The organism is uncultured Dokdonia sp., assembly GCF_947492815.1.
Taxonomy (GTDB): Bacteria; Bacteroidota; Bacteroidia; order Flavobacteriales; family Flavobacteriaceae; genus Dokdonia.
This window is the reverse complement of record NZ_CANLOB010000026.1, coordinates 1-57671: the sequence shown is the minus strand read 5'-3', so window position 1 is coordinate 57671 and position 57671 is coordinate 1. Positions and strand designations below refer to the sequence as shown.

At 33.2% G+C, this 57671-nt stretch carries 60 protein-coding genes (1 of these 60 running past the window's edge); 37 read left to right on the top strand and 23 right to left on the bottom strand.

Annotated features, from left to right (window positions below; genetic code table 11):
* The 4 genes from Q1A01_RS19195 to Q1A01_RS19180 all read right to left on the bottom strand — a co-directional run.
* Window positions 1-613, bottom strand: partial view of a hypothetical protein gene (locus Q1A01_RS19195; protein WP_299684091.1) — the 5' portion only. Its footprint begins 269 nt before the window's first position; 613 of the gene's 882 nt are visible here — the first part of the coding sequence; the start codon lies at window positions 611-613; the stop codon falls past the left edge of the window.
* A 98-nt stretch (window positions 614-711) separates the two neighbouring features.
* The gene (locus Q1A01_RS19190) at window positions 712-1329 is read right to left on the bottom strand and encodes a hypothetical protein (RefSeq protein WP_299684089.1); all 618 of its coding nucleotides are present in this window, start codon (window positions 1327-1329) and stop codon (window positions 712-714) included.
* A gap of 391 nt (window positions 1330-1720) precedes the next feature.
* Entirely contained in the window at window positions 1721-2860 is a 1140-nt protein-coding gene (locus tag Q1A01_RS19185) for a glycosyltransferase (protein WP_299684087.1), read from the bottom strand.
* A complete protein-coding gene (locus Q1A01_RS19180; RefSeq protein WP_299684085.1) occupies window positions 2857-3759 on the bottom strand; it encodes a hypothetical protein in 903 nt (300 codons plus the stop codon). Before Q1A01_RS19180 ends, Q1A01_RS19185 begins: the two co-directional genes overlap by 4 nt.
* Window positions 3760-3861: 102 nt before the next feature.
* Between Q1A01_RS19180 and ruvC the strand changes: the two genes are divergently transcribed.
* The 12 genes from ruvC (at window position 3862) to Q1A01_RS19120 (ending at window position 14561) form a co-directional block, all read left to right on the top strand.
* On the top strand, window positions 3862-4416 hold the full coding sequence (ruvC, locus tag Q1A01_RS19175) for a crossover junction endodeoxyribonuclease RuvC (protein WP_299684083.1): 555 nt from the start codon (window positions 3862-3864) through the stop codon (window positions 4414-4416).
* Between the two features lie 7 nt (window positions 4417-4423).
* The gene (locus Q1A01_RS19170) at window positions 4424-6145 is read left to right on the top strand and encodes a tetratricopeptide repeat protein (RefSeq protein WP_299684081.1); all 1722 of its coding nucleotides are present in this window, start codon (window positions 4424-4426) and stop codon (window positions 6143-6145) included.
* A 3-nt stretch (window positions 6146-6148) separates the two neighbouring features.
* Complete coding sequence (gene hemW / locus Q1A01_RS19165) at window positions 6149-7285, top strand: radical SAM family heme chaperone HemW (protein ID WP_299684079.1); 1137 nt, start codon at window positions 6149-6151, stop codon at window positions 7283-7285.
* Window positions 7286-7563: 278 nt separating this feature from the next.
* A complete protein-coding gene (locus Q1A01_RS19160; RefSeq protein ID WP_299684077.1) occupies window positions 7564-8310 on the top strand; it encodes a cyclase family protein in 747 nt (248 codons plus the stop codon).
* A 13-nt stretch (window positions 8311-8323) separates the two neighbouring features.
* Window positions 8324-8743, top strand: coding sequence for an RDD family protein (locus Q1A01_RS19155; protein WP_299684075.1), 420 nt, complete (start codon window positions 8324-8326; stop codon window positions 8741-8743).
* Between the two features lie 13 nt (window positions 8744-8756).
* Complete coding sequence (locus Q1A01_RS19150; RefSeq protein ID WP_299684073.1) at window positions 8757-9479, top strand: DUF2071 domain-containing protein; 723 nt, start codon at window positions 8757-8759, stop codon at window positions 9477-9479.
* 22 nt (window positions 9480-9501) lie between these two features.
* Window positions 9502-9846, top strand: coding sequence for a DUF4260 domain-containing protein (locus Q1A01_RS19145; RefSeq protein WP_299684071.1), 345 nt, complete (start codon window positions 9502-9504; stop codon window positions 9844-9846).
* 371 nt (window positions 9847-10217) lie between these two features.
* Window positions 10218-10835: a DUF4230 domain-containing protein gene (locus Q1A01_RS19140; RefSeq protein ID WP_299684069.1), complete on the top strand. Its 618-nt coding sequence runs from the start codon at window positions 10218-10220 to the stop codon at window positions 10833-10835.
* Window positions 10836-10843: 8 nt separating this feature from the next.
* A complete protein-coding gene (locus Q1A01_RS19135) occupies window positions 10844-11323 on the top strand; it encodes an ATP-binding protein (RefSeq protein ID WP_366520115.1) in 480 nt (159 codons plus the stop codon).
* Entirely contained in the window at window positions 11301-12257 is a 957-nt protein-coding gene (locus tag Q1A01_RS19130; RefSeq protein WP_299684042.1) for a transglutaminase domain-containing protein, read from the top strand. Before Q1A01_RS19135 ends, Q1A01_RS19130 begins: the two co-directional genes overlap by 23 nt.
* Before the next feature lie 5 nt (window positions 12258-12262).
* Entirely contained in the window at window positions 12263-12631 is a 369-nt protein-coding gene (locus tag Q1A01_RS19125; RefSeq protein WP_299684040.1) for an MmcQ/YjbR family DNA-binding protein, read from the top strand.
* A gap of 157 nt (window positions 12632-12788) precedes the next feature.
* Window positions 12789-14561 carry a DNA mismatch repair protein MutS gene (locus Q1A01_RS19120; RefSeq protein ID WP_299684039.1) on the top strand — a complete coding sequence of 591 codons (1773 nt, stop codon included), beginning with the start codon at window positions 12789-12791 and terminating at the stop codon, window positions 14559-14561.
* A gap of 502 nt (window positions 14562-15063) precedes the next feature.
* Here the strand turns inward: Q1A01_RS19120 and Q1A01_RS19115 are convergent.
* The 5 genes from Q1A01_RS19115 to Q1A01_RS19095 all read right to left on the bottom strand — a co-directional run bounded on the left by Q1A01_RS19115 (window position 15064) and on the right by Q1A01_RS19095 (window position 19179).
* Complete coding sequence (locus Q1A01_RS19115; RefSeq protein ID WP_299684037.1) at window positions 15064-15603, bottom strand: hypothetical protein; 540 nt, start codon at window positions 15601-15603, stop codon at window positions 15064-15066.
* Window positions 15604-15717: 114 nt separating this feature from the next.
* The gene (locus Q1A01_RS19110) at window positions 15718-16410 is read right to left on the bottom strand and encodes a hypothetical protein (RefSeq protein ID WP_299684035.1); all 693 of its coding nucleotides are present in this window, start codon (window positions 16408-16410) and stop codon (window positions 15718-15720) included.
* 285 nt (window positions 16411-16695) lie between these two features.
* Complete coding sequence (locus Q1A01_RS19105) at window positions 16696-17436, bottom strand: DUF6794 domain-containing protein (protein WP_299684033.1); 741 nt, start codon at window positions 17434-17436, stop codon at window positions 16696-16698.
* Window positions 17437-17440: 4 nt separating this feature from the next.
* A complete protein-coding gene (locus Q1A01_RS19100; RefSeq protein ID WP_299684031.1) occupies window positions 17441-18517 on the bottom strand; it encodes a hypothetical protein in 1077 nt (358 codons plus the stop codon).
* A 131-nt stretch (window positions 18518-18648) separates the two neighbouring features.
* Window positions 18649-19179: a hypothetical protein gene (locus tag Q1A01_RS19095; protein WP_299684029.1), complete on the bottom strand. Its 531-nt coding sequence runs from the start codon at window positions 19177-19179 to the stop codon at window positions 18649-18651.
* A gap of 664 nt (window positions 19180-19843) precedes the next feature.
* Between Q1A01_RS19095 and Q1A01_RS19090 the strand changes: the two genes are divergently transcribed.
* The gene (locus Q1A01_RS19090) at window positions 19844-20215 is read left to right on the top strand and encodes a VOC family protein (RefSeq protein ID WP_299684026.1); all 372 of its coding nucleotides are present in this window, start codon (window positions 19844-19846) and stop codon (window positions 20213-20215) included.
* Between the two features lie 425 nt (window positions 20216-20640).
* On the top strand, window positions 20641-21642 hold the full coding sequence (locus Q1A01_RS19085; protein ID WP_299684024.1) for a metal-dependent hydrolase: 1002 nt from the start codon (window positions 20641-20643) through the stop codon (window positions 21640-21642).
* A gap of 98 nt (window positions 21643-21740) precedes the next feature.
* On the opposite strand, the gene Q1A01_RS19080 is transcribed toward Q1A01_RS19085, so the two are convergent.
* Together Q1A01_RS19080 and Q1A01_RS19075 are read right to left on the bottom strand one after the other, a co-directional pair.
* Complete coding sequence (locus Q1A01_RS19080) at window positions 21741-23069, bottom strand: hypothetical protein (RefSeq protein ID WP_299684022.1); 1329 nt, start codon at window positions 23067-23069, stop codon at window positions 21741-21743.
* A gap of 445 nt (window positions 23070-23514) precedes the next feature.
* The gene (locus Q1A01_RS19075; protein ID WP_299684020.1) at window positions 23515-24345 is read right to left on the bottom strand and encodes an AraC family transcriptional regulator; all 831 of its coding nucleotides are present in this window, start codon (window positions 24343-24345) and stop codon (window positions 23515-23517) included.
* Between the two features lie 181 nt (window positions 24346-24526).
* On the opposite strand from Q1A01_RS19075, the gene Q1A01_RS19070 reads away from it, so the two are divergent.
* From Q1A01_RS19070 to Q1A01_RS19025, 10 genes are all read left to right on the top strand, one after another.
* Window positions 24527-25441, top strand: coding sequence for a dihydrodipicolinate synthase family protein (locus Q1A01_RS19070; protein WP_299684018.1), 915 nt, complete (start codon window positions 24527-24529; stop codon window positions 25439-25441).
* Window positions 25442-25451: 10 nt separating this feature from the next.
* The gene (locus Q1A01_RS19065) at window positions 25452-25727 is read left to right on the top strand and encodes a DUF1272 domain-containing protein (protein WP_299684017.1); all 276 of its coding nucleotides are present in this window, start codon (window positions 25452-25454) and stop codon (window positions 25725-25727) included.
* Between the two features lie 43 nt (window positions 25728-25770).
* Window positions 25771-27270, top strand: a complete 1500-nt coding sequence (locus tag Q1A01_RS19060; protein WP_299684015.1) for an aldehyde dehydrogenase (NADP(+)) — start codon at window positions 25771-25773, stop codon at window positions 27268-27270.
* A gap of 73 nt (window positions 27271-27343) precedes the next feature.
* Window positions 27344-29065, top strand: a complete 1722-nt coding sequence (locus Q1A01_RS19055; RefSeq protein WP_299684013.1) for a DUF885 family protein — start codon at window positions 27344-27346, stop codon at window positions 29063-29065.
* A 14-nt stretch (window positions 29066-29079) separates the two neighbouring features.
* Complete coding sequence (locus Q1A01_RS19050; protein ID WP_299684011.1) at window positions 29080-29988, top strand: hypothetical protein; 909 nt, start codon at window positions 29080-29082, stop codon at window positions 29986-29988.
* Window positions 29989-29998: 10 nt separating this feature from the next.
* Complete coding sequence (locus Q1A01_RS19045) at window positions 29999-31003, top strand: 4-hydroxyproline epimerase (RefSeq protein WP_299684009.1); 1005 nt, start codon at window positions 29999-30001, stop codon at window positions 31001-31003.
* Between the two features lie 70 nt (window positions 31004-31073).
* Entirely contained in the window at window positions 31074-31433 is a 360-nt protein-coding gene (locus Q1A01_RS19040; RefSeq protein ID WP_299684007.1) for a four helix bundle protein, read from the top strand.
* A gap of 120 nt (window positions 31434-31553) precedes the next feature.
* Window positions 31554-32798, top strand: coding sequence for an FAD-dependent oxidoreductase (locus Q1A01_RS19035; protein ID WP_299684005.1), 1245 nt, complete (start codon window positions 31554-31556; stop codon window positions 32796-32798).
* 116 nt (window positions 32799-32914) lie between these two features.
* Entirely contained in the window at window positions 32915-33808 is an 894-nt protein-coding gene (locus tag Q1A01_RS19030; RefSeq protein WP_299684003.1) for a hypothetical protein, read from the top strand.
* Between the two features lie 189 nt (window positions 33809-33997).
* Complete coding sequence (locus Q1A01_RS19025) at window positions 33998-36550, top strand: T9SS type A sorting domain-containing protein (RefSeq protein WP_299684001.1); 2553 nt, start codon at window positions 33998-34000, stop codon at window positions 36548-36550.
* Window positions 36551-36651: 101 nt separating this feature from the next.
* On the opposite strand, the gene Q1A01_RS19020 is transcribed toward Q1A01_RS19025, so the two are convergent.
* The 3 genes from Q1A01_RS19020 to Q1A01_RS19010 form a co-directional block, all read right to left on the bottom strand.
* Window positions 36652-37191: a hypothetical protein gene (locus tag Q1A01_RS19020; protein ID WP_299683999.1), complete on the bottom strand. Its 540-nt coding sequence runs from the start codon at window positions 37189-37191 to the stop codon at window positions 36652-36654.
* 128 nt (window positions 37192-37319) lie between these two features.
* A complete protein-coding gene (locus Q1A01_RS19015) occupies window positions 37320-38084 on the bottom strand; it encodes a hypothetical protein (protein WP_299683997.1) in 765 nt (254 codons plus the stop codon).
* 147 nt (window positions 38085-38231) lie between these two features.
* Window positions 38232-40265, bottom strand: a complete 2034-nt coding sequence (locus Q1A01_RS19010) for a tetratricopeptide repeat protein (protein WP_299683995.1) — start codon at window positions 40263-40265, stop codon at window positions 38232-38234.
* Window positions 40266-40616: 351 nt separating this feature from the next.
* On the opposite strand from Q1A01_RS19010, the gene Q1A01_RS19005 reads away from it, so the two are divergent.
* The 3 genes from Q1A01_RS19005 to Q1A01_RS18995 are packed head-to-tail and all read left to right on the top strand — an operon-like array spanning window position 40617 to window position 42285.
* Window positions 40617-40751: a hypothetical protein gene (locus Q1A01_RS19005; RefSeq protein ID WP_299683993.1), complete on the top strand. Its 135-nt coding sequence runs from the start codon at window positions 40617-40619 to the stop codon at window positions 40749-40751.
* Between the two features lie 26 nt (window positions 40752-40777).
* Window positions 40778-41014, top strand: coding sequence for a hypothetical protein (locus tag Q1A01_RS19000; protein WP_299683991.1), 237 nt, complete (start codon window positions 40778-40780; stop codon window positions 41012-41014).
* Window positions 41015-41043: 29 nt separating this feature from the next.
* Complete coding sequence (locus Q1A01_RS18995; protein WP_299683989.1) at window positions 41044-42285, top strand: sugar isomerase; 1242 nt, start codon at window positions 41044-41046, stop codon at window positions 42283-42285.
* Window positions 42286-42289: 4 nt separating this feature from the next.
* Here Q1A01_RS18995 and Q1A01_RS18990 read toward each other — a convergent pair whose 3' ends face one another.
* The 8 genes from Q1A01_RS18990 to Q1A01_RS18955 form a co-directional block, all read right to left on the bottom strand.
* Window positions 42290-42571, bottom strand: coding sequence for a DUF427 domain-containing protein (locus Q1A01_RS18990; RefSeq protein WP_299683986.1), 282 nt, complete (start codon window positions 42569-42571; stop codon window positions 42290-42292).
* 154 nt (window positions 42572-42725) lie between these two features.
* Window positions 42726-43691, bottom strand: a complete 966-nt coding sequence (locus Q1A01_RS18985; protein ID WP_299683984.1) for an L-histidine N(alpha)-methyltransferase — start codon at window positions 43689-43691, stop codon at window positions 42726-42728.
* Window positions 43692-43729: 38 nt separating this feature from the next.
* Window positions 43730-44890, bottom strand: a complete 1161-nt coding sequence (gene egtB, locus Q1A01_RS18980; RefSeq protein WP_299683982.1) for an ergothioneine biosynthesis protein EgtB — start codon at window positions 44888-44890, stop codon at window positions 43730-43732.
* Window positions 44891-45013: 123 nt separating this feature from the next.
* Window positions 45014-45484 (bottom strand): energy transducer TonB, encoded by a 471-nt coding sequence (locus Q1A01_RS18975; RefSeq protein ID WP_299683980.1) that lies wholly within the window; start codon window positions 45482-45484, stop codon window positions 45014-45016.
* A 2-nt stretch (window positions 45485-45486) separates the two neighbouring features.
* The gene (locus tag Q1A01_RS18970) at window positions 45487-45894 is read right to left on the bottom strand and encodes an energy transducer TonB (protein WP_299683978.1); all 408 of its coding nucleotides are present in this window, start codon (window positions 45892-45894) and stop codon (window positions 45487-45489) included.
* A gap of 32 nt (window positions 45895-45926) precedes the next feature.
* Entirely contained in the window at window positions 45927-46751 is an 825-nt protein-coding gene (locus Q1A01_RS18965; protein WP_299684113.1) for a thymidylate synthase, read from the bottom strand.
* A gap of 192 nt (window positions 46752-46943) precedes the next feature.
* The gene (locus Q1A01_RS18960) at window positions 46944-47183 is read right to left on the bottom strand and encodes a hypothetical protein (protein ID WP_299683976.1); all 240 of its coding nucleotides are present in this window, start codon (window positions 47181-47183) and stop codon (window positions 46944-46946) included.
* Between the two features lie 93 nt (window positions 47184-47276).
* Window positions 47277-49001 carry a helix-turn-helix domain-containing protein gene (locus tag Q1A01_RS18955; protein ID WP_299683974.1) on the bottom strand — a complete coding sequence of 575 codons (1725 nt, stop codon included), beginning with the start codon at window positions 48999-49001 and terminating at the stop codon, window positions 47277-47279.
* A 474-nt stretch (window positions 49002-49475) separates the two neighbouring features.
* On the opposite strand from Q1A01_RS18955, the gene Q1A01_RS18950 reads away from it, so the two are divergent.
* Both Q1A01_RS18950 and Q1A01_RS18945 read left to right on the top strand, forming a co-directional pair.
* Window positions 49476-50096 carry a bacteriocin fulvocin C-related protein gene (locus Q1A01_RS18950; protein ID WP_299683972.1) on the top strand — a complete coding sequence of 207 codons (621 nt, stop codon included), beginning with the start codon at window positions 49476-49478 and terminating at the stop codon, window positions 50094-50096.
* A gap of 11 nt (window positions 50097-50107) precedes the next feature.
* The gene (locus Q1A01_RS18945; RefSeq protein ID WP_299683970.1) at window positions 50108-50494 is read left to right on the top strand and encodes a DUF1573 domain-containing protein; all 387 of its coding nucleotides are present in this window, start codon (window positions 50108-50110) and stop codon (window positions 50492-50494) included.
* A 733-nt stretch (window positions 50495-51227) separates the two neighbouring features.
* On the opposite strand, the gene Q1A01_RS18940 is transcribed toward Q1A01_RS18945, so the two are convergent.
* A complete protein-coding gene (locus Q1A01_RS18940) occupies window positions 51228-52958 on the bottom strand; it encodes a helix-turn-helix domain-containing protein (RefSeq protein ID WP_299683968.1) in 1731 nt (576 codons plus the stop codon).
* Between the two features lie 386 nt (window positions 52959-53344).
* On the opposite strand from Q1A01_RS18940, the gene Q1A01_RS18935 reads away from it, so the two are divergent.
* The 8 genes from Q1A01_RS18935 to Q1A01_RS18900 all read left to right on the top strand — a co-directional run bounded on the left by Q1A01_RS18935 (window position 53345) and on the right by Q1A01_RS18900 (window position 57579).
* The gene (locus Q1A01_RS18935; protein ID WP_299683966.1) at window positions 53345-53533 is read left to right on the top strand and encodes a hypothetical protein; all 189 of its coding nucleotides are present in this window, start codon (window positions 53345-53347) and stop codon (window positions 53531-53533) included.
* A 237-nt stretch (window positions 53534-53770) separates the two neighbouring features.
* Window positions 53771-55498, top strand: coding sequence for a helix-turn-helix domain-containing protein (locus Q1A01_RS18930; RefSeq protein ID WP_299683964.1), 1728 nt, complete (start codon window positions 53771-53773; stop codon window positions 55496-55498).
* A gap of 175 nt (window positions 55499-55673) precedes the next feature.
* Window positions 55674-55847 carry a class I lanthipeptide gene (locus tag Q1A01_RS18925; RefSeq protein ID WP_299683962.1) on the top strand — a complete coding sequence of 58 codons (174 nt, stop codon included), beginning with the start codon at window positions 55674-55676 and terminating at the stop codon, window positions 55845-55847.
* A gap of 201 nt (window positions 55848-56048) precedes the next feature.
* Window positions 56049-56195, top strand: a complete 147-nt coding sequence (locus tag Q1A01_RS18920; protein WP_299683960.1) for a hypothetical protein — start codon at window positions 56049-56051, stop codon at window positions 56193-56195.
* A 138-nt stretch (window positions 56196-56333) separates the two neighbouring features.
* Window positions 56334-56477, top strand: coding sequence for a hypothetical protein (locus tag Q1A01_RS18915; RefSeq protein ID WP_299683958.1), 144 nt, complete (start codon window positions 56334-56336; stop codon window positions 56475-56477).
* Between the two features lie 137 nt (window positions 56478-56614).
* Complete coding sequence (locus tag Q1A01_RS18910; RefSeq protein WP_299683956.1) at window positions 56615-56764, top strand: hypothetical protein; 150 nt, start codon at window positions 56615-56617, stop codon at window positions 56762-56764.
* Window positions 56765-57189: 425 nt separating this feature from the next.
* Window positions 57190-57357, top strand: coding sequence for a hypothetical protein (locus Q1A01_RS18905; RefSeq protein WP_299683954.1), 168 nt, complete (start codon window positions 57190-57192; stop codon window positions 57355-57357).
* A gap of 66 nt (window positions 57358-57423) precedes the next feature.
* A complete protein-coding gene (locus Q1A01_RS18900; RefSeq protein WP_299683952.1) occupies window positions 57424-57579 on the top strand; it encodes a hypothetical protein in 156 nt (51 codons plus the stop codon).
* Window positions 57580-57671 lie beyond the last annotated feature (92 nt).

The window sequence follows — 57671 nt, the reverse complement described above, 5'->3', positions numbered from 1 at the left end:
TAGGTTTCTTTATAAACTTAAAACGATGGTTAATAGAGAATTGAGCAGCACTGTAATCAAATTCATCACTCGACAAGGTTTGTTTGTATTGAAAAACAATAGCATGACTAGGAAGTGCTGTTGCATCATACAATTCAAAATCAATTCCAAATTGTGTATTTGAAGTGTTGTTAGGATTATCTACAAAAACACTATTGGTGATTCCTGCAAAAGCACCTAGACGATACTCCATATTTGTAAGGAAGCTATTCTCCTTGTACGAAGGATCTACTTCTTTATTGTAAGTATTAAAAAAACGACGCAAACTCGCTAGTGTTAATTTTACCTTGTCAGTATTCAGACTTACATTGCCAGTAAGTTCTTGCAACTGCTTTTTATACTCTTCCTGATATTTTTTTCCATCTTTGGTATTTGTTAATTCCGTAATGGTAGTTCCTTTTTTGGCAAAATAACGATACTCTTGATCAATTATATTCCAGAGTAAGGTCATAGGGCCTTCTACATCCGTTTTAAGCTCGTAAGATTGATTGTTTACAGAGTAGGTGTCTGTTTGCGCGGTAATCGTTGAGAGACTCAGTAGGAGCCCACAACAAAGTAGTATAAAGCGTTTCATTAAAAAAAGATTTGGATTTTAAAGGTAACAAAAAATCTCTTCTCTTAAAATCACTAGTTTCAACTCTTTAATTTTATTGATGATATAAAATAAAGTGCTTAAAAAACAAATCGATATCCAGCAGTGATATCAACAGGAAATTCATCACTACCATCAATCACAAAAGAATAGATATCATGATACTGAAAAGTGAGATACCCTCTTTTTAATTTGATATCGGTACCAAGTCCAAAAATAAATGGAGTCTCAAGATTGGTGACGGTGATGACACTAGGATCTATAAAGTCAGGACCTAAAAAATCTCTTTTGCCAATAGTATAGGTAATCATTTTTGTGTTTAAAAACACTTGAAGTTTAGGAGTTTTGATAAACTTAAAACGATGATTGATAGAGAATTCATGATCATTATCCTCCAAATCACCAGTAAAAAGAGTCTGTTTATATTGTATCGCAAGCCCATGACTTGGAAATGCAATTTTATCGTAAAGTTCCAAGTCAACAATAAATTGAGGGTATGTTTCTTGCTCAAAAGTGCTTAGTAACCCTTTTCTAAAAATACCATTGGTAATCCCAGCAAAAACACCTAATCTATATTCCAGATCACTATGCATTTTCTTCGCTATATATTCAGGATCTACTTCTTTATTGTAAGCATTAAAAAATCGTCTAAGATTAGATAATGTTAACCGTACCCTATCTATACGTTCTTCATCCATATCTATATCAGCAGTGAGTTGTAGGATTTGTGTTTTATATTCCTCTTGAAATGTACCTTGTACTTTCGTATTAGTAAGCGGAATAATAACAGCTCCTTTTTTGGCAAAATAGATATACTCTTTGTCTATAGTATTCTATAATAAAGAAATAGTTCCTTTGACATCGGTTTTCAACTCATAAGTTTGGTTATTGATGGTATATGTATTCGTTTGAGCAAAAACACCTATAAAACAACATGAAAAAAAGAGAAGTAAAAAGTGTTTCACGTAAGACGTTTTTTTGATGATTAGAATACCTATATAACGAGATATAAGGATACATATTTTAATAATGAAACTCAATTTATAAGTTGAACTAATCCTGCTGTAAGGCAGAATCTATGTAATGCCCTTATCTTTTAAAATACCTGCCCTTCCAAGTAAATCCCCCTTTTAGCGAACTTAACGCAATATAGGTGCTTATAAACGGATAGAGTAAAGCACATATAGGATACCAGATGAGCAGTTTTTTTTTATTGAAAAATTGAGAAGCGATTAGAAGTAATATGAGATCTGCCGCTATCTTTATCAAGAGCACTGTTAAAAACGGGAATGGATCTGTATACGCTTTCGCGAAAGCAAAAACAACACCCACTACAAAAACTAGATTGGTAATTAAAATAAGCAATCCGACGCCTTTGGTAAATGGGTTTGTATATCCGGTAGACTTAGCCGCCCATCGTTTGCGTTGTCTCATAAAAGAAACCCAGTCTTCTTGAAACGTGGTCGTGATAATAGCCTCTCGTGACTTGAGGTAATGCACTTGCTTTGAAAATGTTTCTGTAAACTTTTCTAATAGAAAATGGTCATCTCCACTAGCAATATGATTATTTCCTTCAAAACCATGCACATCTCTAAAAGCAGTTTTTTCATACGCCAGATGTGCTCCATTGCACAAGAATGGTCGTTTGATGCCAAAACCACCAATAGTTGCTCCTGCAAGACTAAGGGTGTCTAGTTGTTCAAAAACATTTAGAAATGAAGTTGTATGTAGCGGTAATGTAACAGGGCCTGCAATGAGTTTTGAGTTATTTTCCTGTATAAAAGTATCAAGTATCTGAAGCCATGACGAAGGTACTATACAATCGGCATCTGTTGTTACGATCCAAGAATGTGTTGTAATGGCTATGGCTGTTTGGATAGCATCTTTTTTAGGGGAGCCAGAAGTACGTATACTATCTAAAACCTTTATGTTATGTTGATGATGTTTTTGAATATAATTTTCAATACAAGTAACAGAAGCATCATCAGAACCATCATTCACTAATAGGATTTCATATAGAGATTCAGGATAGTCTAGGTATGTGAGACTTTCCAATAATTTAGGCAGATTCTTTTCTTCATTTCGAAAAGGAATAATTACTGAAAACCCTTGTTTTGGAGTACTTGTAGAAGACGTGATGAGGGTAGACTTCTTAAACCCATACGCTAACCAAAGTATAAAAAAAGCATACCCAATGATGATCACATACATACAGATAAGCACCATCATACAGATATCGATTTTTGAGTGATTATTGAAGTGTCAGTAAGTATAAAATAACTGCCTGGAATAATAGGGAGTACTACATTAAAAAACCACATGATAAAGGTAATACTTACGATCGCTATTTCTGGGACATCAATCCACGAAAATAGCGCTACAGCTACACCCGTTTTAAGAATCACATCAAAGAGTTGAAGCATCGGTATGATAGAACTTATAAGGTACATACTTGTGATAAGCCCCATGGCAAGTATGTAAGAAACATCTACTTGAAATACCCATAGTAAAAAATAAAATTGATGCGCAAATATGAGATAACGTATGCATGAAAATAACAATGCTTTTTGCTTACGAGTAGCAGCAATGGTGTACATAAAGTCACGAATACGTTGCCAAGAATACCCTTTGATACTCCATCGTAGCTTATCTAGTATCTTAGGAATACCATATATCATTGGAATAAGTAAGATGCATGTTAGCAGATAATAGATGCTATACTTTGGGAATAATAGATAGGTGCATATTCCGATACCTATATATCCAAAAACAGTAGTTACAAGCATTTGATACCCATTTCCTAATAAAGTCAAAAACAGTATCTTTTTGCGCATAGGGGCAGGGAAAAATAATGCTTTTGCGCCATATTCTCCGATCTTAGCAGGAGTAATCAGAGATACGATATGCGCTTTTAATGACTGCTGGAGGCTCTTTCTGGTAGAGATAGAACTGCAATGGGTTACTAATGTTTTCCATTTAAGAACTTCAAATAGCCAATTAAGAATAGATAATAATAGTAATATTGCTATATTGCTATATGTAAATAATATATTAAAATTATTTTGAAAGCTCTCTAGAATAGTGGTGGTGTCTTGAGCTACACGTTGCCACACAAAAAAGAATACCATAGCCAAAATCAAAATTTTGACACTATAGCTTAAGAATTGTGTAGCTTTGTGGGAGTAGCTTCGCATAACAAACAAAGTAACGAATAAAAGATAAAATTCCTTTTGAAAGAAGAAAGAATCATATTAGGTATCGATCCAGGAACCACCATTATGGGATTTGGACTCATTAAAATAGTCAATAAAAAAATGGAGCTTTTACAACTTAATGAGTTGTTACTTTCAAAATATAAAGACCCCTACATAAAGTTAAAACTTATCTTTGAACGTACTGTCGAGTTGATAGACACCTATCATCCAGATGAGATTGCCATTGAAGCACCTTTCTTTGGGAAAAATGTACAGAGTATGCTCAAGTTAGGGCGCGCACAAGGGGTAGCGATGGCCGCAGGACTAAGTCGCGAAGTACCTATTACAGAATATCTTCCTAAAAAAATTAAAATGGCAATTACAGGTAATGGAAATGCGAGTAAAGAACAAGTAGCAAAAATGCTACAGTCCCTATTAAAGATTAAGACACTTCCTAAGAACTTAGATAGTACTGATGGATTGGCTGCTGCAGTATGTCATTTTTATAATTCAGGAAAAATAGAAACAGGGAAGCATTACACGGGATGGGAAGCTTTTGTAAAGCAAAATGAAAAACGAATTAAGAAATAATGCTTTTATGAAACAATTATTTTTATTGATTTTAGTATTGTTTTTTGTTTCCTGCGATGAGTTTTTAAGTGATGAAATCTTACGAGAAAAATATAATATTGCGGTCATAGAAAAGAACTGGGAAGAAGCTATCCGTATGTTAGACATTGTGATTGAGCGAGGAAATGACACTACAAATACTTATTTTTTAAGAGCGCAAGCACGGACAAATCAACAAACAAAAGATTTTCCAAATATTATAAAGGATCTTACCACATATCTAGAAAAAACAGATGATAAAAGAGCTATGTTTATAAGAGCTCAATCATACTTCCAAAATGCCCAATATAAAGAAGCCATAGCTGATCTAGATATATTAATTGCTTCTCAGGGAGAAAAACCTCTATTGTTAGAATGGAAAGCAAATAGCGCTTACGCAGCTAAAGATTTTAAAGTTGCTGAAAGGTATTATAGAACACTTCTCAGAAAACCTGCACCTCATGATCAATTAAAAGAATATTATAAAAAGGTTGTCCTATGCGAGTATTTTGGAGATAACTATGAGGGTGCTGCTTGGGATGTAGCTTTCATGGAATCTAGAGGGTATGAAAGAGATACCGTTTTTGAAAGAAGAATCATACAGAAAGAAGTGTCTTTTGATGAAACAACTTTATTTGAAACTCCTAATATCACTATTGGCAAAATAGAAGAACAATTGAATAATTACTGTCCCGTAATTGATATGAAATGGCGTTCCGAATACTACCATACAGAATTAGGATATGATGTGCTCAGAGAAAAACCTGTAACAGATCTGACGGCGTTACTTCCAAAGCGTTTGGAAGTAAAACGCTTAAATTTTAGAAGCACAGGTATATCAGAACTACCCAAAGAAATTAGTCAGTTTATTCATTTAGAAGAGCTTGATTTGTCTAGGAATAGATTTTCTGATGTTGAAGGATTAATAACTAATTTGAGTACGCTCCCAAATTTGAGATTACTCATTATGGATTATACAAACCTTCGCAATTTTCCAGAAAATATAGCATTGTTACAAAATTTAGAAGTGCTATCTGTTGAGGCAAGTAGTATAAAAGAATTACCCGAATCACTTGGGCAATTAATAAGGCTTAAATTTTTAAGCGTTAGAAGTAATGGAAGATTAACAGACCTACCTGCATCTATAGGAAATTTAAAATGCATGGAAATTATAGATGTTTCAGGTAGTGGCATGTCTAGACTTCGAAATGAATTAGCAGATTGCACTTCTTTAAAAAGTATCGTGGCAAATGCGTCTAAAATAAAAACATTACCGGATGATATTGGCAAATTAGAGTATTTAGTACATGCTAATTTAGGGTACAATAAAATACAAGAAATACCAGAATCTATAGCAGCATTAAAGAATTTAAAACATTTGTCTTTAGGAGGTAATGATATAAAACAATTACCAGCATCCTTTGCTAATATAGAAAACCTTACTTTTTGCGGATTGCCATATAATAGATTTAAAGAGTTTCCTAAAGAAGTTTTAGGTCTTACTAAATTACATACATTATGGTTACACAATAATAGTTTTGAAAACATACCAATAGAAGTTACTTTTATAAAACCATTAACATATATGTTAGTAGATCATCAGATCATTACTGATGAAAATATACAGGAAATCAAAGAACGTAAACCGTCACTTCGCGTCATCAGAGAAGACACGCGTAAATATGCAAAAGGAAGAAAAAGAAAGTTATAACCTATGGCATCCATCTATATCCATATCCCTTTTTGTAAGCAAGCCTGTCACTACTGTGACTTTCACTTTTCTACGTCTATGGGGAAGAAGGATGCGATGATTCAAGCATTGATTCGAGAACTAGAAGTACGCAAAGAAGAGTTTCATAATGAGACTGTAGATTGCATCTATTTTGGGGGCGGAACACCATCGGTATTAGAAACGGAAGAAATCAATCTCTTGATTCAAACGGTTTATAAAAATTACCAAGTCACAGATGCTCCAGAAATTACACTCGAGGCAAACCCTGACGATCTTAGTGAAGAAAAAATCAAATCATTAAGCGATTCCCTCATTAACCGTTTAAGTATTGGCGTGCAGTCTTTTTTTGAAGAAGATTTAAAACTTATGAACCGAGCACATAATGCCACCGAGGCGATAGAGTCTATTACGCTTTCGCGAAAGCGGTTCCAGAACATTTCCCTAGATCTTATTTATGGTATTCCAGAAATGAGCAACTCGCGATGGATTCAAAACATTGAACAAGCACTAGACTTAGGAGTTCCACATATTTCTGCATATGCCCTCACCGTCGAACCCAAAACTGCACTAGAAAATTTTATTAAAAAAGGAATCATTCCTCCTGTAGAAGATGAGGTTGCGCAAGAACATCATGCCATTCTGGTAGAGCGGTTGGAAGCTGCAGGATATCATAATTATGAGTTTAGCAATTTTGGGAAACCTGGGTATTTCTCCCGCAATAATACCGCCTATTGGGAAGGGAAAAGCTATATAGGTATTGGTCCAGGCGCACATAGTTATAACGGAAAGCGCCGAGCTTGGAATATCAGTAATAACCCAAAATACATCAAGGCTATTACACAAAGTGAATTGCCTCAAGATGTAGAAGAACTCACGACAACCGATCAATATAATGAATACGTGATGACACGATTACGCACACAACATGGTGTTTCACTAAAAGAAGTAGCTACGTTATTTGGATCAAAAATGCAAGCCTATTTACTGCAACAAGCACAAACCCATATGGAAAGTCATTTTCTATTTCAAGAAGAAGACCGATTGTACGTCACCAAAAAAGGAAAATTCCTAAGCGACGGCATCGCAAGTGATTTATTCATGTTGAATTTAAAACCGTAACTGACTTAATAAATAAACCTCAGGTAGTTGCTCCTTCCCCAGAAAGGGGAAGGTGGCATTTGCCTAAAAGGCAAATGACGGAAGGGGTCAAGCATAGATTTAACCCGCATTATGTACCAAAATGCACTATAAGAAATATACATAAACATTCTCACAGTAGTTTCTATGTAAATGACCGAAGGGGTGTATATTTAATTATATTTTAAAAAGTTACTACAATACCCTGTAACATTCTTTATCTTTAAAGACATATAGGCATACATATACAAAACCATCACGTGAAAGCTACCATTCATCACAAAAACCAAACACTTTCTGTTGATTTATCCCAACCCATAGACATTTCTATTCCGTTGAGTGATACAGAAAACCCACTAGCTTGGTATTTAGAAAAACCCGAAATCACACCCGTACGATCAGAAGATTGGGTAGGGAAAGTAAGTGAAGGAGGCGATGTTAATTTTAATACCATTACCTTCAATCCGCATGCACATGGTACACATACAGAATGTGTAGGCCATATTACAGAAAAAGTATACAGTGTTAATACACACTTAAAACAATTCTTTTTTACAGCAGAGCTTATTACAGTGGCGGCAGAACCAAGAGGAGAAGACCTTGTGATCTCAAAAAAACAATTGCAATACGATCTCAAAGGGAAAAAACCAGAAGCATTAGTGATTAGAACCATTCCCAATACACAAGATAAAAAAACAAAAAACTGGGCACATACCAATTGGACATATATTGAAGAAGAGGCGATGGTATTTTTAAGAAGATTAGGTGTAAAACACTTGCTCATCGATTTGCCTAGTGTAGATCGAGAAAAAGATGATGGCGAACTCAAAGCACATAAAGCTTTTTGGGATCTAGAGGGTAACATACGAATGGATGCTACCATTACAGAAATGATTTATGTACCACATCAAATAGCAGATGGACGTTATATATTGAATCTGCAAATTGCTCCTTTTGAAAATGATGCTACACCTAGTAAACCTATTTTGTATAAGATAGAATCCTAAAAGAAGTATTCTTTTGACTTTTATAGAAACCCAACCACATATAGGAAGACGCATAGTAGCAGGTAGTATAGACTATACGATTATTTATGCACTTTCTTTTTTTACAATGATGCTACTTGGAGTCCAAGTAAATTTTGATGCCAATCAACTAAATAATGCCTTTTCATTAATTCCAATAGGTTTTTGGATATTGATGGCAATAATTATTGAAATAACTGCTGGAGCGACCATAGGTAATTTAATAGTAGGGCTTAGAGCGATTCCTATAAATGGACAGTATCGAAAACTAACATTTTTAGAATCTTTGAAAAGACATCTCTTAGATCCAGTAGATATGTTCTTTTTTGGATTAGTAGGAATTATAGTGATGAAAAATACTCCTTATAATCAGCGGATAGGAGATTTATGGGCAAAAACTATGGTTATAAAATAAAAGATAGACAATTATGAAAATCCCAACCATAAAAGGCATTATAGACAGAAGAATTCTGATAAACTATCAAGTAGAAAAAGAAGTGTTAGAGCAATATCTTCCTGAACCTTTTATGCCAAAATTGGTGAATGGAAAAGGGATTGCAGGTATTTGTCTCATACGTCTTAAAGAAGTGAGACCTAAGGGACTTCCGAAACATATCGGAATTGCTTCAGAAAATGGAGCACATAGAATTGCAGTGCAATGGTATGAAGGAGGCGTCTTAAAAGAAGGTGTTTACATTCCAAGAAGAGACACTTCATCAAAAATAAATGCATTAGCAGGAGGTAGAGTTTTTCCTGGGGTACATCATTTAGCAGAATTTAAAATAAAAGAAGAAGGATCCAACTACGAAGTTGCTTTTGTAAGCGAAGACCAAACAAGCTTATCTATCAAAGCAAGTGAAACTGACCAATGGAATGACACGAGTGTTTTTAAAAACATACAGGAAGTTTCTGATTTTTTTGAAAACGGAGCGGTAGGATATTCTCCAGATGGTGATTGTTATGAAGGTTTAGAATTGAAAGCCTATAATTGGAAAGTATCATTGCTTGAAGTAACATCAGTACAGTCTAGTTTTTTTAATAATACAGCTATATTTCCAAAAGGAACGGTCACTTTTGATAATGCGCTACTAATGAAAAATATTGAACATGAATGGATAGGTTTGAAAAGTATTGCATCTTCTAAAATCTAACGTATTAATTATATCAACTCTCATGAAAACAACACTTAAACTAGAAGAACTGGCACAATTTGGACTCGGGATTTACTTTTTTAGTTTGCTTCCATTTGCTTGGTGGTGGTTTTTAGTACTCATACTTGCACCAGATATAGGCATGATAGGGTATGCATTTGGCAATAAAGCAGGTGCTTTTTTATATAACCTTTTTCACCATAAAGGACTGGCAATAGCAATATATTTGATAGGAATATATCTTCAAAATAATATCCTTATGCTTGTAGGTGCTATTCTATTTGCGCATGCTGCTTTTGACAGAATACTAGGCTATGGTTTAAAGTATAAAAAAGGCTTTAAATTCACACATTTAGGAAACCTATAAGCTACATAATAGTGTTTTGACCTATCGAAAGATTGTCGTAAAATTTGAAGTGAAAATTCCGTAAAATTTCAGACTGTTTGAGCATAGCGAGTTTCTGAAATTTAGGAATTGAGCAATAAATTTAGACAAGGCTTCGTCAGTCTAGACTTTTTTGTTTCTTTTTTTGGCAATGAAAAAAAGAAAAGAGTTTTCTTTAAAATATAGTAGGATTCTAGACAACGGTTTAAAGTATGAGAAAGGCTTTAAATTCACACACCTCAGAGATTTGTAAATTAAAACTTCGATATATTTGAAATAATAGAAATCTATGAGCGCAGCGATCTATTATCTATAATCTATCAGCAAAGCGGTCTTTATAGTATCTTTACAACATGGAGTTTTTATTTTTAGGACTTGCTTTAGGCGCTATTGTAGCCTATTTTTTATATGGACGCTTTGCTAGGCGAGGAAATAGAGCCAAAGTGCATTCACAATCTATGGTATTGATGGAGCGCATTCGTTCTGTATGTAAATTTATTACGGTAGAAGGAGATTTTGCTGAGATCTATCACTATGAAAGCTTAAAAGATAAGTGGATTCAAAAACTATTAGGTACCAAGAAAGCATTAGTACTTATAGACGCCAAAGCACATATAGGTTTTGATCTTACAAAAGTGCGCATGGAAGCAGATGAAGAAACAAAAACGATTCGTCTGTACGATTTTCCATCACCAGAATTACTTTCTATAGAAACCGATTTTAAGTTTTATGATAAAAAAGAAGGTTGGGCAAATCCGCTTACAAGCACAGATCTCACCGAAATTAATAAAGAAGCCAAACAACATATTGTAGATAAAATCCCAAATAGCGGACTCTATAAACAGGCTTCTCAACAGGCACTAGATACGATTATTCTTATTCAAAAATTAGTAGAAACTATAGGGTGGCAATTAGATTATGACGCCTTAAAAATTACAACTCCAGAAGAACCTCCAAAACTCAATCCCTAGTGATACATATGATTCTCGGAAATACAGGAGCTGGTAAAACCACCTATGCACTTTCGTTAAGAGACAAAGAGCAAGGGGTTATTTTTTCTATAGACCACTGGAATAAAACACTTTTTTTGGATGATAAAACCCCAGAAGATGGCGTCGATTGGTTTTTAGAACGGATAGAACGGTCTGATACCATGATTCAATCTATAGTAGCACAAATGGCTACAGCAGGAACCCCCGCTATTCTAGATCTAGGATTTGCCAAAAAAGAGCGGAGAGATCGTTTTTACGCTTTCGCGAAAGCGTATAACATCCCCATCCAATTACATTTTTTAGATATTCCATTAGAGATCCGAAAGCAACGTGTGATGCAACGCAATCAAGAAAAAGGCGAAACCTTCCAGTTTGAAGTATCAGAAACCGATGTAGAATTTATGGAATCATGGTTCGAAAAACCAACCCCTAAAGAACTAGCTCATGCACACATCATTACCACATAAAACACAGACATTTATAGTGCTTTTAGTATTTCTGAGTAGTGCCATGGCGATAAGTCAAGACTATGCTAAAGTAGATGCGACCGTATCTTTTTATCCTGAACATTTTGCGACAGGTCAAGCACTGGCAATGCAAATAAAAAGTGATTTTACAAACCCTAAAGAACAAGTGCGTGCAGGATATTCATGGCTTATTAATAATGTAACTTATGACCCTCAGGAGTACTATACCTATAAATTTCAATACCGTATTCTTGAAGAACGTAATGAAAAAATGGCATCAACCCGGGAAGGTATTATTGAAAGAACCCTACAACAGGGAGTAGCCGTGTGCGAAGGATATGCATTGACATTAGAACGTCTTTGCGAATTATTAGGAATTCAAGCGTATGTGGTACGAGGAGATACCAAAACACAACCTTCAGATATAGGACGTCCTTTTGATAAAAACCATATGTGGATGGTGGCCATCATCGAAGAAAAACCAATGCTCTTAGACCCCACCTGGGGAGCAGGAAGGTATAATGGTACTTTTATAAAATCCCCATCTTATGAGTATTACGATGCGCTTCCATCACAATTTATAAAAAGTCATTACCCAGAAGTATTTGATGATGCGTATGTAGACTATAACGTGTCAAAAGAAGCATTTAGCAAGCAACCATTGTTGATACACAAAGAACTTACCATACAAGAGGTGAGTCCTTTAGAAGGAACCATAAAAGCAAGAGCATTATCTAAAGGGATTATATTTTCATTGCAAGGAATCACTGGAGAGAAAGTAAGGTATTCTTTAGATGGTGCTGAAAAAGTAACTACTGATTTTAGTATAGAAAATAACACCTTGCAATGTATGATTGCTACTAAAACAAAAGCACAATCACTGGTGATTTATGTAGATGATGCTCCCGTTATTGGATATAAAATAAAAAAATAGAATTCATGCATATAGAAGACGTACGGAACTATTGTATTGCAAAAAAAGGAGTCACAGAAGAGTTTCCTTTTGATGAGGTTACTTTAGTGTTTAAAGTAATGGGAAAAATGTTTGTTTTAAGTGGATTAGAACGCATTCCCGCGGCGATTAATTTAAAATGTGACCCAGAACGCTCTGCTGCTTTACGCGAGGAATATGACGGAAGTATTACAGGCGCTTTTCATATGAATAAATTACACTGGAATACGTTAATACTTCAGGATTTGCCACCTCAATTAATTATAGATCTTATTGACCATTCCTACGATTTGGTGGTGAGCAAAATGACAAAAAAACTACGCACCGAATTAGAAAATCTAGAAGAAAATGTCTAAAAATAATGTAATACATCATTCCGAATTTATTTCATAATCTCATGACATTCGTTATTCGTCTAGTGAGAAATTGAAATACTGAAATTAGTTCAGCACAAGCAAGTTCCGTTTGACGAAATTTAGACCTTTTACAATATTAAAAACGCGATTACCTTTAATGAATAACCCAGCTCAGTTTTATACAAAACAAAAAGAAATACACCAAGAATCATTGCGTGGTATTAAAAAACAATTGAATATCTCAAGCACCATACGTGTTGTCTTATTTCTTAGTATCTTGGGGAGTATCTATATAACCTTCGGTCAATGGAAATTACTCACAGGTGTTGTACTTCTAGAACTTATTGCATTTGTTTTTTTAGTAGTACGTCATGGTAAAATTGCCTACAAAAGAGATTTGCTAAAAGCATTAGTTTCTATAAATGAGACAGAATTAAGTGTATTAGATCGTGATTTTTATGAGTTGCCTTCCGGCGAAAAATACCATGACCCAGAACATTTTTATAGTCAGGATATCGATCTGTTTGGAAGAGGTTCTTTCTTCCAATATTTGAATAGAACAGCCTTAGAAAGTGGTGCAGATGTGTTAGGAGCAATCACAAAAGCTAATGAAATTACAGGAATTCCTGAAAAACAAAAAGCCATTCAAGAACTCAGTAGTCTTCCAGAATGGAGACAAGAGTTTTCTGCTATAGCATCTTTAGTGAAAACAGAAGTTCCTGCAAAGACAGTTACAGATTGGTTAAAGGAATATGAATCCTTTGTGCCTAAAAATGCAAGGTTAGTATCTAGAATCTTCTCTGGGATATCACTAGCATTATTAATAACCTATTTTACAAATTTCATCCATGGAGGTTTTGTAATAGGTTGGTTTTTATTAGGACTTGCGATTATAGGTAGGTTTGTAAAGAAGATCAATATGCTCTCAGTACATACAGGAAAAATACAAAGCACCTTTGACCAATATTATAAGTTATTAGCAAAGATCGAAGCACAATCCTTCGAGAGTAAAGTGCTCAAAGATAAAAGAGAACAGATTATCAATGATGTTCAAAAGTCATCAGGGGTATTGCGTACATTTTCTAGGCATTTAGATGCGTTAGACCAGCGAAATAATATTTTAATCGGGATCATAGCAAATGGTTTTTTTATAAGAGATCTTGCGATTGTATCTCAAATAGAAACATGGATCAATGCACATAGGGATGATGTGGCGATTTGGTTTGAAATTATCGCCTTTTTTGATGCTTATAATAGTTTAGGAAATTATGATTTTAATCATCCTACACATCAATATCCTGAGATTACAGAGACTCCAGTAACTTTGAAAGCTAGCCAAACGGCACATCCGTTATTAGATCCTGCTAAAGCGATTCTAAATGATATCACCATAGACACCGAACAGTTTTTTATTATCACAGGCGCAAACATGGCAGGAAAAAGTACCTTCTTGCGCACAGTAGCCTTACAAATTGTGATGGGTAATATGGGATTACCCGTATGTGCTCAGAAGACAATTTATACACCTATAAAACTCATTACAAGTATGCGTACTACGGATAGCTTAACCGATGATGAGAGTTACTTTTTTAGTGAACTCAAACGTCTGAAGTTTATCGTAGATGAGATTAAAAACGATCGTTATTTTATCATCTTAGATGAAATCTTAAAAGGAACCAATAGCACCGATAAAGCCAAAGGGTCTCGTAAGTTTGTAGATAAACTCGTTAACTCAAAATCGACCGGTATTATCGCGACACATGATTTAAGTCTCTGTGAAGCTGCTAATGAATTGCCGCAAGTCAAAAACTACTATTTTGACGCCCGTATTGAAGATGACGAACTCTATTTTGATTATACCTTTAAAGAAGGCATTTGCCAAAATATGAATGCGAGTTTCCTGTTGAAGAAAATGGAGATTGTAGATTAAATAGCGATTTCTGAATGGAATGAATCAGGTACATGGAAATCTCCATATATTAAAACTGAGCTTTGGAATCAGTTGATTCAATATCATATCAAAGAAGGATGGAAAATAGTCTATAAGTATGATAATTTTGATGTTGGAATTGATTTTGATTTAGTGATACTTGAGAAAATGGAGAAGAGATTTTATTTGGTTGGGATAATTGGGTAGAAGGAGAGTTACAATGCGCTACACATCGAATGACTTAAATCGAAAAACAATTTGATCAAAAATTTAATAAAGGAACCCCAGAAAACCTAAAGTCAGAAATTATAGCGCAGCATAGAAAATGACAATTAGAAAGAAAATTGAATTCAAGAAATATACTACACCGTGTTAAAATGTTTTTCGGCTTGAAAAAATGAGTATGGTTGGCTTTTTATAGAAAATCTGCGAAGGTTTTAGAAGTATGCTAGTAATGAATTATAAATGATGTTGCGTAACGTTATTATTATAAATTCTATGACTACAAGTTTTTATATTCCCAATAATTTTCTACAGAAGAAGCATCGGTTTTTAACTTTTCATTAATCAACTTTTCCAGTAACATGAATGCATTAATATATCTATCTTTATATTGACTTACACAATTATCATTACCTCTCCATCTTGAATTTTTTACCTCTTCATTAATTTCAGCTTCATTTTTAAATGCGTTTCCATTCTTAAGTAAAATTTGTAAAGCATTTTTTCGCATTTCTCTCAAATTCTCATTAGAGATATAATTTTCACTTGAACTTATTTTTTTAATTATTTTATTGATAAGTTTAATTATTAGTTCTTTTCGTTCTTTGTCAATCAAAAAATCATCTAAACTCATTGACATTCCTCCATAAATTAAAGGTAATGACTGTAATGCGAGCTCTTCTTTATATTTAATTATCCAAGAATTGGAATCAAATTCAGTTACTTCAATTTCATTAATAAGACAGTTTTGCATTGCTTCTACAAAACCATCTTTTGCCCAAAAACCATAATCTTTGAATTCAATAAAACTTGATGCCATATTCTTATCGTTTGTTTCAATGTTACAACAACAACCTCGGTTATGAGTAGTTGCATGGTTTAGTAAGTAAGCGATAACAAGCAATTATTTTTACACTTTGTTACGCAACATTTTTTATTCAAACATTTTATGATTTTTAGTCCAATATTCCGCTATAAAATCATATTTGCCTTTCCAATACCCTTGTTCTCTTTTTATGTGTTTTAATAATTTTTCGTCATTTTCATTTACTTTGTAGATGTAAATTCCGTTTGTGTCATTTTCTAAACAGCCTAATCCTTCTATTTTTCCTAACAAGGTTATATTCGTTTCCGTTAATTTATATAATTCACTTCCCCAATCATTATCTGCACATCCACTCCCGTGATAGGAATAATAAAAGTGTGATTTGTTTATTCTTTTCGAGTTTGGGTAACTATTGAAAGATTCCACGAACTCAAATTTATCGGTTTGAATATTAAATAAAAGCAATTCTTGGATTCCAGGTGTATTTGAAACATAATTCATTAAGATATCAGAATAACCATCTCCATTAAAATCAGAAAATTCAAAGTCAAAAGGATTGTCTTCATGACTATAAATAACTTTTCCATTTGAGTTTTTAATAGTGAATATTCCGGGGCGTTTTATACATGCCTCATATTCAATTCCATTTATGATTTGTTCTTTACAATCGAAATAAAATTTGTTTAATGTGTCAATTTCAGTTTGTTCGACAAGTTTTTTGTCCAATTGATTTTTTTCTTTTTTACAAGAGCTAAAAGAAATCAGACTAAATATTAATGCTATGATGAATGTTTGTTTCAAATGTTGGGTAACTAGTATATATAAGTATCCAAAATACCACAAAAATCATAACGGTCACATCTTTAAATACTTTAATTAAATAACCGAAGCATTTATAACTCTTAAAAACGATTAGGTATCCCCTCGAACGCAGTCGAGAAGTCAACTAGGTTTCATAAAAAGATCTCGACTGTGTTGGACTAGCCCCTAGAAATACAATTTTAAATCATTATGTTTTTTGATATAAAAGCAGCCAATCTTTCAACTTTAGTGAGACCTAAAAACTGGCTATTAGGTGTACGTGTTTCATGGGGTGTTTGGTAGCCAATCGTTATAGTATATCCATTCAACATCACCGGTTTTCGTTATTCTTCGATTGGGTTTTCCAGAATCTAGACCAGTGTATAATCCTTTATCATCACAGCTTTGGATAAGTTTAATCTTTAAGTGAAAATCTGATTCTCTTTTTTCAAGTAATATAGCTTTAGAGATGCACTTTCCAGATTCAGCTAACTCTTTTTGTTTATTTGAAATGTAACCTCTCAAGTATTTGAAATTTATTGTATCGTTTACTTTGAACTTTTCAAATTCAATAGCATATTCCTTTCGTTGCCGTTCATTAACTTTCCTCCAATAGTTTTGATAATGTTCAGCTTGTTTATTAAGGTCTATTGATTTATTATTTAGTTTTCGGTGAAATGAGGTGAAAATCACAGCAGACATATCTTCTGGATGATAAATTCCTTTTTTATGAAGAAATTCAACTAATTTTCCTTTTCGTTTCCACAATCCCCAACCATTACGGATATTCATTCCATAACCTCTATGAAGAGATACTATAGCTGATTTTTCTTCTTTGTTTTTAAAAGCTTCTAAATCCTCCTTTGACCAGTTACACTTAAAATATGCAAAAGCATCTTCTAAATCAATAGGTATATATTCAGCTAAATAGTTCTCACAATTAGATTGAGAAAACCCAACTACTGAACATAGAAATATTACTATTCGTAACGTTTTTGTCATACTATGATCAACGGTTTTATCCACTATATTAGTTTTTATTATTCAAACATTTCATATAATCTGCCTTTGCTTTTTCAAACTCAGGAATAAATCTCTGTTTGAAACTAACTTTTGGATACCTTTTGTCTATTTTAATTGGAAAATCGTCAAATTCTGGCAAATCAAATTCGTAGTATAGTTTTCCGTTAAAGGTTGGCATTTTTGTGAGGAATAAGTCAGCACGAAAACAATTCTTAGGAAAGTTTCCAGTTGAATATCCGGACATTTGATTTCCTAAGTGTCTCATCGCGCACAAGAATAAAATGGAACTTTCTTGAGTATTCAATTCCAATTTTTTAAAGTCGATATTTTTCTCATAAGGTTCAATACTTCTTTGATTGTTTAAAATACTTGCGAAAATTGTTTTGTAATAAAATACAAGCATTTCATTCTTGTCAGGATTTTCCTGTAAAGTTTTAGATATTACTTCTTCTACCGAAAGTTTGTCTCTTCCACGGTTAAAAGAATTCCATTTTAGCTTAGTATCAAGATAATGGGCGAACAAAAAATCGGAATCAGGAACTTTTAGAAACTCATCTGCTAAGATTCCTTCATTTCGCTTACTTAATTGCTTATAGAATGAGTTCATTTTTTTAAACTTAGGCAAGTCTGTTTTTTCATATGCTTGTCTTTCCCATTTAGCTTTTATGTAGTTAATAAAATCAGAATCGAATTCAGAGTCAGCTTTTTTATTCATTTTTGGGTTTTCCAATTCCATTTTAAAACCCTTTTTAAAAGCTTTTTTTTCAGGTTTACTTAATTTACGTTGTTTAATTTCTTCCCATAATTTGATAGCCTCCTTTATTGAAAATTTTTCAGTTCGTTTAATAGCCTGAGACCAAAGTAAAATCCCAAAATCTTTTCGATTGTATAAAATATTTCCAACACGATAAAATGGTGCTTTATCATCTTTCATATTTAATTCAAAATCAAGCTTTCCATTTATAGTTTCTGCTCGAAAATATTCGATAACAGTCTCCTTATCTTGATTGTAAATATTATTTTCTTTTTGTCCAAAAGTCAAATATGATGTTGTAAGGAAAAGTATTGTTAAGAATTTATTCATGTTCTCAAATTAATGTCAACGGTCTCGTATAATTTTCAGTTACGGGTTAAATTAGCGATAATTTTCGGTTTGGCATTGACTTTAGTAATTCCGAGTAGATTCCGACGTAATTGAATCTGTTGTAATTACAATTATATATCGTTGTGTGTGGATCTTATTTTTCCTGTTATAATTTTTAAATACTTGGGCTTATTCAAATTAAATTTTGCCAGTTTCCATGAATGTTTTCTGAAAATAAATTCAACCCAGAGCTCTAATTCATTATTCAATTTTATAGATAGTACATCTTTGTCAACTATATTGATTTCCTTATCAAAGCAATTTCGATGATTTAATTGAGTAAGTATATGTGCAGTTATATTTAAAAAATACTGTGTTTCTTTCTCCGTATCTCTTAATTTTTTTAGTTCAGTTTCTCTTTTTTCTCTTTCCTGTAATTTTTTAAGACATTGGTCGTATAATTCTTTATACTCAAAGCTTATTTCATTATTCGGTAGTTCCCTAGATCCAATCATAAAAGAGTCTGGTATAGGTTGAGAATTAGCCCAAGGTTCTCGCTTCTTATTTTCTTTGCGTCGAAATAATATCCAACCTACATCATTATCATTTAGATTATCTACTAGACAGGTACAAAGTAAAAATTCATTTTTTAATTTACACATAGATTGCTTGACTTACATATATACAACTACTTTATATCACCATCCAAAATACCACAAAAATCATAACGGTCACATCTTTAAATACTTTAATTAAATAGCCGAAGCATTTATAACTCTTAAAAACGATTAGGTATCCCCTCGAGCGCAGTCGACAGGTCATTGTAATCCTAAACTAGGTTTCATAAAAAGATCTCGACTGCGCTCGATCAGACAATACAATAAACTTTAGCGATCATTAATAACATTCAGATTTCAGATGTACGAAACACTTCGACAAGCTCAGTGTAACAACTATCAAAGAACGTGATTGAGTTGTCTTTCAATATTTTGTTGCGTTGTAAGCTTCCCTCCTAAGAAGGAGGGATTGAGGGAGGTGTTATTTTAGAGTAATATGCTATTTTTACTCCCTTTTTGGAAGCTAGGGGGAGAGGGATTTCACATCTTTCAATCTAGGTAATTTCGGTACACTTTCGCAGAAAAAGCGAAAGCACTCAATCACCTAAAATCTAGCTATCGAGTTTAATTTTGAAAAGTTTGAAAATTAGATGACTGAGTGATTTTACATCAGAGCCCTGTGATGATGTAAAATTATTTCGAAGTCACCGAAGCTCTATACTTTCCTAACAATTCATTACTTTTAAAAAACAATCTAAAACCAATCCGTATGAAATTAGGAGCCTTTTCCAGTAGTTTGAGCGTGAAAGACATTCATAAATCCAAAGCCTTTTATGAACATTTAGGATTTGAAGTATTTGCAGGTGATATAGAACGAAAGTATCTCATTATGAAAAATGGCAATGCTCTCATCGGACTCTTTGAAGGGATGTTTGAAAATAATATTTTGACATTTAATCCAGGTTGGGATGAAAGTGCACGTCCATTAGACGAATTTGATGATGTACGTACCATTCAAAAACACCTTAAAGAAAAAGGAATTGATTTAGAACGCGAAGCAGACGAAACCACCAAAGGGCCTGCTAGTGTTGTACTGATGGACCCTGATGGAAATGCCATTCTCATTGATCAGCATGTGTAAATGAATTCCTGCGAAGGCAGGAATCTTTTTTCTGGCATTCGAAAAGTTGTCGTAAAATTTGAAGTGAAGATTCCGTGAAATTTCAGATTGTTTGAGCGTAGCGAGTTTCTGAAATTTAGGAATAGAACGATAAATTTAGACAAGGTTTCGCCAGCCTAGACTTTTTGTTTCTTTTTTGGCAATGAAAAAAGAAAAGAAAATATTTTTTAAGACGAACTAATGTGCCAATAATTATTGTCATCATTTAAAACTAAATGTGGTACTTTTTAAATTTAGACGGAAATGCCATACTCATCGATCAGCATGTGTAGAACTTCATTTTTAATTCCCATAAAGGCGGGAATCTCATTATTTTTAATCAAAAGCTAAAGAATATAACTTTCGGTTTGTTACATTTAATCATTGTTTCATTAACTCATTAATTCTTGGATAGTTTAACACAAGTCGTTTTAGGCGCAGCCGTGGGAGAAGCGGTTTTAGGCAAAAAAGTAGGAAACAGAGCCATGCTTTGGGGAGCCATTGCCGGTACCATTCCCGATTTAGATACCATAGCACGCTATCTTACCGATACGATTACTGCCACCGAAATGCATAGAGGATTCAGCCATTCTATTGTCTTTTCAATTCTAATGGCACCCCTATTGGGTTGGTTGGTCCATCAAATCAAAAAACGAGATGATGTAGGCTGGCAAGGCTGGGCAAAACTTTTTTTCTGGGGGTTATTTACACACCCATTACTAGACGCATTTACTACTTGGGGAACACAATTATTCTGGCCTTTTGATCTGAGACTAGCCTTTAATAATATCTCTGTGATAGACCCTTTATATACTTTGCCCTTTCTAGTATGTCTTATCATTGCCGCGTTTAAAAAGAGGGGTACGCTTTCGCGAAAGCGTATAAATAACCTTGGCATTTATTTAAGCACGGGATATTTAATACTCACCTTAGTTGTAAAATGGGTAGCACATACAAAGGTTACAAATGCATTAGAACAACAACAAGTTGCCTATTCGGAAATATCTACACGTCCCGGATTTGGAAATGCTATTTTATGGAATGCCAATGTAGATGCAGGTGATGCCTACCTGATAGGAGATTATTCCTTTTTTGATTCAAAGCCTATTACATTTACAAGCTATCCTAAAAAGCGAGAAGCATCTAAAGAGCTAACATCCAGAGATGAGGTACAGCGTTTAATTAAGATTTCTGAAGGCTGGTATATTTTAGAAAAGGAAGATAATCAGTGGATATATAATGATCTGCGATTTGGATTAATAACAATAGATCCAGCACATCCTAAATTTATATTTAGATATACATTAGAAGATAAAGAAGGTGTCATCACCGCTACTGAAGATCGTCCAGAAGTTGGAAGTATAGGTACAGTTATGTCAACTTTATGGGAACGTATAAAAGGGAATTAACAAGTTGAAAAAGTGTAAAAAGAAAAGAGAGCTGCCCTTCCGGACAGCCCCCTAAAATCAAAAATTAATTTTTTTACTGTATATAATACGTCTTTGTATTATTGGTTTCTTGGTGCTCCAATTTGAGTTCCGATTACACTTGAATCTGGTTGTGTAATTACTGGACAGTTTATGATAGCTCCTGTTGCTGTTAACATGTCAGATAAACTATTTGCTAATGGTCCTGGATTCCCATTTCCTCTAAAAGGAATTAATGTACCATCATCTAAAAGATCATTAATCTGACCAAAACTTGTTAAAATTACACGCTCATCTGCTGGAACAGTAAACTCAGTAATATGTGCATCCCACATTGGTGAATAACGTGTGTCACTTGGATCAATTGGGAATGTATTTGTAGGATCATTTACTTGACGATCACTTATAGAAGCTGTATTTAAACCTTGGAATCCTAGAGGATTATTAGCATCTGGCGTAACACCATTTGCCGTTGGGCTAAAAGGTAACATAGAACCTCCTGGGAATAATCCAAAAGCTGGTAAGTTATTTAATCTTGGTGCATATACTCCTAATTCAATAGTTGCTGGTCCAGGATCTGATGTATCTGTTACAATGTGGAAGTAGTATGGTTGACCATCATGCCATCCATCTAAAAGTTGTAATACTACAGACGCTTGATCTATCGCTAAGTTTGGATTGTTTAAATCATCTTCGTCTGCTTGACTATTTCCATTTGGATTTGGAATTCTATCGTGTATTCCTGTACTGTTTGCTACTAACTGTGCGTTAATTACAATATTAGTGCCCGGAAGTACTACATAAGAAGACCAGTTTGCATCTGCAATCGCTCCAGGATTTACTTCAGCAGGAGGGAATCCAACTAATGCGCCATCTGGTGATGCTGCTCCAGCAGTTAAACTTCTTGTTGGAGAAAAATCTACAGATCCTTCAAAAATAAGTCTTCCATCTTCTGTCCATTCTGAGTTTTGCTCTCCTCCAGAACCAATCGCTTCTGCCATTCTAGGTGCATAAATTACTCCAAGTTCTTCTGCAAAATCTTCATCAGAAGCTTCAGTAATTACATAATATCCTTCTCTACGCTCCCCATTTGGAAGTGTTTCCCATCCTTGAAACATTGGGAATCTTGCAGTAGGACCTGCAGGTACAACATCTCTGTCTACACGAAAGTCTATTCCTAAAATACTAGGTAAAAATACGTTTTGTGCAGCTGTAAAGCTTAATGCAGGATTGTTTACATCATAAGGAGTTCCTCCGTCTTCTGCAATACTATTTAGTAATAAACTCGCTGCTGTAGGTGTTTCACCTTGAGGTGTTCCACCATCAGGAGTTGTGTTGTTATCGTCTGAACTACAGCTCGTAAAAAATACGGCTCCTGCTACCATTAATGTGTATATAATCTTTTTCATGATTTTGTGTTTAATTAATTTTATTCTGTTTATGTCTTTATCTGTATTAGGTTTGTTTGAAAATAATGAGCGCTTTATTTTTAATACACAGGTTTAGACTTTCTGAACCTCGTATACTTTCTTAGTTTTTTTGAAAATTGTAAGAAAAAGGAAGATTTTCATATTATTTATGACTTCTTCTTTTAAGGCTTTAAAAAACGATGAGTAAGTGATAGTATGAGGTTTCAACACTTTTTTATTTATGAAAATAAAAAAACACTAAAAATATAATTGAGGTAATAATGGTAAGTTCTGATCAAAAAAAAATGTAACGATGCTAACATAAAAAGCACGTTTTTAGACTTATAGTGGTATAAGGAAAGCTTATAGTAGTCTATTTTTTGATAGTTTTACTGAATGTGTTAGTTTTTTGAAACAGCATATACCTTTAAGTTTTATGTATAACTTATTGAAATGAAGACCTATAGATGGAAGGACTTATGTTCTTGTGATATTTGAATTTTCTGTTAAAATGAGATAATGTTTGAAATCCTGAAAGTTCAGCAATAGTAGCAATAGATAATGCAGGGTTTTCTTTTAATAATTTACAAGCTTGTGTAATTCGTATTTCCGTTAGAAATTGGAAATATGTTTTATTCGTACGCTTTTTGAAATATTTGCAAAACCCATTAGTACTCATCGCAGCTATATCTGCAATATCTTCTAATTGTATAGCCGTAGCATAATGCTGTAATGAATATTCAAAAATGCGATGCAATTTTTTGCCATCAGCTTCTGTTATTTTTTTTGGATATACAAAAGAAGATAGTGGTGTGTATTTGCCCTCAGTAAGTAATTGTATGAATAATAAAAAGTAAGCCAATCGGGAGAGTCCTTCATTCTGTGACAATGCTTGGAAAGTAGAAATAAGCTTTTGACTAGCTGTTGTTTTAAATCCCGCTTTCGCGAAAGCGTAAAATTCCCGCACCCCTTTTCCTTCTTCTAAATTCAGAAATGAATCCCCAAAGGATGCTGGATTAAAGAAAACCGTATGCATTAATGCATCTGTAACTTCACTTCGAAATACATGTGGCTGTTGTCCACCAATGACAAATACATCTCCTTCCTGAAAATGATGAAAGGTGTCTGCAATTAATAAAGTACCATTTCCTTTTAGAATATGACTGATCTGAAGTTCTTGATGTTGATGCAATTGTCCATAAAATTGCCCACTATCTATTTGAAATATAATAGCAGTATTACTTGGTTTAGGTATTTTAAAAGGAAGTACTTTCATATCATAAAGATACTTTATTGTTTAAAAATGAATTGTAAATACTTAAAAATGGATAATATAAGCACAGTATTGGATAATTGACACATTATGAATAGCGGTAATCTATCCTATTTTTATTCTCGAATTGGGAAGTCTTTTTGAATAACATAAGACAACACCATATAACTATAGAAATTTACTTATGTCAATACAATGGAAAGGAGTGATGCCAGCCGTCACTACAAAGTTTACAGAACAAGATACATTAGACCTTGATATGTTTGCCGTTAACATTAATGCACAATTAGAGGCTGGTGTACATGGTATCGTATTAGGAGGTACCCTAGGAGAAGCCAGTACGCTGAGTGATGCAGAAAAAAGCATCCTAACTCAAGAAACCGTAAAATTGGTAGAAGGGCAAGTACCTGTACTCATTAATATAGCAGAGCAAACAACTAAAGGAGCTATTGCAGCAGCACATACCGCAGAAAAAGATGGCGCTACTGGATTAATGATGTTACCACCTATGCGTTATAAAGCTGGAGACGCCGAAGTAGTTGCCTATTTTAAAGCCGTGGCTGAAAGTACATCATTACCTATTATGGTGTATAATAATCCTGTAGATTATAAAATAGAAGTGACGTTAGCTATGTTTGATCAATTATTAGCATGTGATAATATAGAAGCAGTCAAAGAGTCTACTAGAGATATCTCTAATGTAACCCGTATTAAAAATGCGTTTGGAGATCGATTAAAAATAATGACAGGTGTAGATACGCTGGCTTTAGAATCCCTTCTTATGGGTGCCGATGGTTGGATTGCAGGATTGGTAGATGCATTTCCAGCAGAAACTGTTGCTATCTATGAATTGCAAAAAGCAGGACGTATTCAAGAGGCAATTGCGATATATCGTTGGTTTTTACCCTTGCTAGAGTTAGATATAAACCCGAAATTAGTACAGAATATAAAATTGGCAGAAGTTCATACAGGGATTGGGACAGAACATGTAAGAGCGCCAAGATTACCATTATCAGGAGAAGAAAGAGTACATGTATTAAACGTGATTAAAAAAGGACTAGAAAGTAGACCTACTTTACCTGATTATAAAAACTTGTAAAATCAAACCGATGTTAGAAATACGACCTTCTTGCGAACATTGTGATAAGCCACTTTCGTATGATGCCACCGATGCCATGATCTGTACGTTTGAATGTACATTTTGTAAGGACTGTGTAGAAAATGTATTAGAAGAAGTATGTCCTAATTGTGGAGGTGGGTTTGAGAAAAGACCGATACGACCTTCATCGTTATTAGAAAAGTATCCAGTGTCTACAAAAAAGGTGCATAAACCTGTAGATATTCAGAAGCATTTAGAAAGAATCAAGAATAGGGAGTACTCATAGAATTAGTAGCAACCCTTCATTAAAACATTTAATCATTCATACAATGATCACAGGAAAAAATTATATAGGAAGCACATTAAGTGCAACAGGAGCAGTGACGTATCAAACGTTAAATCCAAAATTAAACACACCCAATGCTACCTCTTTTACAGAAGCAACTTCTGAAGAGATTGACCTGGCTGTTGCCCTAGCTTCTAAAGCTTTTGAAACCTATCAAAGTATCTCTGGAGAAAAAAGAAGCACTTTTTTACATGCCATTGCAGACGAGATAGAAGCATTAGGAGATACCCTTATCGAAACATATATGTCTGAAACAGGATTACCTGAAGGAAGAGCCAAAGGAGAGCGTGGCCGTACCTTAGGACAACTACGTATGTTTGGAGATCTTATAAAAACCGAAGATTGGCGTAATCCTACCATTTCTGGAGAAGCAAATGAATTACGTCAGTATTTAATGCCATTGGGACCTGTGGTGGTTTTTGGAGCTAGCAATTTTCCATTAGCCTATTCTACAGCAGGAGGAGATACTGCCAGTGCATTAGCCGCTGGATGTCCTGTAATTGTAAAGTCACACCCAATGCATGCCGGAACTGGCGAATTAGTAGCCAGTGCTATTCAAAAAGCAGCAGAAAAAACAGGAATGCCTAAAGGTGTTTTTTCAAACTTAAATAGTGCAGGGATTGAAGTAGGCGTACAACTTGTAGAGCATCCCATGGTAAAAGCAGTTGGATTTACAGGAAGTATTAGAGGGGGGCGTGCATTATATGATCTTGCATCTCAAAGAAAAGAACCTATTCCTGTTTTTGCAGAAATGGGGAGTATTAACCCTGTAATCATTACACAAAAAGCCCTAGAAGCACGTGGTTCAGAGCTAGCACAGACCTATGCAGACTCCATCACATTAGGGGTAGGACAGTTTTGTACAAATCCAGGACTGATTTTAGGGATTAAAAGTTCCGAATTCACGACCTTTACACAAGAATTAGGAGAAAAAACCGCTGCAATAGATGCTCATTGTATGTTACATCCTAACATTCATACAGCCTATGAAAAAAATGGAAAAGCTGTCATAAGTCAACCTGATGCAACGGTAGTTGCTGAACATCAAGGAACGATAGCAGCAAATTATGCACATGCAAAAATAAGTACCGTATCTGGAGATGCTTTTTTTAAGAATCCGAAGTTACACCAAGAAGTATTTGGCCCATTTTCATTAGTAGTACAATGCGACGATAGCAACCAACTATTACAAATTATAGGTCAGCTGGAAGGACAGCTAACGGGAACAATCATCGCCGAAAAAGAAGACTGTAAAGATCTTTCACCCCTTGTAGAAAGACTGCAAAACCGTGTAGGGCGTATCATTTTTAATGGAGTCCCTACTGGGGTTGCAGTAGTAGATGCTATGACACACGGCGGACCTTATCCCGCTTCGACTGACAGTCGTTTTACAGCGGTAGGTAACCAAGCTATTAAACGATGGGTGCGACCTTTTAGCTATCAAGGATTTCCAGAAGAATTACTACCTGAATTTTTAAAATAAATAATTATCAAATATGAGCTTCCTTCCTAGAAAGGAGGGATCGAGGGAGGTGTTTTAAGATTAAAATATGGATATGAATAAAGTACTAAGTTTATTATTAATGATGGGGTGCCATCTAGCAATATATGCACAATCTCCATCAGAAAACCTTCAAGCAATTATAGAAGAAGTGCAAGATCATAAAGGATACGATTCAAAGACGTATCCTATGGGATTGTTTTCTAAAGCATATTTTGAAGCGGAGTCCACTTTCGCGAAAGCGCAATTAGAAAAACTAGCAACAATTTCTGAAAATACACTTTCTGAAACTGAAACGATATCACTCGCATTACTTCGTTTTAAATTACAAGAAACAGTAGATTATGCTACCTATGAATGTTATTTAAACCCTTTGCTATCGGATTCAGGATTTCATAGCAGTTGGAATTATATGGTACGCCCTATTACCAATTATGAGCAAGCAATATCTTATCTAAATAAATTGAAAGTACTTCCTGATGTAGTAGATCAATATATTCCATTATTACGAGAAGGTCTTGAAAAAGGGGTGTCACAACCTAGAGTGATTTTTAATGGCTATGAATCTACCTATGATACCCATATTCCTAAAAATGATAATGATATAAAAAATCACTTTTTTATGCAACCTATTACTAATTTACCTGATAATATAACTCCTAAACAGAAAAAGAAACTTCAGGGTATAGCAGATATGGTTCTTCGTAAAAAAGTAATTCCTTCTTTTGAGCGCATTAAGGCATTCTTTGAAGAAGAATATTATCCTAAAACACGAAAAGCGATTGGTGTTTCAGAAACGCCTAACGGTAGAGCTTATTATCAAAATAGAATTAACTATTACACAACACTTGATCTTACAGCAGACCAAATCCACCAAAAAGGATTGGAAGAAGTGGCACGTATCAAATCTGAAATGAAAAAGATCATTGCTGAGGTAGATTTTAAAGGATCATTTGCAGATTTTTTAGAATTCTTACGTACCGATGAGCAGTTTTATGCAAAGACACCTGAAGAGATTTTAATGATTGCACGCGATATGGCAAAACGCGCTGATGCACAATTGCCTCGTTTTTTTAAAACGCTTCCGCGAAAACCATATGGAGTGGCTCCCGTACCTGATGCCATTGCGCCTAAGTACACTACTGGGCGTTATGTAGGAAGTGCTAAAGGAAGTACAGATCCTGGTTATTATTGGGTCAACACCTATGATTTGCCTAGTAGACCTTTATATGTATTACCATCCCTCACAGTACACGAAGCGGTGCCTGGGCATCATTTACAAGGAAGTTTAAATCAAGAATTAGGAGACAGTATTCCACAATTTAGAAGAAATATGTACCTCTCTGCATTCGGAGAAGGGTGGGGACTTTATTGCGAATTTCTAGCCGAAGAAATGGGAATGTACACTACACCTTATGAACGTTTTGGAAAGCTTACCTATGAGATGTGGCGTGCCTGCCGATTAGTTGTAGATACAGGAATTCATGCCAAAGGATGGACACGTGATCAAGTAGTGAATTATATGGCATCTAATACAGCACTATCATTACACGAGATTAATACAGAAACCGATCGTTATATCTCTTGGCCAGGACAAGCATTGTCTTATAAGATAGGAGAAATTAAAATACGCGAACTCCGAACAGAAGCAGAAAATGCTTTAGGAGCAGCTTTTGATATTCGAGCATTTCATGAGGTGATCTTAGAGCAAGGCACCGTAACCTTAGAGATTTTAGAAAAAAGAGTTAAAGATTGGATTGAGGAAAGTAAAAAGTAAGTAATACTATGGGTGTGAAAATAGAAAGAATTAATCAAGAGTATATTGATAGATTTACAAATGATGAATACCCAATAAAAGTTACTAAAGAAAAACTTCTTGATTTTGTAACATATACAAATCATATAGATAGACCTAAAGAAGAGAGGGTGTTGGTTTTAGCCTTAGATATAGGAACACATGAATTTGAAAATGGATGGAAAGATGTGCAACTATTATACGATTACTCTTTAGAACATTGTAAAAAAGAAGAACGATTTGATTATTTGATAGATTGGATCGTTTCAGCTTTATACTGGTATAATGATTATGCAACAGACTTATATAAAGATAGAGTTGAAATAGCCAATGCTTGTTTATTAAAATTAGAAGAAGCTATAGATTTAGAACCTAACAAAGCTTCTATAAATCATCTTTTTGGAATATTTTATTATGATCATCCAAGTATGGAGGAAGCAGTTGATCATAAGGTTTTAAAAAAAGCAGTATCCTATTTTTTAAAAGCATTTGAAATTGATTCTTTAAAATATATTTCCTGTTTTTTTGCAGCACATTGTTATCACGATATGAAGGATTGGGAAAAAGCAAAAACATATTATGAAAAAATAGATAAAGAATTTTTTATAAGAAAGAATCCTCATTGGGAATGGAGAATATGGAAGTTAGAAGAACAAATATGTCTTTGTTATGCTATGACTGGAGATATAGAACAAAGTAAAACTTATTTTAAAACGTTTCTATCAAAAATAGAAGAGATGAACGATGAAGACTTTGATGATCTCATTGTAAATTTTGATGAATCAGTTCAATTAGTTCTAAAAATAAAAGATGATTCTTTAACGAAACGATTACTAGATATGGTAATTAGTAAAGGATATAAAAAAAGATACGAAACAGAAATAAAGCAATTACAAGCTAATTAGGAATAAGAAAATGACACATAAATTCACCTGTGTAGATGCACATACCTGCGGGAATCCTGTTCGATTGGTAAAGGAAGGAGGCCCAGAACTTATAGGGAATTCTATGAGCGAAAAACGCCAGCATTTTATGAAAGAATATGACTGGATACGTAGAGGACTCATGTTTGAACCTCGGGGTCATGATATGATGAGCGGAAGTATATTATATCCTCCCCATGATACCGAAAATGATGTAGGTGTATTATTTATTGAAACTTCAGGATGTTTACCGATGTGTGGACATGGTACTATTGGTACGATGACTATTGCGATAGAAGAGGGACTGATACAGCCTAAAACGCCTGGAAAAGTTCGGATGGAAGCTCCGGCTGGATTGGTAGAAATAGACTATCAACAAACAGGAGATAAAGTAGATTGGGTAAAACTAACTAATGTGGCTTCTTACCTCGCCGCTGAAAACTTAACAGTAGATTGCCCTGAATTAGGAGAAATTACTTTTGATGTTGCTTATGGAGGGAATTATTATGCGATTGTAGACCCACAGAAAAACTTTTCTGGAGTACATAATTTTACGGCAAGTCAAATTGTGCAATACAGTCAAGTAGTTCGTGAACGTATCAATGAAAAATACTCAAATCAATTTATTCATCCAGAAAATGAGACTATTCGTAATGTGACTCATTTACTTTGGACTGGAGATCCTATAGATCCAACATCTTCAGGAAGAAATGCAGTGTTTTATGGTGATAAAGCTATTGACCGTAGTCCATGTGGTACAGGAACATCAGCAAGATTAGCTCAATTATATGCAAAAGGTAAATTAGGAGTCAATGAGGCCTATATCCACGAAAGTTTTATAGGTTCTACCTTTGTAGGACGTGTTGAAAAAGAAGTCGTTGTGGGAACTCATAAAGCCATTGTTCCTAGTATTCAAGGATGGGCACGTGTATATGGACAAAATACCATCACCATAGATGAAGATGATCCTTATGCATTTGGGTTTTCTGTTATTTAATGAGTCAGTGATTTAATGATTCAGTGATTTAATGATCTAATGTTGTAATAAAAAGTGGTGTAATATTTATATGAATAAGTCTGAATTTATAGAACAATTTAAAAGTAGAACAAAAGCACTAGCTGTAAAGATTATTGTTTTTTATGATGAAATGCCTAAAACAGATGCATCAAGAATTATAGGAAAACAATTAATACGTTCAGTTACCTCTACTGCTGCAAATTATAGAGCTGCATGTATTGCCAGATCTTCCAAAGAGTTTTATTCTAAAATGTCTATAGTAGTTGAGGAAGCTGATGAAACCCTTTTTTGGCTTGAAATGTTAAAAGACACAGGGATGGTTCCCGAAGAGCAATTAAAACCATTTATAAAAGAAGCCACAGAAATAGCAAAAGTAATGTCTGTAGCACGTAAAAATGTAGATAGATAGTTTAAACATCATATCATCATATCATCATATCATCATATCATTAGAACATTAGAACATTAGAACATTAAATCATTAGAACATTAAATCATTAGAACATTATATCATTAAATCATTGCAAAAGTGAAACATTGTATTATCATTGGCGGCGGTATTATAGGATTATCCTGTGCCTATTTCTTACATAAATCAGGACATCAAGTAACGGTGATTGATCAATCTAAAATGGATGGCGGCGCCTCGTATGTAAATGCAGGTTATTTAGCGCCTAGTCATATGATTCCATTAGCTGCTCCTGGCGTTATGAAACAAGGACTCAAATGGATGCTTGACAAAAAAAGTCCGTTATACATCAAACCTCGATTAAATTCAGAATTACTAAAATGGACCTTGGCTTTTAATAAATCATGTAATTCAAAACATGTACAGCGTGTTGTGCCAGTCATGCGGGAAATTGCTGTGATGGGGCGCGATTTATATGATCAAATAAAACAAGAAGAAGGGTTTGACTTTCAGTTAGAGAAAAAGGGACTCTTTATGCTCTGCCAATCAGAACATATGCTAGAAGAAGAAAGTCATTTAGTAGATTATGCTTTAAAAGAAGGGTTAGTTGCTCGTACAGTTACACCACAAGAAGTACAGCAAATGATGCCAGATGCTCAGCTAGATATTGTAGGTGCAACCTATTTTGAATGTGACCACCATACGACTCCCGATGAGTTTATGGAAGATTTAAAATCCTACTTAATCCAGTCTGGTGTTACGATTCGAAAAGAAGAAAAAGTGATTGATATTGGGGTTCAAAATGGAAAAATATCACATGTGCAAACAGATAAAAAGCAACTTAAAGCAGATGAGTATGTACTCGCCGCGGGATCATGGACAAGTATGCTTTCGCGAAAGCTGAATTTGAATCTTTTATTACAAGCAGGAAAAGGATATCGTATACAAACCACAACACCAACCGGCATTACCTATCCTTCCATTCTCGCAGAACGAAAGGTTGCTATTACACCTATGAATGGGTATACACGTTTTGCAGGCACTATGGAGATAGCAGGAATTAATCATACAATTAATACAACGAGAGTAGAAGCCATTGCAGAAGGAGTAAACCAATACTTTCCAGAGGTACAGATTTCTAAGGAAGAAAAAAGTCAAGCAGCTGCTGGTTTACGTCCGGTATCTCCAGACGGAATGCCTTATATTGGAAAAAGTAGTAAATGTAATAACCTAACGATTGCAACAGGACATGCTATGATGGGATGGAGCTTAGGGCCTTCTACGGGCAAATTAGTTCAAGAGGTTATTGATGAGGTGAAGCCCAGTATGAATATGGCGCTTTTTCATCCAGATCGGAAGTTTTAATATCAAATGGGATAATAAAGTAATGATATCATGTAGTAATGAATACTATAAGGTAATTGAGTAATTTTAAAACAAAATAACGTGAAGCTTAAAATTGTATCGAACTGACAAGACTAATGACTGATATTACCCTACTTACCTGCAAAGCTTATTTCCAACCGAAAGAAGTTACACCTTATATCGCTACTATTTTACATGAACGAAAGCTTTTACAAGATGCTTTAGAAAAACGAGGACTAAACGTAGATTGTACCTATTGGGATGATCCTGAATATGATTGGTCACAAACAAAAGCTGTTGTTTTTAGAACCATATGGGATTATTTTGAGCGATATGAGGAGTTCTCTACATGGATGAACAAGATTAAAAATAAGACGCAATTAATCAATCCAATATCATTAATTAATTGGAATATTGATAAGCATTACCTAGCAGATTTAGAGAAAAAAGGAATCACGATTGTTCCTACGGCTTATGTAGATACGGGTGCGTATCGTTCTATAGATAGTGTGTGTGAAGAAAATGGATGGACAGACGTAGTGATCAAGCCTGCTATTGCTGGTGGCGCTTTTCATACCTATAAGGTGCAGCAAAACGAGAGAACTTCTTTTGAAGAACTTTTTCAAAAGCTAGTAAAAGAGCGTGATATGTTAATACAACCATTTCAAGAAACAATTACGAGTTTAGGAGAAGCGTCTCTTATGGTATTTAAAGGGAAATATACACATGCGATTCTTAAAAAAGCGAAAGCTGGTGATTATAGAGTACAAGATGATTTTGGCGGGAGTGTACATGATTATATACCTACTCCTGACGAAATCGCTTTTGCAGAAAGGGTTTTTAAAGCTTGTGATCCCATGCCAGCTTATGGGCGTGCAGATATTATTTGGGATACTCATGGAACTATTCTTTTAGGTGAATTAGAAATTATAGAACCTGAACTTTGGATACGTAATCATCCCGAAGCTGCCAATGATTTTGCAAAGGGTATTTTACAGTATTTACAATAAAATAACTATTAAGTTTCTTTAATTGAGACTGTTGTCTTATACGCTTTCGCGAAAGCGTATACTGTATTAAAACCATTGAACGTTCCTAAAATACCACTCGTCTATAGTTGCTGATTGCTTAACGAATTTTATAAAATAGCGGGTCTCTTCGGTCTACATTTGTTCCTATAAAACAAAAAGACCCGAGCCATGAAGAGATTATTACTTACAACATTTGCACTTGCAACTTTTGCAATACAAGCACAAGACGTTCCTTTTAATTGTGATTATAACGCTTACTTGTTTCAATACAATGATGTATATGCAATTGATCTCGCATCGGGAAATTCATACCTAGCTGCAGAAAACATTACAGAAGGAAATATTAATGCCGCTGCTCATAATAGCACAGATGGTTTTATATGGGGTTCATTAAGTTCACCTTCAAAAACTATCGTACGTATTGGAAAGAATTTTACAACGACTACTTTTTATGTGCCTGAATTGCCAACGAGTAATAGATATATTGGTGATATTAGTTTAGACGGTGTGTATTATCTCAAGTCTGGCGGCACCACCTATTACAAAATAGATGTACATCCAGAATCTGCTAATTATGGAGGGTACATAGCTACAGAAACATTGTCGCAGGGAATTAGTATTCACGATTGGGCATTTAATGCAGTAGATGGAAATTTATATGCTGTAGAAAAGAATACAAATATTTTATATCGTATAGACCCTTCTAATGGTGTAGTACAATCACTGGGCGAAGTGCCTATTCTATCTGGACTGAATTATACCTATGGAGCTGTTTATTTTGATGCTTCAGGACGTTTTTATGTGTCTGCAAATCAGACAGGAGCGATCTATGTAATTCATAGCGTGCAAAATTTAGATGGAACCAATGCAATGGATTCAAACTTATTTGCTTTTGGGCCTTCAAGTTCGAGTAATGATGGCGCTCGTTGTTGTACGGCTCCTGTACTACAAGAAATATGTGATAATGGAATAGATGATGATGGTGATGGTCTCACAGACTGTGAAGATCCTTCGTGTTCTGGATATGGTGAATGTGAAGTGATAGTACCACCAACATCTAGTGCCAATAATGGAGGATTGGAGAGTAATAATAGACTTTCTGATGCAATTAATAAGCGTAATTATAACAGAGCTAAAATTGGATATGAATTTAGTAAAGAAATGGCTCCAAGAGTAGAAAAAACAACTGCTTACGGACAAAGAAATGCAGATGCATCTATTGTATTACAGGATTTTATTCCGCTAGAAACTATTAATGAAGAGTATGTTGTAGCATCTACTCCAGAAGATCTTATAGCGATTACAAATGCAACAGAAGTATACGCTGTAGATTATATAAAACAAGAGACACCAGTAGCATCAATCCTAGCCTTAAAAACAGAAAATGGGGTATATGAGCATACAAAATATATCTGTGATCGTTTATTAGGTAGAGAGTTGATTTCTGTATCAACCATAGATATTAATGAACAAACATTTATAAAATCATTGATCAAAAACCCTGATGGTACGGTAGAATTTGTATTAAGCCTTTCGGCGAAAGTAATATCAAATGAATCTGAATTTGCCGTAGAGAGTCATTGGAATCTCGATCAGTATGAAGAAAATATAACGTATTACAATTTTCAAATATGGTCAAACTCTATAGATGATCTATATCTATTAGGAGAAGAAGTATTAAATCTGCTTAATGTAGAGAAGCCTATTACTGAATATAATAACTCAACACCACCTACGGTATTTGTGAGAAAAGGAGCTTATGTAAATGGAGCATTAGATTTAGAAATTATTAATACCAATCAAACGGAAGAAATCACCTTTGATGCTGGTATTCGTACTACAGAAACTAGTGAAGTTACGACCATGACAGATGTAATAGATCTACAAGGCGATTATATTACAAATGTTACAATAGAAACTGGAAACTTATTTGATATTGGATTTAGAATCGGTGATGGGATCGCTACACCAGATGACTTATTTATGTCTGATGGACCATGGGGAATAGATGATAGTCAAGAAGGAACAACAGTACAAGAGTATATCGTGAGCCCAAATACAGAAGTGTTTGAAACAGATCAGTTTCCGGTAGAAAGAAATGTACATCTAGAAGCAAGTACCAATACCTATGTTGCTGCTTATAGAGCTCTAACGCCTCGATTCCAAGCAGTAGATGTATCTGAATATAGCAGTTTTGCATTAGAAGCAAGAGGAACAGGAAATTTAGAAATCACATTTGTAAGACAGAGTATAGATACGTGGGAAGATCAATACAGACAAACCATAGCATTAACAGATGATTTTCAAGAGTTTGTAGTACCCCTAGATAATGCATCTTTAAATGATGTAGTGACCATCGTATTTACAATGATTTCAGAAAGCGGTTCTTTAGAAACGAAAGAAATGGATCTTCAGCAACTTCGCTTTTCAAATGAATCTGTATTGGCAGTAGATGCCTTTGAAACAGAAAGTACAACCTTAAGGAATTATCCAAACCCTTTTACAAGTAGTACAACAATACAATTACCACAAATGGCGAGCAACATAAAAATAGAAGTATATGATATGTTGGGGAGAGTGGTAGATCAAAAGGATATACAGCCCCATTCAAGTAACCAAGCTATCTCGTATAGTGCACCACAACTGGTTACGGGGATGTATGTCTATAGAATTACAGACGATCAACAACGTACTTATACTGGACGATTTATGATTAAATAGTGAATAGTGATTAGTTTTTAATTGATTTTATGGTGAGAAAAAGTCTCCGTGGGGTAGGGCCCGTGGGGACTTTTTTGTTCATTTAATTCAAAATGATTTATTTATTTAAATCCTCTAAATACTCCATCAGTATCTGCTGCGTTTAAGAATTCTTCAAAATCCATATTAAAAAGCGAAAGATTGTTTTCGACGCTCCACATTTGAGAAGGGATTACTCTAAAACTTTCTCCTGGGTGATCATACAAGTCAATGCATAAAATGGGATGTTCATTGTGGTTTACAGTAGTACTATCAATCATAAAAATATATAGGTGAGCATAACTTTTATTTTTATGTAATAACCGTTTCTTTTTCAACCCTTCAAATTTAGTATCACTTAAAAACTCAACATTTGGTTTGAAACCAAGTTCCTTACCAGATTGAGTGATTAAACCACAAATTTTGTCCCATTGCTTGTCATTAGAAAAATCAGTTCTTAGAACAAGCACTTCTTTTGTGTCTGGTAGATGTATGATAGTATCATTAGATTTGGTCATTTCATTTTTAGAGGCTGTTTTGTTAGATTGATTATTGGCATCATTATGTGATTTGCATGAACAAAAACAAACAGTAACTATTAAAAATAAAATAACTCTCTTCATGATGACTACTACTATATTTTTGTGTTAGGTAAACTACGTTATTAAACGTGTCTAATTTATTGAATGCATACTCAGTATAAAAACTTTAAAAGCAGTAAGAAATTGATAGTTATAGTTTTGAATATACTTTAATCAAGACTCCACCATAATATACTTGTTATAATAAAAATAACAGCAACAAAAATAATTCCAGTACTTCTTTTAATGTTAAAAACTTTTAAGGTTTTAGGTTGATTTAAAAAGTATACGATTCCAAATAAAACTACAAAGCGTAAAACGATACTTAAGATAGTAGGTCTTGGAATTAAAGTGTCTAGTATTGTAGAAAGTCCACCAGTATTCCCCATTGAATATTTGTATGAAATTATTCCAGAATAAATAGTTGAAAATGCAAAGTGCGTTTGGAGTCCAACGATTAAATACCATCCATATTTTTTACTTTTCCATAATCCATAAATGCCTATTGGAAACAGTATATAGGGTAATAAATATTCTATATGGCCTAGATCCCAATTTGCAATATCTATAAAGAAGTGTAAGATTGATCTAATGTTATTAAATAAGTAATATAGATAGGATACACTCAAAAAAATACAAAGGGAAAGTATGGTTTTTGGAAGCGTATCTTTTTCTGTAGGAATTAGGAATTTACCATAACTGATTGCTTTGTTTTTGAGTTCAGTTTTTTCCTTTTCTTTTTCTAATTTTAGTTCATTAGTTTTTTGAATTCTTTGTTCGAATTGAGCTATTGTATCTGCACTAATAGCCCTCGTATTAAATTCTTTTTTGGCAGCATCTAATGCTTCCGGTTTGTAACTGCCTTCTTTATAATAAATAATCTCGTAAAGCTCAAAATCTGATCTTTCAGATATTACAGTGTTAAATTCACTCATTCTATAATTTCTAATTAGTATATAAAGTTACTTTTTCTATCGTTAAGATCCTTAAAAAGAGTTTATACACAAAAACTAAAAGAGGCTCCTATTCACAAACGAATAGGAACCTCTTTTTAAAATACTCTTATTTAAAAGGAGAAAAATTTATTTCTTAATGCTAAACAAAGGCTTCTTTGTAAGCTGCCATCTTAATTTGATGCCTATTTCAGTAAATTCAAAACCTGCAGCAGTTTCTGAGGCGATAGTACTGTATTTTCCGTAGCCACCTACTTGAAAACGTCCAGTGAGATCATAGGTCAATTTCGCTTCAGCTCTAAAAAGACTGGTGGCGCTATTGTTTTCTATAAACTGATATCCGCCTGCAACATTGGCACTATACGTCCAGTTGTTCTTTTTCCCCTGAAGGTCTAAAAATGCTTCTAACGCCTGGTATTTTGAAGGGCTAAAATATAAAGTAGGCACTTGGTTTTTAAAACTTAAGAATTGGTAATTAATACCTCCTTTAAGTGCAGGACGTTTTGTGAATGTATAATACAGCGAAGTAAATAATAAATTACGAGTATTTCCATCGGTTTGCGAAGTGTAGGTATATCCTGTGTACCAGCCTAAATTAAAGTTGGTCCCCATATTGTAATTCAGCGTATAGTTATTCATAAAGATTTTCTCATCAATAAGAGAGGCATTAAAGTTTTGTAACTCTCTGCTGTATCCAACTTTTAGATACTGTAAGGGTAATGGTCTTGACGTTATAAATAAGGAACCATTTACATCAGTATACTCATTAGAAGGAGCATTGGCTTTTACAAAACCTAAAGTGCTTTCTACCCAAGTATTATTGCGTAAACGATAATGTGCACCCAGACCCAGTGTCGTATTGTATGCCATTTGCTGGCTTACCGTATTTTCTGTAGTTCTATATCCATATTGAGCAAATGTTTTAAATCGCTCAGAAAAAGGAATAGTTACACGGGCCATTATAGCATACGCTTCATTATTTCCATTATCTACCGTATATGATGTATTTGTATGTACTACTGGAGAAAGGGTGTTTTCAATAGTTTTGATCAATCCTTTTGCATCTTTTTGATTTGGATAAAATTGTAATGTCTTTTGTGCATACATGTAAGCTTTGGTAAGATTTCCTTGTGCTCTATACGCATTTGCAATACCAAGATTTCCATCAAAAGATGTCGAATCTTTAGCAAGCATCTTTTCATAGGTAACAATGCTCTTTTTAAAGTTTCCAGTATACATTCCATAAGTAGCCAGTAAGCTAGCTGTTTTTGTGTTTTCTGGAAATGTTTCTGATAATTGTGTGATAGCTATTCTTGCTTCTGCATAGTTGCCATTCCATAATAAGGCTTGTATATATCGCTCTTTAGCGATTACTATTTTTGTGCTATCTGTAGTTTTAACCGCTATTGTAACTGCATTTTTTGCTAAGGATAACGCTTCTTTTTCTTTATGATTAGTATGAGCAACAAGTGAACGCCCAATATAAGATGCCACCGAGTCTGTCATGGCTGTATATACCGTAGTTGCTTTCTCATATTCTTTTTGTAAAAGATAGATATTTGCTAACAAGCTTTGAGAATCTTTATCTGTTGGAAAATCTACCATGTTTTCATTTAAAAGAGTGATAGCTAAACCAAAAGCCTCTTCTTGCATATGTGCAGAAGCTTTTCCTAAACGGATATACTTACGAGAATTCATAGCATTAGCATTGCCAGGTTGTACCTCTAAAGCTTTGTTTACATAGATCAATGCTTTGTCATAGGTTTTTAAATTTGAAAGCGTATTGGCATATCCTAATAATGCAGAAAAGCTGTCAGGCTCTTCTGTAAGTAATGCTTTATAAAATGTAGCAGCTTCTTGATAGTCATTATTCCAAAGTAAGGCTTCTGCATAATTTAAAGCTACTTCAAAATCTGTAGGGTAGTCTGATTTTAACGAAGTAAACCATGCTTTTGCTTCTTGTGTTTTGCCGTGTAATCCTATTGCACGTCCATAACATAAACGGGCTGTCTTGTTAGAAGGATATTCTTGTAATACTGCTTCAAAAAAATGTTCGGCTTTTTGATATTGACCCGTTTCTAAATAGGTGAAACCTGTTTTCATCTCTTGTGAGTGACCGTATATTCCTATACATAATAACACTATTGTAAGTACTAATTTCATGGTGATTGTTTTACAATAGCAAGGTACGTTTGAGTTACTCTGATACAATCTACAGATACGTACGTTTCGTCGAAGGTAAATGGTATTTGGCGGTCAGACGCTAGCTGTAAACGTCAATTGGTCAGCTACTTGTTGTTTATGTTGGCCTCTAAAGTATACGTTGTAAGACATTGTTTTCTATAGTATTGTATATGTTGTATATACGCTTTCGCGAAAGCGTACCCAGTATCCTAGTTCTATCTAAAAAGTAAGATTCTTACCATTGAACTACAGAGAATGACCACTCGCCGAAAAACAGCTCGGCAGTTGACGTTGATATTCCATATTTGCATCAACTTTAACACACAGACTATGGAATTTACAGTAATAAAAAATCAAACGTGTCTTAAAGTAGTACACAAAAATAGCGGTCAAAATAACCAACTTAATACATTACAAGTGGTATATAAACGTCAAGAAAAACCAGTGTATTACTTATATCAATAAATAAGTAACCCCAAAATAACATCACCATGAAACTCACTATTAAAGAAAAAAATACCGTGCATTATTTAAAAGGTATTTGCGAAGAAAGTCAATTAAAAAAGCTCAAGTGTTATATCCTTGAAAAGCTTCAAGAAGGCGGTACTGTAATGATCAATTTAGATGAACTAGAAGATGCAGATCATAAGGTTGTTTATATGATACAGCGTCTTAAAAAAGTATTGACCAATCGAAGACAATTACAGTATAGCAAACTTGCTTCTTAAAACACAAACGCACCACTAAAATCAACCTTATGTTAGCCCTTACCAAACAACTTAAACGCCAAATTACACCAGAGCAATTCTTTATGATCAGTGTGTTTTTAGTAAACGGCGGAAATTATCTATATAATTTAGTATTAGGGCGAGTGTTAGGTCCTAAAGCATTTTCTGATGCTGCCATACTGATTACACTATTATTAGTGTTGTCTTTTATTGCGATGACTTTTCAACTTGCAGTAGCAAAGTTTACGGTCATTTTTGAATCGGCAGTTCTTTCTCGTTTTATAAAAATGTGTTATACCTATGCAGTGTCTTTTGCATTAGTGCTAGGTACTGGAGTTGTCTGGTTTGCCAAGGATTTACAAACCATATTCCAAACAGAATCGCATAGTATGTTTGTGATTTTCGGAATTGCTATTCCAGTGTATTTTATCATGAGTGTGCGTAGAGGAGAGCTTCAAGGAAGTAAAGATTTTATCAATCTTTCTATTACGTATCAGTTAGAAATGTTTACACGATTAGCCCTTACCTTTTTGTTAATTAGTATGTTTCAGATAAGTTCATCTATAGCAGTAGCGATAGGGATTGGGGTGTCATTTCTTGCAGGTATTTTTCCGCTTAAAAAGAAACAAGGTAACGCGTATCCTACAATTCAACTGTCTGCCAAAGACAAGAAATCTATTCTCAACTTTTTTATACTTACTGGCTGTTATGAGCTTACTCAGATTATCTGTAATAATAGCGACATCTTATTAGTGAAGCATTATTTTCCTGCTCAAGAAGCGGGATTGTACGCCTCATTAGCATTAATAGGTCGCGTGGTATATTTTGTAACATGGATGTTTGTGATGTTATTGTTGCCTACCGTTGTAGATAAAAAGAAAAAAGGAGAAGACACAAAACCAGTACTTCTTAAATACACAGGATATATCATTGTATTAGCATGCGCGATCGTAGCATTTACATTCTTATTTCCTGTATTTTCAGTTCAGCTATTATTCGGAGAAGCTTACATCTCTATAGCTCCTTTATTAGGGTGGTATGCACTTGCCACTTCCTTTTTTGCGGTGTCTAATATTTTTGCGTATTACTTTTTATCATTAGATCATTATATCCCTGTTCTTATTGCAGCACTTATGGGAGGTTTACAAATTGTGCTAATTGTGTTTTTTCATCATGATCTATTTCAAGTAGTGCTTATGCAAGTACTAGCTATGGGGTTATTACTTGTATTACAAGTAAGTTACTTTTTGCTAAAAAAGAATGGATTGTAATAGACTATTCTACCACTTGAACTCCTTTCCAAAAGGCAACATGGTTTTTGATACTGGTAGCCAGTTCACTTACTTCTGGATAGAACCAAGCAGCGTCTGCATTTTGTTTCCCGTTTACATCTAAGGTGTAATAATGTGCTTGTCCTTTCCATGGACATACAGAATGGGTGTCACTTGAGGTATAAAATTCTTTTTTGATACTGTCGTGTGGGAAATAATGATTTCCTTCTATAACAATAGTATTGTTGCTTTCTGCGATAATAGTATCGTTCCAAATGGCTTTCATAGTAATTTATATTTCTGCGGAGGCAGAAATCTTATCTGCGTTTCGCAATTATTAATTTAAATTTATTTTTTTGCTTTCGCGAAATCGAGCTCGCGAGACCTGACTGCCTGCAGGTTCAGGACTAAAAGGAAGGGCATAGCGTTAAGACAAAATACTATTTCTTTTTAAATAGATAGTTTTTGTAAAACCCTTTACTATCTGTAAATTGATTTGCAATTTGTAATCCTGCTTCATCTGCAAGCCAACTTACCACAGCATCATCATATTTCTGGCTAATTTCGGTATGTATGGTTTCCCAAGCTTTGAAACTTACATTGAGTTCCAATTTATTAATACGTACTTCTTGCTCTTTTTTACTTACTAAGTAACTCTTTGCAGTACCTGTTTCTGGGTCATATACTTCCCAATGTAAAAACTCATCTACATCAAAATTAGCCCCTAATTCTTTATTAATTCTATGGAGTACATTTTTATTGAATGCAGCAGTGATTCCTTCTTTATCATTATAAGCATCTAGTATAGTTTGCGGATTTTTCTTTTGATCAAACCCCATAAACACTAAATCATTAGGATTCATACCTTCTTGGATATTTTCTAAAAACTCAATAGCTTTTGGGTGTAGTAAATTCCCAATATTAGATCCTAAGACCATAATCACTTTTTTGCGTGTATTGTAGGATGCTAGATCATCTAAGACTTCAAAATAAGTACCTTGTTGCGGTTGGATATCTATTCCTGGAATTTCTTTTTCAACGCTTTCTTTTAAGCCGTCTAATACATTTTGACTTATGTCTATAGGTAAGTATGAAAAATCAATATTTTGTTCGGTTAAATACTGTAATAAGACTTTAGTTTTTTTTCCATCTCCTGCACCTAGTTCAATAAGATCAAATCCGTTTTCTGCCTGAAAAGATGCACTTATGGCTTCTTTTTGAGAAGAGATAATTTCAAACTCACTATTGGTGAGATAATACGTAGGCATTGCCATGATATCTTGAAAAAGCTTATCCCCTTTTTTATCATAAAAGTATTTTGATGATAATGATTTTGGGAAAGAAGTAAGTCCTTTAACAACGTCTTCTTCAAAGGTAGAAGTATATGTGATTGTTTTTGTAGTCATATGATTCGTTGGTCGTAATAGCTGATGTGATCTTTCAATTATTTAGCAAGACGGAGGCCTGTAAATTGCCAGCGTAATCCCGTCTGAAAGAAATTGCGATAAGTGGGTCGTGTATGGTGAGTTGGTGTAGCAACAGAACCTCCTCGTAATACTTTTTGATTTACCATAAACTTACCATTATATTCTCCTAAAGCGCCTGGCTCTTTTGCATATCTGGGATACGGCAGGTAGGCACTTTCTGTCCATTCCCAGCGTTGTCCCCAATTGAATTGTGATTGGGCAACTTCCCATTCAAACTCAGTTGGAAGACGCATTTCTTTCCATTGTGCATAGGCAAATGCTTCATAATAGGAGATATGTGCTAAAGGAGCTTCCATATTTATTTTTTGAAGTCCTTTAAAGGTGTATTGATGCCATTTATTATCGATAAGATGCCAATATAATGGGGCTATAATTTTTTGTGTTTGTACCCAATCCCAACCTTCTGCATGCCATAATAAGGTCTGTTTATAGCCTCCTGCATTTATAAACTTTAGATACTCGCCATTAGTAACTAGCTTGTTAGAAATCTCAAAGTCATGAAGATATACTTTATGCCTTCCTAGTTCATTATCATAGCAGAAATCAGTGCCTTGATGTCCAATTTCATAAATACCTTCGGTTATAGAAATCCACTCTTGGGATTGTGATTCTATACTGTTTTCAGAAAAATGGCCATCATATACAGGCATTAAAGGATTGTTGCCTAAAATGTATTTGATATCTGTAAGTAATAACTCTTGATGTTGTTTTTCATGGTGAATTCCAATGGTCAACAGTTTTACGATCTCATCATTGGTATTTTCTTCAAGTAGTTCTATTAATGCTTCGGTGACATAGTTGCGATATGCATATACTTGGGCAACCGTAGGTCTTGATAAATTACCACGATCTGTGCGTACTACACGTTTACCAACACTTTCATAGTAGCTGTTAAATACAAAAGCAAAGTCATCACTAAAGATGGTGTATCCTGGCTTGTGGTGTTTTAATATAAATTCTTCAAAAAACCATGTGGTGTGTCCTAAATGCCATTTAGGAGGAGATACATCTACAATAGGTTGTACGACGTAATCTTCAGTTTGTAAAGGGGTACAGATGGTTTCTGTATGCGCTCTAGTTTCTTTAAAAAAGTCGAGGAGGGTTTGAGTTGTTATCATAGCAAAAGAGTGACCATCTATAGGTCACTCTCAAAGTTACTAATTTTATACGCTTTCGCGAAAGCGAACACACGTTAAGACATCGTTAAAGTGTTTTCTAGGGTAATTATTCTTTTCTAGTTGTTATTTTGTTTCAAATGAAATAGGTAAGGAATATAAGACGCTTACATCTTTTCCTTTTTGTTGTCCAGGTTTCATTTGAGGAATTTTTTTCATTACTCTGATGACTTCTTTTTCGAAATCTTTTTCTGATTTTTCTTTTGGGGCTCGGACTTTTACATTTGTCACATAGCCTTCTTTATTTATTTTAAAAACAACATAAAGATAATGTTTACCAGGTTCAAGACCCTTTGATACTTTTTTTATATCAAAGTTTGAACTCACAATAGCAGAGATGTTATAAGAAAGACATTCCTTAAGTTTTTTATTATCGTCTCCAAAACATCCTGGATATACAGGTACTTTTTCAACGACAGCAAAAGGGATATCCTTTGGTGTTGTCTCTTCTGTTATTTCAATAATTTCTACGTCTTCTTGTGCAACTAATATGCTTGTAGACGTTAGAAAGCATAATGCAATAATAAAGCATCTCATTTTTAGAACGTAAACGGAAGCTTGTATTTACGTACTTCTGGAGTTCCTCCGGAATGTCCAGGTTTTACATCAGGCATAGACATGATTTTGCGCTTGATCTCTGCTTGTAACTCCTTAGATCCACCTTCCATTCCTTTGATTTCTGGGCGTCCTTTTGTATTGATAATCATATCAACTACAACACGAGTACCTTTTTTATGTCCTGCAGGAAATTTAAAACCACGTACTACGTGATTTGCCAATTTTTGTCTAAAACAATTGTTCTTTTGGTTAATAGAACCATCACATCCCGGCCATGTAGGTGGTACTTCACTAATGGTAAGTGTGGTGGTACGTTTCATAGAGACACCTTCTTGTGCAAAAGACACAGTGCTTACTAATACGAAAAGAACTAGGGCTAATTTCTTCATTTTTTTGATTTGCTTTTAGTTTATATTGTAGTTTAAACTGCGACCGCTCCTTTAATATGAGGGTGCGGATCGTAGTTTTCTAAAGTAAAGTCATCAAATTTGAAGCCAAAAATGTCTTTTACCTCAGGATTTATTTTTAAAGTGGGTAAAGTACGTAATTCTCGGGACAATTGTAGCTCTACTTGCTCGAAGTGATTACTGTAAATATGCGCATCACCAAAAGTGTGTATAAAGTCTCCTGCTTCATACCCACAAACTTGTGCCATCATCATGGTAAGTAAGGCGTAACTAGCGATATTAAAAGGAACACCTAAGAAAATATCGGCAGAGCGTTGGTAGAGTTGGCAGCTTAATTTTCCATTTGCAACATAAAATTGAAAAAATGCATGACAAGGAGGAAGCGCTGCTTTTCCATTGGCTACATTTTCAGAAAATGATTTTGAAGTATCTGGAAGTACACCAGGATTCCATGCACTTACAAGCATACGTCTGCTATTTGGATTGGTTTTAAGTGTTTCTATAATCTCTGCGATTTGATCGATTTCTTCTCCATTCCAACTACGCCATTGGTGACCATATACGGGACCTAAATCGCCATTTTCATCAGCCCATTCATTCCAGATACGCACCCCATTTTCTTGAAGGTATTTTACATTGGTATCACCATTCAAAAACCATAGGAGTTCATAAATGATAGACTTTAGATGGAGCTTTTTTGTGGTGACCATGGGAAAGCCTTCAGAGAGATCAAAACGCATTTGATATCCAAAAACGCTCTTGGTTCCTGTTCCTGTGCGATCTCCTTTTTCATTTCCGTTTTCAAGCACATGGCGTATGAGGTCGTGATATTGCTTCATATGAATTGCCCGTGAAGACGGGTAACTTTTTATCCCTGTAAAACAGGTTCGGTTTATTTGTTTTTCTAGTATACGCTTTCGCGAAAGCATATAAAATACCTTCACAAAAAGTGCTCTAAAATAAAAACACCTTCCGAGCTATACAACGGAAGGTGCTTGTAGTTATTATAAGTTGTTAACTAGAAATATAATTTAGCAACCCATACCCGAAATAGGGTCGCCACCACCATTATTTTCGCATGTAGGGCCACAGGTGTAATAAAGAGTTTCAGGACAGGTTAATGATGTTGTAATACAGATCGGATCTTCTGGATTATTCGTTTTTGCTGTAACACAAACATTTGTAGTTTCTCCTCCTTGTATATATCCCAAATTATTTAATTTTGAAATTACTAATTTGTTTAAGTCTAATTTTTTAATTTGTTTTTTCATAAGATTTATTTTTACTGTAAGCAAATCTATCTTTTATGTTTGTTATGAATATTAGAAAAATGTCTCAATTAGTCGAGATTCCCGAAATTTCGACTAATTAGTAGCCTGTTTCTCTAGGTTTCTAATGAAGTATGATGGTTTTATTCCTGTTTTCTTTTTGAAAGCACTAGCAAAAGATTCTGAAGTATTAAAACCTGCTTCTTCACTAATACTTTTAATAGTATACCGTCTTAGTATGCTATTGTCATTCAATTCATTCAAAATGTAATCGATTTTAAGATCATTGATGTAATTACTAAAAGACTTACTTTTATGTTTATTAATAATTTTAGATAAATACTTTGTATTGGTATTACATTTTTTTGCTAACGAAGTGATGTTAATATCTGAGTGTAAAAACTCCTTTTCTTTTTCAAACAATATTAATTTTTCTAATACCGAACTTATGATGTTCTCATCAATATCTAATTTCTTTCTAATGGTTACATTAGCGGAAGTGTTGATTTTTGTTTGAGAGGTGTTTAATTTTAAAATGATAGTTTCAAAATCCTTTTTTTGTTTTTTTCGCTTGTTATATTGAATAATAAAAAGGAAGAGCAAAATAGAAATAAGAATAACTAAATAATAAGCTTGTGCACTTAAAAAACTTGTTTTCTTTTTTAGTTTTTTAATTAGTACTTCTTTATTTTTTAATAACTCAGGGGTGTCAAATTCAGAGTGTAATTTAGTTACTGTGCTTAATTTTTTTGAAGATATAGTGGCGTTAAATTGTAATAATTTATTAGTTATATCAAGCTGGTTTTTATAATCTTTTCTTTTTTTATAATACGTAATTTGAAATTCAAAAGCTTCTTTTATTGATGGTAATAAAATATTTGATTCGGTCACATGAAATATTATATTTTTAAAATATTTTTTTGCATTTTCCTCATCACCGTATTGACTAAGTTGGATTTTTCCTAGGTATAATTGTGATAGTAAATAATATTGGATATAATCTGTAGATTCTCTTTGAGGTGAATTTATAATAAATTCACCTTTTGATAAAAGTTTCTCAGATTTGAGATACTGTTTTTTATAATAAAGATTAATACCTTCATTTACAGTTAAAATATTTTCATGAAATAGAGATTTTCTTTTTGCTAAATCTATAATGTTATGATAATAATAAGAGGCTGAATCATATTTCTTATTATTTCTAAATGACTCAGCTAGATTAATAATGCTAACTATATTTCCAATGGTATCTTTTATTTTTCTATTACTCTCATAAACAAAACATCGTTTATATATAGCTAGCGCTTCTTTATGTGCTCCAATTCTTTCTTTTACTTTTGCTATGTTGTTAAGAATAATATATTCATAATGAGGGATATTATGTTTTTCAGAAATACGTAATGCCTTGATGTAATGACTAAGTGCAATCTCATTTAAATAATTATCGTAATAAACACCACCCATATTAACAAATACGGGAAGAAGATTTTTATTGTTCAAATGTTTGCTTTCTGAGGCTATTCGTTCAATTAAATCAAGTTTTTTATTATTATCTGTTTCATATGCCGATAGATAATTTAAAGAAATAATTTTTCTTATAGTATCATTTTTTAAAGTAGCTTTTTTTAGAAATGTATTTAAATACTTTACAGATAATATAGTGTCCTTGTAATTTTTTCGAGCTTGAAGTAATAAATATTTATATGATTTATTTTGTAATGAATCAGGAATAATAAATTCTTTTTCTTGTCCAATAACGTTTGGTGAAAAGTAAATTACCAGAAAAATTGTAAAAAAAAGATTTAATATATATCTAGGCATTATTATGTAACTTTAAAAAGGGAGTATATAATATACGTGTCTTTAATAAATCACGTAAATAGAATGTTTAGCATTGTTTTTTGAGCAAATTAAAGTAAAGTAATTAATTATCATTATAAATTCTACTAAAATTAGACTGATTCATACAAAGCTTTGATAGCATCTATTTTCTAATAATTTTTTTGGTCTTAAACTTCCGTGAATATCGATTCGAAATTCCGTGAATATCGATTATTCTTTCTTGTTTTCTCTTTTAAAAACAACAACTTTTGACTTGTATAATTTTAATTTTAAGCAGGTTAAAAGATTTTTTTTGGGATTAACCATCCTCCTTAAATAAAGGGAGTGGAATATGAATAGACTAAAAGGCCACTTGATAAAAATAGTATTGTCAATTATTATAACATTTAATAAGAGAAGTTCTAATATGTACTTCTCTAAAAATTCAAAATTATTATGAAATATATATCAAGAATGAAATTTCTAGTTGTTTTAAGTATTATGATACTCATCTCTAGTTGTAGTGAAGAAGCTATAGAAGAATCTAGTCTTACTACAGTAGATAGTGATTTTAAAGTAGAACAGATTCTAGAAATGCCTGCAAATGGAGATCAAAAACTAGCGTATAGTCTTCTAGATAAAAATCAAAAATTACTACTTTGGAATAAAAAAATTAATCAAGTATTAATAAGTGATAAATTAATTTTAGATGATGAACAAAGTAATCTTTTAAATGAATTATTACATAAAATAAATAATAACGTAGATCTCTTTGGTGAAGATACAAATGAATATTCGGATTATTTTAAATACGTATATGTTCCAGATTTCATAAAAAGGTCAGAACAAATATTTACTAATGATCAAATCCTTTCCATATTCTCTAATTTCTCATCTATAGATGTTAATATGAATCAACAATATAAAATTGAAGATGCTCCTATAGGAGAAAAGGAATGTAATTGTAATGAATCTTCGTCTATTAGTTGTTCATTTAATACAGTAGATTGTGTTAAAGGGGGATGTAAAGAAACAATAGCTTCTTGTGGGTTTTTAGGATTTTTTGAATGTAATGGTAGATGTAACTTCTTTTAAATTCTAAATAAATGAAAAGCTTATATATACTACCAATTATATTTTTGTTTTTTGTAGGATGTAATCAAAAAGGAAAATCTGATTTGGCAGCTATTGAAGTAATTGGAAAAGAATATAACTTCGGCGAGATAAAGTATGATGACACGCTTACACATACATTTAAAATTAAAAATGTGTCTAATAATTACTATTTAATTGATAAAGTAGGTGTGAGTTGTGGATGTACTTCTGCAATATTTACTGAAAATCCTGTAATTAAAAATGAGTATGCTCAAGTTGAGGTAGGCTATATAGCATCTAAAGATGATATAGGATTAGTTGAAAAATCTATTGTTGTTTCTGATAATAGTGAAAAAGGATTTCAAATCTTATATTTAAAAGGAACTGTTGTTAAGTAGTTGTTTTTTAAATTTTAATAATCATTATAAAGTAGACCTTGAATAATAACTTTACTTTATTCAGGGTCTATATATATTATTAATGACACATTATCTGCTTAAATAGCATCACTCACTACAAGGTATAATACCTCTATACTTTTGTCAAAAAAGATAAGGTGAAAACCCTAAAATTTTATTAGTAAAATGAAGTATTTGAATACTACTTTGTTGACTTGTTCTGAAAAGCATTATTTATTGTAGACTTTTTTATTTTGAATTGTTTATTATGCTTTCGCGAAAGCATATAAAATACCCTCACAAAGTGTGCTCTAAAATAAAAACACCTTCCGTTGTATAGCTCGGAAGGTGTTTGTAGTTATTATAAGTTGTTAACGTCATCTGTTTATTACAAACGTATCATAATTTGAATAGGATTTTAATTAAGTTTGTTTAAACTCATCTTATTTCTTGAAAAATAAAAAGTTTAAAATCAGTTAATTATTAGCATATTTCTTTAGTTAATTTACATCTAGGGTCATTTCTGACTTCTGATTTTAATGTGTTACACCCAACACTCCCTCCAAATACAGAGTCAGTATTTGTTAGTTTTGATATGATTAATTTATTCAAAAGAAGGTTTTTTTTAATTTTTCTCATAAGTACTATATTGTTTATTAATTGAATTGAAATCTACTCTATATATAGTTATACGAGGTTAATTTGCGTCAAGTTTTAGTCTAAATTCTAAGAATTACGAGTCATTAGATAGTTCTTTTTTTAGATTTCTAATGTAATACGAAGGTCTAATCCCTGTCTTGTTTTTAAAGGCTCTTGAAAAGGATTCTGCGGTATTAAATCCAGCTTCTTCACTTATTGTTTTAATGGTATACTTCTGTAGTGTAGTATTTTCCCTTAATTCCTTTAGGATGTAATCAATTCTGAGATAGTTAATATAATTTACAAAAGATTTGTCTTTGTAAACATGAATAATTTTAGGTAAATACTTTGTGTTAGTACCACATTTTTTTGCAAGAATAGCTAGTGTGATATCCTTTTGCAAGAATCCTTTTTGCTTTTCAAATTGATCTAGTTTCTGTAAAATGGTAGTAATAGTGATTTCATTAATGCCTTCTAGAAGGAGATTTGAAGTATCAGAGGCATCATGATTAGAATTGCTTTTGGTGTCTTGATTGTCTAACTCTGAAATGATACTATTAAATTGATTTCTATACTTTTTATGCTTATTGTATTGTAAAATAAATAAGATGATAAGAAATAAAATAAAAATGATCAAATAGACTATCTGGATACTATTAGTTGTTTCTTTTTGTTTTAGTTGTTGAATTAATGCTTCTTTGTTTTTCAAAAGTTGTGGCGTATCAAATTCAGAGTAAAGCATATCAACAGTATTTATTTTTCGAGAAGAGATTGTCGCTCTAAGTTTAGATAATTTAATAACTGCGTCAAGCTGTTTTTTTAGATCTTCTTTTTTCTCATAATATCTAATAAGGTATTCGTATGCTTCTATAGTATTTGGTATGATTACTTCTGTTTCTGATGCTAATGAATCTACTTTAATAAAGTTTGCTTTTGCTTTTTCTTCATCGTTATATAAGGCAAGTTGTATTTTCCCTAAATATAAAATGGCTAGTATATGATGCTTTTGACTTCCTACAGAAAAGTCCATTTGAGAATACCCTTTTAATAATAACTTTTCTGCTTCTACATATTTTTTTTTGTAAAAGAGATTAATGCCCTCATTAATGGTTGCCAAATTTCCATAAGAAGGAGACTCCTTATAAGCCCTATCAATGATAGCATGATAATAATAGGAAGCAGAATCGTGCATTTTATTATGACGCATAGACTCCGCAATATTTATTGTGGTTCCTATAATTGCAATCGTATCTCTTTTTGACATTTCATAGGCATAGCATTTTTTATAGAGCGGTAACGCTTCTTTGTGTTTGCCTACGTCTTCTTTTATTTTGGCAATGTTGTTTAGTATAGCAGACTCTACTCTTTTGCTATTGTAGTCTTGAGCAATTTTTAATGCTTTAAGGTAATAGGTAACGGCTGTTTCATAATCAAAATAGTCATGATAAGCGGTACCTGCATATATGTATGTAGAAACAAGGTCTTCATCACTTATGTCTTGAATGTCAAGTAATGCATTATTAATAAGATTAAGTTTTGCTTCTTTATTTTTTGTGTAGTATGAAAGATTAATGTGTCCATTTAATTTATCTAGATTACTACCTCCATCTATTGCTTTTGCTAAATAGGTGTTGAAATATGTTAGAGAAGCAATAGTATCTGTTGGATTCTCTAGTACTTTATTATATAAATAATCATAGGTCTTACCTGAAAGTGAATCGGGAATATGATGTGTATTTTCCTCTTGAGCAATTGCTGTAAGTAAAGTAAAGAGCGTAATTAAGAAGTAAATATAACTTCGTCGACACCTTAATAAATAGGTCATTAACACATGTTTTTTGAAAAAAAGTCAATTTATTTCAAACGAAATAACGCTTTAACATGACCATAAGAACCTGTCTATTCTTCCTTCTTTAATTACCTGTTTTAGAGTTTTTTAAAATTTTCTTTTTCTTTTTCGAATTCTTAGAATTACGACTTTGAATTCTCAGAATCACGATTGTCTTCTCTTGGGTTTTATGTGATAATCTTTAATATTTGAACTGTTCATCATAACATAATTATTAAAAATAGTACTGTACAGTGTAGATAATTTTAATAATGTGTGTTTTAATAAACACACTCTAACAATTCTGTTTTTGAAGAAAGTAGACATATACTTGAATGTCTTAAAATGATCAAGAATTGAAATAATACAAAAAACAAACAATTATGTTAAAATCAATTTCAAATTTAGGAAAAGAGCTAAGTAAAACAGAAAAGAAACAAATTAATGGAGGTTTTGGAGATGTTTTCTTTGATAGCTGTAGTGGTATCGAAATTAGATTCGAGTGTCTTAGTAACCCAACTTGCGGATGGAATGGGACCTCTTGTTATACAAAAACTCCTCACATAATTTAATATAGCTAGATAAACAAGATAGATCACTAGTGGTCTATCTTGTTTATTCTCTGATGAATCACATACATTATTATTATGAGTAAAATATGAAATTTAGTATCTGTGGCGCGATACTAAGTTTTTTTTTGCTTTCGCGAAAGCGTATAATTCCTTAACTAAAATAAGTTAATCCCTATATTTCAAGGGTATATCTTAAAATGAATTCTTATTTTTATGTTCCTCAACCGACTTAAAAATATGATGTATTTCCCCTCACGATATAATGTATATCTAAAAAGTGTTCCCGTACTTATTATTTTGTTTTTTAGTGTACACTATCAAACATTTGCTCAGCGACAAAACATACCTAATGATCTAAGACTAGAAACAACAGATCAACTTACATCTAATATTTTAGAATTGCCTCAGGAGGAGTCGGCTATATTTGAAAAAGAACTTTTAAGAAGGCTTGAGAGTAATGATGATAGAGTTGTATTATATGAAGAGCTGAGTCGAGCGCTTTCAAAACAAGGAAATCATAAGAGGTCTGTGGCATATGTTAAGGAAGCAATTACGTATGCACAGTTTATAAAGAATAAAGAAAAACTTGTTGATTTATATACATTACTTGGGAATTCAGAATTAATCGCTTGGCATAATCAAGAGGCCCTTGATGCTTACTACAAAGCACTAGAAATTGCTAAGAAACAGGGTAATATTGATCATCAAGTAGTGATTATAAATCCAAACATTGCTATTGTTAGGCGTAGAATGAGGCAGTTAGACAAAGCTTTAGAGGCTTGTAATGAAGCGCTCGCTAGTATAGCTAATACAACCTATTATGATAAAAAAGACCATGTAAACTTACTTACTATAATTTCAGACGTTCATTTAGAAATACAGCAATCAGAAACTCGCTTAGATTTACATCAATATGACACTGTTTTAAAATATGTAAACCAAGGACTCTCTATGAGTAATCAATTAGATTATAAGTTAGGTCTCGTAGATTTATATACAAAAAAAGGAACCGTTTATTTTTATAAAAAAGAATATACAGCATCATTAGAATATTTAAAAACGGCTGACCGTATTCTTAAAGAAAGCAACATAAAGTATAAAACCTACATTAATAATATTAATTATTTTTTAGCAAGCTGTTATGTAGAAAAAAAAGAATACAAAAATGCAATAGAGAAATTACAGTTAATTATAGACTTGAAAGAAGAAGAGGATAAAAATCATTCTAAATTAATCAAAACCTATAAGTTAATGGCAACTTCTTATGAAGGTCTTGATGATCATAAAAGTTCTTCTTATTGGTATAGTAGGTACAGTAAATTAAATGAAAAGTATCAGAAGGATAAGGATAAGGTTGTAAATACAATTTATGAGAAAGATACAGGTCTTTTAGGACAAGAGATTGCAGCTCAAAAAAGAAATGCTATTTATTTTTTATGCCTTCTTATTGCTGTTTCTGGAATCTGCATCCTTATTTTATATATATATAAGAAGAAGCAACGTGCAAGCAAACAGTCTTTTGATAAATTACTCAAAAAGGTAAACCAATTAGAAAAATCTTCTAAAGAATCTTTAAAACCAAAGGAGAAAACTCGAGAAGTAGTTATTGATGATGAAAAAGTAAGAGCTGTTCTTAAAGGTCTTAAACGTCTGGAGGAACAAGAGTTCTTTTTAAGTACAGATTGTAGTTTACGATCTATGGCTAAGAAAGTAAAAACAAATGCAACCTATCTATCTAAAATTATAAATACGCATAAGGGGCTTAGTTATAATGATTATATTAATAATCTTCGAATAGATTATGCAGTAAATCGTATTAAAAGTGACAAAAAATTTCGTTCTTTTTCTATTAAATCTATTGCTACAGAACTAGGATATAAAAGCGATTATTCATTTGCCAAGCACTTTAAATCTAAAACAGGAATTAACCCATCTTATTATATAAAAAGGATAGAAAATATTTAGAATCAATATGTTAGTTATATTTTTTTTGAATTATAGAACCCTATTTTAAACAATTTAGGGGTTGTATATTATGTTTCTATAGAGATTGCAATTACATTTAAGGAGTGCTTAAAAAGAATATTTTAAAATTTTAAGTACGTTAATTATTATTAATTATTGCAAAAAATATACTCAAATGAAGAAACAGGTAAAAAAGGGGATAAACCTTCAAAAACTTACAATTGCCAGAATACAAACTAGCGAGATGAACCATATTAATGGAGGTGATTGCATACCTACGAGTCACTGTTATGGAGACGAAGATGGATGGTCAGATTGGTATTGTGGTCCTACAGTTGATATTCCATAGAATATATTATACATTACAAAACGCCATCAGAAATGATGGCGTTTTTTTTGCCCTATTTTGTTTGATATAAGGCAGTGTTTTTTTGTATATCATTGACTATTAAGTATTTTAATTTACAATTCAAAAACAGATTGTATTTGATTTTAAAAAGGGAATACCGAAAACCTTAAATAGAGTAGGTCTTTATTAAACCATAATAACATGAAGAAGTCATTAAAAGAATTAACACTCAACAAAGAAACTATCAGTAATCTTGAACTAAATAAAATTGAAGGAGGACACTCTGCTTGTTGTCCTACATATGGAGCTTTAAATAGCTGCCCACCTCCAGGAGCACACTGTTTATAAGAAAAGTATAGTTAGTTTAGAGGAATTATACTTTGAAAGCTGTCTTGTAGGCAGCTTTTTATTCTTTAAACACCTTACGATAAAGGGGAAGCCGAAAACCTTAGACAGAGTAGGTACTTTATTATATAAAATTAACTCATGAAGAATTCATTGAAAGAATTGACATTAAGTAAGGAGGTTATTAGTAATCTAGATTTAAATAAAATAGAAGGAGGAGGATCGCATTGCTGTCCAACAGGACCAAATTTTAGTTGCCCTCCTCCAGGAGCACAATGCTACTAATAAATGTATAGTTAGTTGAGAGGAACTATATTTTTAAAAACGGTCTCTTATAGGCAGTTTGTTCCTTAAAATACTTTAACCATAAGGGGAAACCGAAAACCTTAAATAGAGTAGGTCTTTATTAAATCAAAGTAGTCATGAAAAAGTCATTAAAAGAATTAACACTCAACAAAGAAGTAATCAGTAATCTTGAATTAAATAAAATAGATGGAGGAGGAGCAACACATTGTTGTCCTACAGACGGTCCTTTAAATACATGTCCTCCAGCTGGAGCACAATGCTACTAGCATAAAGAACTAAATGTAATGTATATAGTTTAAGGGCCTAATACATTATAAAAGCTATCTGAAAGGATAGCTTTTTTTATTCTTGTTCTTTCATAAAATTAAAAGTTTAAAGAGGAAGAATTCATCGAGTGTTTCGTGAGTTTGACGCAATGTTTATTTACTACAAGGGGTTTTATGCTCATATACACTTACAATGATTATATAATACCAGAAATAATAGCTTTTAAAGAAATTTAAAATAAACGATTCTCTAAATAGTTGGTTTTTAACACCTTATTTTGTTTGATATGAGGTGCTAAATGTTGTAACACATTGATTAACAGCATACTTTTATCATGAATCAAATAAGGTTAATCATGTTGTTGATTTTAGGGAAATGTTGAAAACCTACACTAGAGTAAGCTCATTATAAACGAATATATATCATGAAAAAGTCATTAAAAAAATTATCACTAAACAAAGAAGTAATTAGTGGTTTCGAATTAAATAAAATTGAAGGAGGGGGTTCCTGCAATTGTAATGGAAATAATGGAAATGGGCCAACACAAGGACCACTTTTTAGCTGTCCGCCTCCAGGAGTACAATGTTACTAAAATTTACAATAAGGGGATGCCGAAAACCTTTCTAGAGTAGGCGTTTATTAACTAATATATAATATCATGAAAAAATCATTGAAAGAATTATCACTTAGTAAAGAAGTGATTAGCAGTTTAGAATTAAATAAAATTGAAGGACAAGGAACTTGTGGTTGTGGACCAGGAAGTAATGAAGGAACTTTAATTAGTATACCACCTCCAGGTATGCAGTGCTTCTAGTATATACGGTATAATATGTCTAGTCCTAACTAATCGATACAGATTATTAATGGATTAAATTTATTAATTAAAGCTGAACAATGATATCATTG

What these genes read in the sequence shown, in the direction of transcription:
- Q1A01_RS19190 (WP_299684089.1), bottom strand. Translation starts at nt 1,329, where the DNA reads ATGGATGAAGAACGTATAGATAGGGTACGGTTAACATTATCTAATCTT.
- Q1A01_RS19185 (WP_299684087.1), bottom strand. Translation starts at nt 2,860, where the DNA reads ATGATGGTGCTTATCTGTATGTATGTGATCATCATTGGGTATGCTTTT.
- Q1A01_RS19180 (WP_299684085.1), bottom strand. Translation starts at nt 3,759, where the DNA reads ATGGTATTCTTTTTTGTGTGGCAACGTGTAGCTCAAGACACCACCACT.
- Q1A01_RS19170 (WP_299684081.1), top strand. Translation starts at nt 4,424, where the DNA reads ATGAAACAATTATTTTTATTGATTTTAGTATTGTTTTTTGTTTCCTGC.
- hemW (WP_299684079.1), top strand. Translation starts at nt 6,149, where the DNA reads ATGGCATCCATCTATATCCATATCCCTTTTTGTAAGCAAGCCTGTCAC.
- Q1A01_RS19150 (WP_299684073.1), top strand. Translation starts at nt 8,757, where the DNA reads ATGAAAATCCCAACCATAAAAGGCATTATAGACAGAAGAATTCTGATA.
- Q1A01_RS19145 (WP_299684071.1), top strand. Translation starts at nt 9,502, where the DNA reads ATGAAAACAACACTTAAACTAGAAGAACTGGCACAATTTGGACTCGGG.
- Q1A01_RS19140 (WP_299684069.1), top strand. Translation starts at nt 10,218, where the DNA reads ATGGAGTTTTTATTTTTAGGACTTGCTTTAGGCGCTATTGTAGCCTAT.
- Q1A01_RS19135 (WP_366520115.1), top strand. Translation starts at nt 10,844, where the DNA reads ATGATTCTCGGAAATACAGGAGCTGGTAAAACCACCTATGCACTTTCG.
- Q1A01_RS19130 (WP_299684042.1), top strand. Translation starts at nt 11,301, where the DNA reads ATGCACACATCATTACCACATAAAACACAGACATTTATAGTGCTTTTA.
- Q1A01_RS19125 (WP_299684040.1), top strand. Translation starts at nt 12,263, where the DNA reads ATGCATATAGAAGACGTACGGAACTATTGTATTGCAAAAAAAGGAGTC.
- Q1A01_RS19120 (WP_299684039.1), top strand. Translation starts at nt 12,789, where the DNA reads ATGAATAACCCAGCTCAGTTTTATACAAAACAAAAAGAAATACACCAA.
- Q1A01_RS19115 (WP_299684037.1), bottom strand. Translation starts at nt 15,603, where the DNA reads ATGGCATCAAGTTTTATTGAATTCAAAGATTATGGTTTTTGGGCAAAA.
- Q1A01_RS19100 (WP_299684031.1), bottom strand. Translation starts at nt 18,517, where the DNA reads ATGAATAAATTCTTAACAATACTTTTCCTTACAACATCATATTTGACT.
- Q1A01_RS19095 (WP_299684029.1), bottom strand. Translation starts at nt 19,179, where the DNA reads ATGTGTAAATTAAAAAATGAATTTTTACTTTGTACCTGTCTAGTAGAT.
- Q1A01_RS19090 (WP_299684026.1), top strand. Translation starts at nt 19,844, where the DNA reads ATGAAATTAGGAGCCTTTTCCAGTAGTTTGAGCGTGAAAGACATTCAT.
- Q1A01_RS19080 (WP_299684022.1), bottom strand. Translation starts at nt 23,069, where the DNA reads ATGAAAAAGATTATATACACATTAATGGTAGCAGGAGCCGTATTTTTT.
- Q1A01_RS19075 (WP_299684020.1), bottom strand. Translation starts at nt 24,345, where the DNA reads ATGAAAGTACTTCCTTTTAAAATACCTAAACCAAGTAATACTGCTATT.
- Q1A01_RS19070 (WP_299684018.1), top strand. Translation starts at nt 24,527, where the DNA reads ATGTCAATACAATGGAAAGGAGTGATGCCAGCCGTCACTACAAAGTTT.
- Q1A01_RS19065 (WP_299684017.1), top strand. Translation starts at nt 25,452, where the DNA reads ATGTTAGAAATACGACCTTCTTGCGAACATTGTGATAAGCCACTTTCG.
- Q1A01_RS19060 (WP_299684015.1), top strand. Translation starts at nt 25,771, where the DNA reads ATGATCACAGGAAAAAATTATATAGGAAGCACATTAAGTGCAACAGGA.
- Q1A01_RS19055 (WP_299684013.1), top strand. Translation starts at nt 27,344, where the DNA reads ATGAATAAAGTACTAAGTTTATTATTAATGATGGGGTGCCATCTAGCA.
- Q1A01_RS19045 (WP_299684009.1), top strand. Translation starts at nt 29,999, where the DNA reads ATGACACATAAATTCACCTGTGTAGATGCACATACCTGCGGGAATCCT.
- Q1A01_RS19040 (WP_299684007.1), top strand. Translation starts at nt 31,074, where the DNA reads ATGAATAAGTCTGAATTTATAGAACAATTTAAAAGTAGAACAAAAGCA.
- Q1A01_RS19030 (WP_299684003.1), top strand. Translation starts at nt 32,915, where the DNA reads ATGACTGATATTACCCTACTTACCTGCAAAGCTTATTTCCAACCGAAA.
- Q1A01_RS19025 (WP_299684001.1), top strand. Translation starts at nt 33,998, where the DNA reads ATGAAGAGATTATTACTTACAACATTTGCACTTGCAACTTTTGCAATA.
- Q1A01_RS19020 (WP_299683999.1), bottom strand. Translation starts at nt 37,191, where the DNA reads ATGAAGAGAGTTATTTTATTTTTAATAGTTACTGTTTGTTTTTGTTCA.
- Q1A01_RS19015 (WP_299683997.1), bottom strand. Translation starts at nt 38,084, where the DNA reads ATGAGTGAATTTAACACTGTAATATCTGAAAGATCAGATTTTGAGCTT.
- Q1A01_RS19010 (WP_299683995.1), bottom strand. Translation starts at nt 40,265, where the DNA reads ATGAAATTAGTACTTACAATAGTGTTATTATGTATAGGAATATACGGT.
- Q1A01_RS19005 (WP_299683993.1), top strand. Translation starts at nt 40,617, where the DNA reads ATGGAATTTACAGTAATAAAAAATCAAACGTGTCTTAAAGTAGTACAC.
- Q1A01_RS19000 (WP_299683991.1), top strand. Translation starts at nt 40,778, where the DNA reads ATGAAACTCACTATTAAAGAAAAAAATACCGTGCATTATTTAAAAGGT.
- Q1A01_RS18995 (WP_299683989.1), top strand. Translation starts at nt 41,044, where the DNA reads ATGTTAGCCCTTACCAAACAACTTAAACGCCAAATTACACCAGAGCAA.
- Q1A01_RS18990 (WP_299683986.1), bottom strand. Translation starts at nt 42,571, where the DNA reads ATGAAAGCCATTTGGAACGATACTATTATCGCAGAAAGCAACAATACT.
- Q1A01_RS18985 (WP_299683984.1), bottom strand. Translation starts at nt 43,691, where the DNA reads ATGACTACAAAAACAATCACATATACTTCTACCTTTGAAGAAGACGTT.
- egtB (WP_299683982.1), bottom strand. Translation starts at nt 44,890, where the DNA reads ATGATAACAACTCAAACCCTCCTCGACTTTTTTAAAGAAACTAGAGCG.
- Q1A01_RS18975 (WP_299683980.1), bottom strand. Translation starts at nt 45,484, where the DNA reads ATGAGATGCTTTATTATTGCATTATGCTTTCTAACGTCTACAAGCATA.
- Q1A01_RS18970 (WP_299683978.1), bottom strand. Translation starts at nt 45,894, where the DNA reads ATGAAGAAATTAGCCCTAGTTCTTTTCGTATTAGTAAGCACTGTGTCT.
- Q1A01_RS18965 (WP_299684113.1), bottom strand. Translation starts at nt 46,751, where the DNA reads ATGAAGCAATATCACGACCTCATACGCCATGTGCTTGAAAACGGAAAT.
- Q1A01_RS18960 (WP_299683976.1), bottom strand. Translation starts at nt 47,183, where the DNA reads ATGAAAAAACAAATTAAAAAATTAGACTTAAACAAATTAGTAATTTCA.
- Q1A01_RS18955 (WP_299683974.1), bottom strand. Translation starts at nt 49,001, where the DNA reads ATGCCTAGATATATATTAAATCTTTTTTTTACAATTTTTCTGGTAATT.
- Q1A01_RS18950 (WP_299683972.1), top strand. Translation starts at nt 49,476, where the DNA reads ATGAAATTTCTAGTTGTTTTAAGTATTATGATACTCATCTCTAGTTGT.
- Q1A01_RS18945 (WP_299683970.1), top strand. Translation starts at nt 50,108, where the DNA reads ATGAAAAGCTTATATATACTACCAATTATATTTTTGTTTTTTGTAGGA.
- Q1A01_RS18940 (WP_299683968.1), bottom strand. Translation starts at nt 52,958, where the DNA reads ATGACCTATTTATTAAGGTGTCGACGAAGTTATATTTACTTCTTAATT.
- Q1A01_RS18935 (WP_299683966.1), top strand. Translation starts at nt 53,345, where the DNA reads ATGTTAAAATCAATTTCAAATTTAGGAAAAGAGCTAAGTAAAACAGAA.
- Q1A01_RS18930 (WP_299683964.1), top strand. Translation starts at nt 53,771, where the DNA reads ATGATGTATTTCCCCTCACGATATAATGTATATCTAAAAAGTGTTCCC.
- Q1A01_RS18925 (WP_299683962.1), top strand. Translation starts at nt 55,674, where the DNA reads ATGAAGAAACAGGTAAAAAAGGGGATAAACCTTCAAAAACTTACAATT.
- Q1A01_RS18920 (WP_299683960.1), top strand. Translation starts at nt 56,049, where the DNA reads ATGAAGAAGTCATTAAAAGAATTAACACTCAACAAAGAAACTATCAGT.
- Q1A01_RS18915 (WP_299683958.1), top strand. Translation starts at nt 56,334, where the DNA reads ATGAAGAATTCATTGAAAGAATTGACATTAAGTAAGGAGGTTATTAGT.
- Q1A01_RS18910 (WP_299683956.1), top strand. Translation starts at nt 56,615, where the DNA reads ATGAAAAAGTCATTAAAAGAATTAACACTCAACAAAGAAGTAATCAGT.
- Q1A01_RS18905 (WP_299683954.1), top strand. Translation starts at nt 57,190, where the DNA reads ATGAAAAAGTCATTAAAAAAATTATCACTAAACAAAGAAGTAATTAGT.
- Q1A01_RS18900 (WP_299683952.1), top strand. Translation starts at nt 57,424, where the DNA reads ATGAAAAAATCATTGAAAGAATTATCACTTAGTAAAGAAGTGATTAGC.